At 62.0% G+C, this 57,671-nt stretch carries 39 protein-coding genes and 2 pseudogenes (1 of these 41 running past the window's edge); 16 read left to right on the top strand and 25 right to left on the bottom strand.

Annotated features, from left to right (window positions below; translation table 11 throughout):
• Positions 1-477 carry the 3' portion of a GNAT family N-acetyltransferase gene (locus tag ACZYZ5_RS01210; protein WP_463898607.1) on the top strand. 30 nt of this gene lie to the left of the window's left edge, so the window shows 477 of its 507 coding nt (coding positions 31-507); its start codon lies beyond the left edge, outside the window; the stop codon is at positions 475-477.
• Between the two features lie 49 nt (positions 478-526).
• Here ACZYZ5_RS01210 and ACZYZ5_RS01205 read toward each other — a convergent pair whose 3' ends face one another.
• Positions 527-1,051 carry an AAA family ATPase gene (locus ACZYZ5_RS01205; protein ID WP_463898605.1) on the bottom strand — a complete coding sequence of 175 codons (525 nt, stop codon included), beginning with the start codon at positions 1,049-1,051 and terminating at the stop codon, positions 527-529.
• Positions 1,052-3,052: 2,001 nt separating this feature from the next.
• Here ACZYZ5_RS01205 and ACZYZ5_RS01200 point away from each other — a divergent pair.
• Both ACZYZ5_RS01200 and ACZYZ5_RS01195 read left to right on the top strand, forming a co-directional pair.
• Positions 3,053-4,197 (top strand): IS3 family transposase gene (locus ACZYZ5_RS01200; protein WP_463898604.1). Its coding sequence is split into 2 segments (ribosomal slippage): positions 3,053-3,326 and positions 3,326-4,197, totalling 1,146 coding nucleotides; the frame shifts between segments, so codons are not numbered across the junction.
• A gap of 166 nt (positions 4,198-4,363) precedes the next feature.
• Complete coding sequence (locus tag ACZYZ5_RS01195; protein WP_463898602.1) at positions 4,364-6,166, top strand: glycoside hydrolase family 15 protein; 1,803 nt, start codon at positions 4,364-4,366, stop codon at positions 6,164-6,166.
• A gap of 493 nt (positions 6,167-6,659) precedes the next feature.
• On the opposite strand, the gene istB is transcribed toward ACZYZ5_RS01195, so the two are convergent.
• Both istB and ACZYZ5_RS01185 read right to left on the bottom strand, forming a co-directional pair.
• Positions 6,660-7,448: an IS21-like element helper ATPase IstB gene (gene istB, locus ACZYZ5_RS01190; RefSeq protein WP_463898759.1), complete on the bottom strand. Its 789-nt coding sequence runs from the start codon at positions 7,446-7,448 to the stop codon at positions 6,660-6,662.
• Positions 7,449-7,721: 273 nt separating this feature from the next.
• Positions 7,722-7,820, bottom strand: a pseudogene (locus ACZYZ5_RS01185) (Mu transposase domain-containing protein); the annotation flags it as partial.
• Positions 7,821-8,757: 937 nt separating this feature from the next.
• Here ACZYZ5_RS01185 and ACZYZ5_RS01180 point away from each other — a divergent pair.
• A complete protein-coding gene (locus ACZYZ5_RS01180; protein ID WP_463898601.1) occupies positions 8,758-9,171 on the top strand; it encodes a hypothetical protein in 414 nt (137 codons plus the stop codon).
• 39 nt (positions 9,172-9,210) lie between these two features.
• Here ACZYZ5_RS01180 and ACZYZ5_RS01175 read toward each other — a convergent pair whose 3' ends face one another.
• The 3 genes from ACZYZ5_RS01175 to ACZYZ5_RS01165 all read right to left on the bottom strand — a co-directional run bounded on the left by ACZYZ5_RS01175 (position 9,211) and on the right by ACZYZ5_RS01165 (position 12,895).
• Positions 9,211-9,888, bottom strand: a complete 678-nt coding sequence (locus ACZYZ5_RS01175) for a response regulator transcription factor (protein ID WP_463898600.1) — start codon at positions 9,886-9,888, stop codon at positions 9,211-9,213.
• Entirely contained in the window at positions 9,885-11,723 is a 1,839-nt protein-coding gene (locus ACZYZ5_RS01170; RefSeq protein WP_463898599.1) for a sensor histidine kinase, read from the bottom strand. The genes ACZYZ5_RS01175 and ACZYZ5_RS01170 overlap by 4 nt, the downstream gene beginning before the upstream one ends.
• Positions 11,724-12,397: 674 nt before the next feature.
• On the bottom strand, positions 12,398-12,895 hold the full coding sequence (locus tag ACZYZ5_RS01165) for a bacterial transcriptional activator domain-containing protein (RefSeq protein WP_463898758.1): 498 nt from the start codon (positions 12,893-12,895) through the stop codon (positions 12,398-12,400).
• Positions 12,896-14,610: 1,715 nt separating this feature from the next.
• On the opposite strand from ACZYZ5_RS01165, the gene ACZYZ5_RS01160 reads away from it, so the two are divergent.
• Positions 14,611-15,837 carry a S8 family peptidase gene (locus ACZYZ5_RS01160; RefSeq protein WP_463898598.1) on the top strand — a complete coding sequence of 409 codons (1,227 nt, stop codon included), beginning with the start codon at positions 14,611-14,613 and terminating at the stop codon, positions 15,835-15,837.
• Positions 15,838-16,015: 178 nt separating this feature from the next.
• Here ACZYZ5_RS01160 and ACZYZ5_RS01155 read toward each other — a convergent pair whose 3' ends face one another.
• Positions 16,016-17,596: an esterase/lipase family protein gene (locus tag ACZYZ5_RS01155; protein WP_463898597.1), complete on the bottom strand. Its 1,581-nt coding sequence runs from the start codon at positions 17,594-17,596 to the stop codon at positions 16,016-16,018.
• A gap of 2,254 nt (positions 17,597-19,850) precedes the next feature.
• Here ACZYZ5_RS01155 and ACZYZ5_RS01150 point away from each other — a divergent pair.
• Complete coding sequence (locus ACZYZ5_RS01150) at positions 19,851-21,734, top strand: DNA/RNA non-specific endonuclease (protein ID WP_463898596.1); 1,884 nt, start codon at positions 19,851-19,853, stop codon at positions 21,732-21,734.
• Positions 21,735-21,744: 10 nt separating this feature from the next.
• Entirely contained in the window at positions 21,745-21,876 is a 132-nt protein-coding gene (locus tag ACZYZ5_RS01145) for a hypothetical protein (RefSeq protein ID WP_463898594.1), read from the top strand.
• A 722-nt stretch (positions 21,877-22,598) separates the two neighbouring features.
• On the opposite strand, the gene ACZYZ5_RS01140 is transcribed toward ACZYZ5_RS01145, so the two are convergent.
• From ACZYZ5_RS01140 to ectB, 8 genes are all read right to left on the bottom strand, one after another.
• Positions 22,599-23,108, bottom strand: a complete 510-nt coding sequence (locus tag ACZYZ5_RS01140; protein WP_463898593.1) for a hypothetical protein — start codon at positions 23,106-23,108, stop codon at positions 22,599-22,601.
• Positions 23,109-23,649: 541 nt separating this feature from the next.
• Complete coding sequence (locus ACZYZ5_RS01135; RefSeq protein ID WP_463898592.1) at positions 23,650-23,895, bottom strand: hypothetical protein; 246 nt, start codon at positions 23,893-23,895, stop codon at positions 23,650-23,652.
• A 33-nt stretch (positions 23,896-23,928) separates the two neighbouring features.
• Positions 23,929-24,087 (bottom strand): hypothetical protein, encoded by a 159-nt coding sequence (locus tag ACZYZ5_RS01130; protein ID WP_463898590.1) that lies wholly within the window; start codon positions 24,085-24,087, stop codon positions 23,929-23,931.
• A gap of 991 nt (positions 24,088-25,078) precedes the next feature.
• A complete protein-coding gene (locus ACZYZ5_RS01125; protein ID WP_463898589.1) occupies positions 25,079-25,795 on the bottom strand; it encodes a hypothetical protein in 717 nt (238 codons plus the stop codon).
• A 134-nt stretch (positions 25,796-25,929) separates the two neighbouring features.
• On the bottom strand, positions 25,930-27,108 hold the full coding sequence (locus tag ACZYZ5_RS01120) for a diaminopropionate ammonia-lyase (protein WP_463898588.1): 1,179 nt from the start codon (positions 27,106-27,108) through the stop codon (positions 25,930-25,932).
• Positions 27,109-27,115: 7 nt separating this feature from the next.
• A complete protein-coding gene (locus ACZYZ5_RS01115; protein WP_463898587.1) occupies positions 27,116-31,192 on the bottom strand; it encodes a Pls/PosA family non-ribosomal peptide synthetase in 4,077 nt (1,358 codons plus the stop codon).
• A gap of 30 nt (positions 31,193-31,222) precedes the next feature.
• A complete protein-coding gene (locus tag ACZYZ5_RS01110; protein ID WP_463898757.1) occupies positions 31,223-32,662 on the bottom strand; it encodes an aspartate kinase in 1,440 nt (479 codons plus the stop codon).
• A 26-nt stretch (positions 32,663-32,688) separates the two neighbouring features.
• Positions 32,689-33,957, bottom strand: a complete 1,269-nt coding sequence (gene ectB, locus ACZYZ5_RS01105) for a diaminobutyrate--2-oxoglutarate transaminase (RefSeq protein WP_463898755.1) — start codon at positions 33,955-33,957, stop codon at positions 32,689-32,691.
• A 411-nt stretch (positions 33,958-34,368) separates the two neighbouring features.
• Between ectB and ACZYZ5_RS01100 the strand changes: the two genes are divergently transcribed.
• The gene (locus ACZYZ5_RS01100) at positions 34,369-35,490 is read left to right on the top strand and encodes a patatin-like phospholipase family protein (protein WP_463898585.1); all 1,122 of its coding nucleotides are present in this window, start codon (positions 34,369-34,371) and stop codon (positions 35,488-35,490) included.
• Between the two features lie 94 nt (positions 35,491-35,584).
• Positions 35,585-36,967, top strand: a complete 1,383-nt coding sequence (locus ACZYZ5_RS01095) for a glycosyltransferase family 2 protein (protein WP_463898584.1) — start codon at positions 35,585-35,587, stop codon at positions 36,965-36,967.
• 29 nt (positions 36,968-36,996) lie between these two features.
• Here the strand turns inward: ACZYZ5_RS01095 and ACZYZ5_RS01090 are convergent, their stop codons facing one another.
• Positions 36,997-38,541 carry an outer membrane protein assembly factor BamB family protein gene (locus ACZYZ5_RS01090; RefSeq protein ID WP_463898582.1) on the bottom strand — a complete coding sequence of 515 codons (1,545 nt, stop codon included), beginning with the start codon at positions 38,539-38,541 and terminating at the stop codon, positions 36,997-36,999.
• A 23-nt stretch (positions 38,542-38,564) separates the two neighbouring features.
• Entirely contained in the window at positions 38,565-40,532 is a 1,968-nt protein-coding gene (locus tag ACZYZ5_RS01085; RefSeq protein ID WP_463898581.1) for a tetratricopeptide repeat-containing protein, read from the bottom strand.
• A gap of 1,631 nt (positions 40,533-42,163) precedes the next feature.
• Between ACZYZ5_RS01085 and ACZYZ5_RS01080 the strand changes: the two genes are divergently transcribed.
• The gene (locus tag ACZYZ5_RS01080) at positions 42,164-42,967 is read left to right on the top strand and encodes a gamma-glutamyl-gamma-aminobutyrate hydrolase family protein (RefSeq protein ID WP_463898579.1); all 804 of its coding nucleotides are present in this window, start codon (positions 42,164-42,166) and stop codon (positions 42,965-42,967) included.
• 236 nt (positions 42,968-43,203) lie between these two features.
• Positions 43,204-43,379 (top strand): annotated as a pseudogene (locus ACZYZ5_RS01075) (PLP-dependent cysteine synthase family protein); the annotation flags it as partial.
• Positions 43,380-43,611: 232 nt separating this feature from the next.
• On the opposite strand, the gene ACZYZ5_RS01070 reads toward ACZYZ5_RS01075, so the two are convergent.
• From ACZYZ5_RS01070 to ACZYZ5_RS01035, 8 genes are all read right to left on the bottom strand, one after another.
• Complete coding sequence (locus tag ACZYZ5_RS01070; protein WP_463898578.1) at positions 43,612-44,016, bottom strand: Rid family detoxifying hydrolase; 405 nt, start codon at positions 44,014-44,016, stop codon at positions 43,612-43,614.
• Positions 44,017-44,297: 281 nt separating this feature from the next.
• On the bottom strand, positions 44,298-45,251 hold the full coding sequence (locus ACZYZ5_RS01065; protein ID WP_463898576.1) for a LysR family transcriptional regulator: 954 nt from the start codon (positions 45,249-45,251) through the stop codon (positions 44,298-44,300).
• Positions 45,252-45,281: 30 nt separating this feature from the next.
• Positions 45,282-45,800 carry a RidA family protein gene (locus ACZYZ5_RS01060; RefSeq protein WP_463898575.1) on the bottom strand — a complete coding sequence of 173 codons (519 nt, stop codon included), beginning with the start codon at positions 45,798-45,800 and terminating at the stop codon, positions 45,282-45,284.
• Between the two features lie 22 nt (positions 45,801-45,822).
• Positions 45,823-47,022: a M20/M25/M40 family metallo-hydrolase gene (locus ACZYZ5_RS01055; protein ID WP_463898574.1), complete on the bottom strand. Its 1,200-nt coding sequence runs from the start codon at positions 47,020-47,022 to the stop codon at positions 45,823-45,825.
• Complete coding sequence (locus ACZYZ5_RS01050) at positions 47,019-48,155, bottom strand: diaminopropionate ammonia-lyase (RefSeq protein WP_463898572.1); 1,137 nt, start codon at positions 48,153-48,155, stop codon at positions 47,019-47,021. The genes ACZYZ5_RS01055 and ACZYZ5_RS01050 overlap by 4 nt, the downstream gene beginning before the upstream one ends.
• A gap of 1,017 nt (positions 48,156-49,172) precedes the next feature.
• Entirely contained in the window at positions 49,173-49,592 is a 420-nt protein-coding gene (locus ACZYZ5_RS01045) for an antibiotic biosynthesis monooxygenase family protein (protein ID WP_463898570.1), read from the bottom strand.
• Between the two features lie 901 nt (positions 49,593-50,493).
• A complete protein-coding gene (locus ACZYZ5_RS01040) occupies positions 50,494-51,648 on the bottom strand; it encodes an aminotransferase class V-fold PLP-dependent enzyme (RefSeq protein ID WP_463898569.1) in 1,155 nt (384 codons plus the stop codon).
• Positions 51,649-52,349: 701 nt separating this feature from the next.
• Positions 52,350-53,381 carry an NADPH:quinone reductase gene (locus ACZYZ5_RS01035; protein WP_463898567.1) on the bottom strand — a complete coding sequence of 344 codons (1,032 nt, stop codon included), beginning with the start codon at positions 53,379-53,381 and terminating at the stop codon, positions 52,350-52,352.
• 700 nt (positions 53,382-54,081) lie between these two features.
• On the opposite strand from ACZYZ5_RS01035, the gene ACZYZ5_RS01030 reads away from it, so the two are divergent.
• The 5 genes from ACZYZ5_RS01030 to ACZYZ5_RS01010 all read left to right on the top strand — a co-directional run bounded on the left by ACZYZ5_RS01030 (position 54,082) and on the right by ACZYZ5_RS01010 (position 56,913).
• Entirely contained in the window at positions 54,082-54,336 is a 255-nt protein-coding gene (locus tag ACZYZ5_RS01030) for a hypothetical protein (protein ID WP_463898566.1), read from the top strand.
• A gap of 74 nt (positions 54,337-54,410) precedes the next feature.
• Positions 54,411-54,608 carry a helix-turn-helix domain-containing protein gene (locus tag ACZYZ5_RS01025; RefSeq protein WP_463898565.1) on the top strand — a complete coding sequence of 66 codons (198 nt, stop codon included), beginning with the start codon at positions 54,411-54,413 and terminating at the stop codon, positions 54,606-54,608.
• Between the two features lie 664 nt (positions 54,609-55,272).
• The gene (locus ACZYZ5_RS01020) at positions 55,273-55,749 is read left to right on the top strand and encodes a hypothetical protein (RefSeq protein ID WP_463898564.1); all 477 of its coding nucleotides are present in this window, start codon (positions 55,273-55,275) and stop codon (positions 55,747-55,749) included.
• Positions 55,750-55,934: 185 nt separating this feature from the next.
• Positions 55,935-56,198 (top strand): hypothetical protein, encoded by a 264-nt coding sequence (locus ACZYZ5_RS01015; RefSeq protein WP_463898563.1) that lies wholly within the window; start codon positions 55,935-55,937, stop codon positions 56,196-56,198.
• 322 nt (positions 56,199-56,520) lie between these two features.
• The gene (locus ACZYZ5_RS01010; protein WP_463898562.1) at positions 56,521-56,913 is read left to right on the top strand and encodes a hypothetical protein; all 393 of its coding nucleotides are present in this window, start codon (positions 56,521-56,523) and stop codon (positions 56,911-56,913) included.
• Positions 56,914-57,671 lie beyond the last annotated feature (758 nt).

Here is a 57,671-nt window from a genome sequence, read left to right as displayed (position 1 = left end):
CTGCACGCGGCGTGGCTAGAGGCACACGAGGAATGGGGCTACGGCCCCCATGAGGATGGTTTCCGTTTGGTGGAAACCGACGATGTCCGATCGTCAGAAGGATTCCGCATGTTCATCCATCGGCTCGTGGCCAAGGAAGGGTCGCCTGACGACGGCTGCACCTTTCGATGGATCGTCGAGGACTACGAAGTCCTCGGGGGAATCGCTCTGCGCCACGAATCAGCCCACGACGTCGACGTGCTGGGGCACGTGGGCTATGGACTCCGCCCGTCTGCCAGAGGCCGCGGCCTCGCCGCCGCCGCGCTCCGTGAAATGCTGAGTCTGGCGAAGGCCCGCGGCATGAATCAAGTCCTGCTGGCCTGCTTTGCGGACAACATTTCCTCCGTGAAGACCATCGAACGCTGCGGAGGCGTTCTAGACCGAATCGTCACGACAGACCAAGGGGAACTCGGGCGCTACACGATCAGGCCCTGCTAGCGGCCAGCGATCCCTCAGCGCACACAAGCACGTCGGACCTTCCTGGATCTCAGCGACCAAGCACCGAATCCGCGATCTGCTGCGCGGCTTGGTCCGCTGTGATGTGTGTGGTGTCGATGACCTCGGCTTCATTGTGCAGCCAGGTATGAACTGCCTCGGCGTATGGCTCCAAGTACGCGAAGCGGAACGTCGAGGGGCCGAGGACTTTGTCGTTCTGTATACGGTCGCGGAGCGTGGCCTGGTCGGCGTGGAGCACGAAATGCTGGATCGGTATGCCGTGCTCGGTGAGGCCATCGCTGATCTCCCGCCAGTAGCTCTCGACCAAGACAGTCATCGGCATCACGAGTGTGCCGCCGGTGTACTCGAGCACCCGCCGAGCGGTTTCGACAACAAGCGTCCGCCACGGCTCCCAGTGCTGGAAGTTATCCGTTGCAGGAAGTCCCGGCTTGATGTCCATGAGCACCTCACCGACCTTCTCAGCGTCGAGGACTCGCGCGTCGGGCAGCAATTGCTGCACGAGCGCGCTCGTCGTCGTCTTTCCCGCCCCGTGGGTGCCGTTGAGCCAAACAATCATGGACCGAACTCTAGTGCCAAAGAATTCTCCTTCATGGCCCGCCCGTAAGCCGGTCCCCCACCGGCGAAGGCGCGCCCCAAAAGTTTCCAGATCACGATCGCCGCATTTCTGCCGCCGGTCGATTCCCGTAAGACCCGCCCGCAAAATGCCCGGTGACGGGGGCTATAAGGTACATACAACGCGATGGCAGGACTCCTCATCTGATATGCCCTCGTATCCACGAATGACCGCCGCGATCGCACAGGCGATCGGAAAGATCCGGTGTGGGTCGTCGACGCGCTGCACGCCCAGCATGCGTTGACTGCGGCGGATTCAGAGATCGTCGGGATCTGATTGAGGGCAGGGTGGCGTGGCCAGCTCCCACGGTCAAAAGAGCGAGGACAGCGATGCAGGATACCCAGAAGCCGGATGCGCGATGTCGGGAAAAATGATGGCTCCGGTGGCGGGCTAACTGGTGGGAAGTCCATGGCGGCAAGGCCCACCGGTTCCTGCAACTCGCCCCGAGGCTGACCCGCCTGCTGACTGGCCAGGCTCAGCGAGCTCATGATCAGCTTCGGATCAGTGGCCATGTCATGCCGTTCCCCCGTGCAGTCCTGCATGAACAGATATCAGAGCGGGAATGCTGGACCGGCCGCAACCCAGGTCAATCTAAAGAATATTCAGCAAGTCATGTTGTACGCGGCCCTGGCCACCATGAAGTGGTGAACGCGAAAACCCAAGGGAAGGACGAACGAGGATGAACCCCCAGCAGAAACCCCGCAAGGAGGCAACCGGCCGGCCGTAGTCAGCCACTCCCCCACACAACCGAATAGGTCTATCCGGGAACCCGCACACCCCGGAACACCAGATCAGAGGCAAGAGTGTGGACACGCTCCACACGAAAAAACACAAAAAGGCCCCTGACCTGCGGAAACACTGTGCCCGAGGTGGGACTCGAACCGGGTTCCAGGCCTTGCAAACACTGGGAACTCCCGAAAACATAGGCAATCCGAGCCAGTCCGGCCGATGTACGGCCCGATCCGAAGCCAAAAGTGTGGACACTGTCCACACCCCCAATTCTCCCCACCAGAGGCCTCCCCCAAACAGCCGTGCCCCGCCTCGACAGGGTGCGGCGCTTCTTTGCCCTGAAAACCCTGATCCCTGCTGGAGAAGTCCAACCGTGGCTGCATCCGGGTCCTGGCCGCGCTTGTTGCCGAGTCCCGGGCACGCCGCACGGCGCTCTGAGGTTCTAGGCTCTCCATCACGAAGTCACCTCCCTTCAAACCATTCATGATCCGATCGGCGGACCGCTGCATGACCGGGCAACGCCCCTTCAGACGCTGACCGCGGACTACCAGAGCAAGACGAAAACAACGGAACCCGGCGGCGCCACCAGCCGCGCCACAGCACGGTGCCAACGATCAGGGCCGCGCCCCGAACGCGGGACCAACTGCCCGACGACGACATAGCGTTGGGACTCGAACCGGGTTCCAGCCCTTGAATTTCCGTCACTCCCCCGAAAACCTCCGCGATCCGGCCCAGTCCTGTACCAGTACGACCCGATCCGAAGCCCAAAGTGTGGACAATATCCACACCCCATATTCACCTTTCCAAAGCGCCGCACGCCCGTCGAAGGGATGCGGTGCTTGTTAGTACCGGCAGATCCGCCCGCTGCAGTACCGTCGAACCCCGTACACGACTGAACCCGCGGGCAGTAGAGGTTTCGCTCACGGCCCGGAGCAACCTACCGGCCTGAAGGGTATTCACGGCATCCACCTCACCTCACCCATCTCATGACCGAATCCCAAGACATCCAGCTGACGCAGCCTACGATCCGGACCTGCGCCGCTACGGGCAACGCGTCAGCGCAACAAGATGGCTACCGCCTGATGGGGTTCGCGAGCCAATGGCGGGCTGCTCTTCAGAGCCACCTCACCAGTTGCCGCCCCAACAACGGGACTGCCCCGGGTTTGCTTGACTCCTGACTTGTGAGGATTCGTTCCTTGCAGCAAGGATGTTCACATGCCGAAGCCTTTCCCCGCTGAGTTCCGCCGCGACGTAGTCGCGGTTGCCCGGAAGCACGAAGCCCCGATCTCGCAGATCGCCAAAGACTTCGGAATCTCCGAAGCAACCCTGCACAACTGGCTCAAAAAAGCCGACATCGAGGACGGCGCCCGTCCCGGCGTGACGGAGAAGGAAACCGCGGAACTCAGGGACGCCAGGAAGCGGATCCGGCTCCTGGAGCAGGAGAACGAGATCCTCCGCCGGGCAGCGGCCTTCTTCGCCCGGGAACTGCCCCCAAAATGAAGTTCCCGCTGGTCCTTGACCTTGCCGCTGACGGGATCCCCGTCGCGGTGGCTTGCCGGGTGCTGGGCTTCTCCAAACAGGCCTTCTACGTGTGGAAGGCCGCGCCGGTCACGACGCGCGACTGGTCAGATGCCCACCTGATCAACGCCGCCACCGACGTCCACCGGGACGATCCGGCGTTCGGATACCGGTTCATCGCCGACGAGCTCGAAGACCAGGGCTTCAGCGCCGGGGAGAACCGGGTGGCGCGGCTATGCAGCAGCCAGCGGATCTGGTCCGTGTTCGCCAAGAAACGCGGCCTGATCCGCAAAGCCGGCCCGCCCGTGCACGATGACCACGTCCGCCGGGACTTCACCGCGACAGCACCTGATCATCTGTGGCTCACGGACATCACCGAACACCGGACCGACGAGGGCAAGCTCTACCTGTGCGCCATCAAAGACGTCTACTCCAACCGGATTGTGGGCTACTCCATCGATTCCCGGATGAAGGCGTCCCTGGCCGTCTCGGCACTCCACAACGCGATAGCACTCAGGGAGCCGGCAGGAACTGTGGTCCACAGCGACCGCGGATCCCAGTTCCGCTCCAACGCCTTCGTCAGGACGCTAAAGGGCAACGGACTGGAAGGATCGATGGGACGAGTCGGGGCGTGCGCAGACAACGCCGCCATGGAATCGTTCTTCTCACTCCTGCAGAAGAACGTACTGGATCGTCAGCGATGGTCCACCAGGGCCGATCTTCGCCTGGCCATCGTGACCTGGATCGAGAAAACCTACCACCGAAAACGCCGCCAGCGGCGCCTCGGTCGGCTAACCCCGGTCGAGTTTGAGACAATCAATACCGGCCTCAAAGCCGCCTAACAACACTCAACCCCGAGAGTCAACGAAATCCGGGGCAGTCCCAACAGGGTCCTCCGCGCGGCTCATCGCCCACGGCGCTCGTTCGTTCCGGTGTAGTAAGCGGCAACCAAATTGGCTGCATCCGCCTCTTGCCAGTCCGCCACTCATTTGTGGTTGAGTTAGGAATATGACCTCTCGGATTGAGGACTACGGTTTTATTTCCGACCTCCGCACAGGCGCCTTGGTTTCACGCGAGGGCAGCATAGATTGGCTGTGTCTGCCGCGCTTCGATTCTGAATCAGTTTTCGGAGCATTGCTCGGAACCAAAAAGCACGGCCGCTGGCTAGTCGCGCCATCTCCAGGCGACCAGTTGATCTTCGGTCCCTCTGTAGTTGAACGCCGGTACAGAGCCTCCACTTTCATACTGGAGACGCACTGGAGAACCGAGAGCGGAGAAGTTCTGGCCACCGAATTCATGCCGGTCGGTGGAAACGGCAATACGGTGATTCGCAGGATAGAAGGTCTCACTGGGCGCGTAGTGATGCGCCAAGAACTGGAACTGCGGTTTGGGTACGGAAAGATCGTGCCCTGGGTCCAACGGATTCACGACGACGATGGAGAGGCGCTGCTGGCCATGGCCGGGCCGCAAGCCGTGATGCTAAGGGCGGATACGCTCCCCCAAGCCCGGCCTGATTATTCGCATTCGGGTGAGTTCAGCGTCGAAGCCGGTCAAGTCGTCGACCTGCAGCTACACGCATTTGCCTCCCACAACATGCCGCCCCCGGCAATCGATGTCGGCCTCGCCCTGGCCACAACAAGCGCCTACTGGACCAACTGGACCAGCAACTACCTCCCGCAGGGAAACTACGACAGGGAAGTTGAACGCTCACTGCTCGTCTTGCGCGCACTATCGCATGAGAGTACCGGCGGAATTGTGGCCGCCCCGACCACCTCATTGCCAGAACTGTTCGGCGGTGAACGCAACTGGGATTATCGCTACTGCTGGCTGCGCGATGCGGCCCTCACACTGGACGCCATGATGACCCATGGCTTCCACCAGGAGGCGCTGCAGTGGAGGAACTGGCTGCTTAGGGCAATCGCCGGCGACCCACACGATCTCCAAATTATGTATGGGGTTTTTGGTGAGCGTGAGCTGCCCGAGCGGGTTCTGGCCCATTTGCCGGGCTACGAAGGCTCCGCCCCGGTGCGGGTCGGCAATGGCGCTGTCGACCAATACCAAGGCGACGTCGTAGGCGAAGTCATGGTTGCCCTGGCAAAGCTGCGCAACCGAGGCGTGCACGAGGATCACTTCTCGTGGCCCCTCCAACGGAACATGCTTCTATTCGTAGAGAACAACATCAAACGCAAGGACCACGGTATTTGGGAGATGAGGGGCGAGAGAAGGGACTTCACTCATTCCCGCGTCATGATGTGGGCCGCAATGGATCGCGGCGTGCAGGCTGTAGAGGAGCATGGGCTCGACGGTCCGGCGGGGCGATGGGCAAAGATCCGGGACGAGCTCCGCGCCGAAATCCTGGAGCAGGGTTTCAACAGTGAAATTAACTCCTTTACCCAGACATATGGAGGCACCGAGGTAGACGCGTCCCTTCTAGTTCTGCCACAGGTGGGCTTTTTGGCCTACGACGACGAAAGAATTCTCGCGACGGTGTCCCGACTGGAACATGACCTTCTTGACGGGACCGGCCTGTTGATCCGCTACCGGACGGAAGCCTACCTGGACGGTCTCAAGCCGGGGGAATACCCCTTTATTGCATGCTCTTTCTGGCTAGTAGAACAGTACGCCCGCTCGGGCCGGGTTCCCGAAGCAACGGCCCTTATGGAGAGGCTCATCGGCTACGGAAATGACCTCGGGCTACTCAGCGAGGAATACGACACAACCGGCAACCGCATGGCAGGAAACTTTCCGCAGGCATTTTCGCACCTGACCTTGATAAGAGCCGCCGATGCTCTAAACGGTGCGGCGCCGTGATGCACAAAACTATGACAGGCCAGGCACGCGTCCGGGCCCGAGCGCGCCCGGCTTCCGGCGCGATTCCCGTTTTCGCGTAGTCCCGTTCGAGCGGAGGCCTGGCGTGACTTCGCTCCCTCCTCGACGGCGAACGCACCGTCGTCCGGGCCGCCTCGCAATAAGAAATCGTGAATGACCAGAAGGGACCCTGCAGTCTCCGTGCCGCCGACAGCTAGGGCAGAAGCTGATACACCATGGCTCGCCAGCCCTGTCTGCGCCGACGGAGGGCCCGCAGCGTCAGCATGGCCATTTGGCTGGAACGGATCTGCCGCCCACAGGTCCGATCCAGCGTGTTTTTCATTGCAAGACAACTGCCCGCAGGATCTGGCCCTTTACTTCTACGCGGCCGTATACCGATGGATGCTTGCAGTGCCGCTGTATGCCCAGCTGGTGTCAGCGCTGGTCGAAAGTTGAGCCGTTTCGTGGGGTGAAAAACTGAGCCACGTTGACGTAATTATTCTGCCGTGTTTTCCGGTCTTGTCGAGGGCAGGGATTCGATTTGGTGGTTCCTGAGCCGGTAGCTGGAGCCTTTGAGGGTGACGACTTCCGCGTGGTGGACGATGCGGTCGATCATCGCGGAGGCGACGAGCTGGTCCCCGAAGACATCGCCCCAGCGGGCGAAGCTCAGGTTGGATGTCAGGATCAGTGAGGCGTGTTCATAGCGTGGGGACACGAGCTGGAAGAACAGGTTCGCGGCGTCCTGTTCGAGCGGGATGTAGCCGACCTCGTCGACGATGATCAGCTCGTAGCGCCGGAGCCGGACCAGTTCTGAGGGCAGGCGGCCGGCCTGGTGCGCGCCCTGCAGCCGGGTCACCCATCCTGTTGCGGTAGCGAACAGGACGCGGTGGCCAAGCTGGGTGGCCCGCAGGCCGAGCCCGGTGGCGAGATGCGTTTTCCCGGTCCCTGGCGGTCCCAGGAGCACCACGTTGGCGGCCTCGGCCAGGAAGGCGCCGGTGGCCAGATGGGCGATCGTTTCCCGTTTCAGCCCGGGCTGGTGGTCGAAGCTGAAGTCCTCCAGCGACTTCCTGGCCGGGAACCCCGCGGCCCTGGCCCTGGTTTCCGCCCCGGAGGCTTCCCTGGCCGCAACTTCCCAGGACAGCACGGCGGCCAGGTATTCCTCGTGGGACCAGCCGGCCTCGCGCGCCTGGTCGGCCAGGCGGACCGCTGACTCGCGGATCCCCGGTGCCTTCATTGCCCGGGCGTAGTACTCGATCTGCCCGGTAATCTCCTTGGCGCCGGTCATGGGAGGACCTGCCCGTCTTCGAAGACCACTCCGAACGCCCGGTCGTAGTCCGCCAAGTCGCGGAGCTCGGCATCCAGACCCGATTCTTCCGGCGCCGCAGCGGCGCTCTGGAAGGCTGTCCGTTGCACCTTTGCCGCCTCCACGTGGGCCGGGTCGGTAATGGTCTGGCCCTGCCCCAGGCCCGCCGGTGGGTCCCGGCGTCCCGTCCCTCGAAGCTGATCCGCACCGTCTCCAGATCCGCACGGACCTCCACGAAACGTCCGATGGGTGCACCGAGTAGTCGTTGGACGCGACCCGGACGTAGTAATCCCGGGGCAGACGGACCCGGGAGGAGAATCCCGTCAGCGGTGGCACCGGCGGCAGCGCCAGCATCGCGGCCCGGTCGGCGCCGATCAGCTCCGCGGGGCGTCCTCCGGTGTTCCGGACCATCCGGCGGTTGGCCCCGGGCAGCCATCCGCTCAGCTGGGCGTTGAAGTCCTCCGGTGAGGCGAAGCTCCGGCCGGGCAGGAACGAGGTTTCCATGTAACCGTTGGCCCGCTCCACAATGCCTTTGCTCTCCGGATCATAGGGTTTGAGCTGCACGATCCGGGTCGCGAGGACCCCGGCGAACGCCGGGACGCCGGCGGCGAGCCGGCGGCCGCGGCCGATGCCGGTTTCGTTGTCCCAGACCAGCCGCCGCGGGACCGCGCCGAGACCCTCCAGCAGTTCCCACATTCCCGCCAGCAGGTCCCCGGTGGTGCGGGAAGGGATCATCCGGGCCATGATGAACCGCGAGTGTGAACAGACCATCACCAGCACGGGGAACACCCGCTCCCGGCCGGGCCCGCAGGGAATCTTTGCCTCCGGGAACACCAGGTCGCACTGGAAATCGGCACTTCCGGTCTGCGACTGCGCATCGCCTCCTCGCTTCCGTGCTACCACTGCATATGCCGTTGTCGGACACCAGCTTTTGGCTGCTCGGGCGTGCAAATGTGCTCAGAGAGTCTGAAGTGCTCTCAGCTTTGCTCCCGCGCGCAGGTGAACAGCTTGATGGTCAGCATTTCGTTCATCACTCCAGGAAAAGGAACAACTCGTTGGTGGCGCGGGTCCGACTACATCCAGTCACACGAGTGAACGCTCACGCCGGGGGACCATTCGGGAAAGTGGCCAGCGACGCTAGCGAGAGCCCGGGACTGTTCATTCCGGCCAGAATGCGTGCTAACACGGATGCTGGCCTGCGCGCCCCGAAGGCACTATGGATCTGTTGAATGAAACGGATCAAAAGTACAAGTTCCGTTGCCATCCCTCAGCAGTTCGAAGGAGTACCTCAATGTTGTCTACGCCGGAATCGGTGAGCACGATCCCCCGGGCACCTTTCGCGGATGAGGGGGTCCCCACCCAGCTCTTGGAACGTCACTGGACGAAGAAACAGCTGCAGGCTGCGGCCGAAATGGACAGGTGTGTCCAGAGGCATCCGCAGCACATGCTCGCACGGATGGCTCTGGCCAATCAGGGGGATTCCTTAATCCTCGAACGCATCCGGGCCAGCGTAGTGCGGTCTCTCGGAGGGCGCGCCGGCACTTACTACATAGTCGCCGCTCTGCACCTGGCACACCTGGCACTCACCTTCCCGCATGCCCTTTCCGCTACCCAGCGAGCCCTCCTCCTGGCCCCGCTGGAAGCAGCCGAAATGGCGAGCGAGGCCACCGATGATGCTTTGGCGGAATGGGTGATCGCTGCCTAACTATGTGGTCCTCCTCGCCGGAACTCCGGCCATGGCAGACTATTCGGGATCCCGGTTCTGTCCAACCCCTCGAAGGTAAGAGAGAACCGCCAGCACCCGCCTGTGGTCCTCCGGCTCGGGCCTCAACTCGAGCTTGAGGAAAATGCTCCGAATATGGGCCTCTACGGTGCGCTCCCCTAAGAAAAGTGACTTTCCAATGGCCTGGTTGGTTCGCCCTTCGGCCATGAGCTCCAGGACGCTTTTCTCCCGGATCGTAAGGTCATCTCCTCGATCGTGACCTTTGTGTGGACGGCCAACAAGCCGTGTGACAAGCTCCGGATCGATGGCTGTGCCACCCGCAGACACGCGGTGCAGAGCGTCAATGAATTCGTCAACGTCGGACACCCGTTCCTTGAGCAAGTAGCCCAAGCCTTTGGCTCCGTTCTTCAATAAGGACATCGCGTTTTCGGTTTCCACATATTGGGACAGTAGTAGAACGCCAATCTCGGGGTGGCTGCTTTTTATTTTTTCGGCGGTCTGAATCCCCTCGACGGTGTAACTGGGAGGCATACGGATGTCCACCACGGCTACGTCGGTCCCATGCTTTTCAATGATTTCCAGTAGCTGCGGGCCATTGGCAGCCTCACCGACAACATCCAGTCCTTCCGACTGCAACAGGGCGGATAGCCCCCGGCGCAGCAAAGCTGAATCATCCGCGATGGCAACGCGCAGTCTCATGGCACGTCCTTCTCCGGGTCGGTGGAGAATGGAAGAACTGCCCGGATCGTCGTCCCCTTGCCTTCGGGGCTGTCGATTGTCAATGAGCCGCCCAGTGCCGCTGCCCGGTCCGCCATGCCCACCAGCCCGCCGTCGGATCCCGGCCGGGCACCGCCAACGCCGTTGTCCACGATCTCCATTCGTAGCTCTCTTCCGTATCCGTTTATGCTGATTCGCATCCAAGTTGCCTCGGCGTACTTGGTCGCGTTAGTGACGGCTTCTGCGCAAATGAAGTAGGCAGCCAGTTCCACGTGCGCCGGAAGCCCATCTTGCGTTTTGAGATCCAGCTCCATGGGAAGGGATGACCGTTCCGCTAGCGCGGTAAGGGAGCCCGCCAAACCCTTCTCCCGCAGAGAGGGAGGATATACACCCCGCGCCAATTCACGCAGTTCGTCGAGCGCCTCCGAAAGCTCGGCGCTGGCCTGCCCGACGAGGCTTTGTACTTCCTTAGGATCCGTCGCCCGGTTGGCACGCGCCAGCTCCATCGCCACCGCAACCAGGCGTTGCTGAGCTCCATCATGAAGATCTCGCTCAAGCTGACGACGACGGGAGTCTCCAGCCGTCACGATTCGCTCCCTTGACCGCCTGACCTCTATGAGCTGGTCCCGGAGCTGTTGTTCCATCTGTTGGTTTTCCAGCGACAGTGAAGTTGCGCTGCGTACGGCCGCAAGCAACTGCGGCTGGTCCTGGAGGGCTTCGTCAAAAACTAAGGCCCCTACAGGCGCTCCGTGACGCTCCAAAACCATGGAAGCGCGACCAGAGGAAGCATCCGGCAACGTCTGAGGAACTCCCCTACTGTCAACAAAAGACGCCTGATCGGGGAGCCAACGCAACAGTGTGAGCGTTGGATCATGGACAGAACGGCGAAGCGCGCCGACAAGTCTTTCGCTCACCGGGGCTGAGCCGACTTCGACCATGAGATCACCCAAGGTGCCACGAGCAAACCGGTAGCGCCACAGACCGAACAATACGGCCAGCGGCACGATGAGGGTCGCGGGATATTGCCAGAGGAGCGCTTCGGTGGATAGAGACCCGGACACCTGAATCACTGCAAGCGACACCCATACGGTGGCCGCCGTCTTTACGATAACGGCTAGCCATAGCGGCAGGAACGCCGACCTGTATGCTTTTGTACCGGCGTGCCAGCGGGCAACTAGGACCGCTACGATTCCGGCTCCCACAGCGATCTGAAATGTGCGGATTCCATTCCCGACAGCGGCCATGAGCGCCGGGCTGTCCCAGAGAAGCAGCAGATTGCGGGAGGTAGACTCTCCTACTCCGACATGCAGGCGCGGATCAAAGTACGCCCAGCCGACCACGGGGGCCAAGAGCCAGGAAGCGAAGAAAAACGCGACGCCAGCCCTCTCCGCTCGACTGCGCAAAACACCTGAGGGAAAGCTTAGTGCCAACTGCAGCAGCGGCGGCTGATACATCAGCGTTAGTGCGACGCCGAGCGTAAATACCGCAGGGTCGCTAGAGCGGCGAATCCCCGACGCGAGCCACAGCCACCCCGCAACACACAGCAGCACTCCTGGGTTTCGGGTCGGCCGGCTCCGCCAAGCCGTAACACCCGCCACAACGAAAGCAAGACCCACGGCCAAGTGCAGCGCTAGCTCAAAAACCGAAAATGGTCCTCGGTTCGGGTTCTCGCCCCACCGGAGCACGCCTTGGGCGTTCAAGCCCAAAGTCCGCGCTGGATCTTGAACCGCGATCGGAGACCAGTCAATACAAACCAGGACGAGCAACACGATGCCACAAGTCACTGCTGCCATTAAAATCAGCTGCTTGGGAGTCATTGCATTATCTTCCGCCTATGTGCTCCCGGACCCGCCGCCACCAAAAGGCAATCCACATGTCCGCCAAGGAACACCCCAACGTCCGCTAGACGGAGCCGGGCAGGTCACGTGGGTCGAGTCATTGCATGCGTCGGGCTTTCTCGCCTGACCAGAGGGCGACGCGCCGCCGTAGGCGACTTAGTCGCAAAATACCCACGGACATCATCCGCCTCTCCGACGCGCGGCGGCAGCAACCAACTTAGCTGACAAGCACTGCCACTGTTGTAGCACCGTATACCGGCCCCGGCAATGTCTAGGTTCTAATCTCCTCACCAACGACATCGCCCCCATAGCATCGGTTCGCTCCGTTAGGACCGACATATTCAAGATCTACCGCAAACTCACTTCACTCATGGCTTGGCGCCACATAAAGTGGTCGTGCTTTGTACTTCGGTGCACCACGGACATCACCGAGCACCGGACCGAGGAGGGCTACTCCTCCATCGATTCGCCGGGCCATGACGGTGTGGCCGCCCGCCCAATGAACACGGCAGGCGGGCGGAGCCCCTAGAGCAGGTCGGCGCGGCGCTGCGGAGGGCTTCTCCGCCTTGGAACCCGACGTCCACTCGTCGCTTTTTGTTCGATCCGTCTTCTGGGGCATGGTTTGTCATCCCGCGTTCTCGCCGGGTCAGCTCTCACAAAACATCAGCGACGAGGCGCCGAATGCCCTCCGACGGAGTAAGGCCCATGTCCTCGTTCAGCTTTGTTCGGTACTTTTCGAAGGCCCGAAGCGCAGCAGCATTGTTGCCCTGCTGCCTTTGAGCCTGAATGAGGAGTCCAACAGCACTTTCATAGAGCGGTTCAAGTTCGAGTGCTGCCTCAGCGGCTTCCAAGGCAACCTCAAAGTCACGGCGCGCCAGCGACTCGCGCCCAATGAAGTGGAACGCGTGAAGCCGATCCTGCCGCAATCTGTTCTGTTCAAAGAGGATCCAATCGTCATACCAGCCCGGGAGCAGTTCGGCATCGCGCAATAGATTCAGCGAGGATGCGACATTCTCGTTGAGACCGGTCTGGCCTAACTCTCGAACACAGGTCCGGACCCGGTGCAAGTCAACCTCCACCAAATCGCTTAGGGAAAGCTCAGCGCCCCCGTTGACTAGCAGGCCCGGGACCTGCCGAGAGACCAAGTGCATACTCACGCGCAGACTCTCCATGGCCAGACTCTCGCAACTTTCCGGCCACAGGAGCCCGACCAGATAGCTTCGAGGTCGGGGACCGTGTATCGCCAGGGCGGTGATGAGCCGCTGCTGACGCGCCGCAACATGTAGAAGGCACGAGTCCCTGCGGAGTTTCCACGATTGGAAAAGGCTCAATTGAAAGTCGCAGAAGTTGCCGTTTCCCATTGGTACCCCCAAATCCAGCGCGACTGCGAGCTGGAATAGTTCTAGCAATGAGGATCCGCATTTCTGCAGGGAATGTCAATGGCCCGGCACATGTGACACTTCTGTGAAGCGAATAGCGATAGCTGACCACCTAATGCTAATGCACAACAGTGATCATCACTAGAAACTGTCCCAGAATCAGGGTCAAAAGGCCCTAGCCGCGACGTTTATCAATAGCAGTGAAGCCATCCAGGACTCTGCGAAATATTGCGGAATTTCGTTTCTGAATGCTGAGAGAGGTCCTTCGAAGAGCCGCCAAGCGTAGTCCGAAAAATCCTACGTCTCTCAGCAACGACACATCTGCCAGCCGATGTGGTCCGGCCAGTCCGGAACTAGCTTGCCCGTCCTGACGGCGGCCGAACGGCGATCTCGTAGCCGCGGGCGTTGGAACCAACGGCCGCACTAGTCGCATTCTCTAGTCGTTACTTTGAAACGAATACTTCGAACCATGGCCATGCGTACAGCTAGCTGCGTCAATGCCACCCGATTCCATTCGGGTCTTATGCTGAGCCACCTGGCCATGCAGTCCCGCTCGTCCGGATCGATTAGTTCCCAGTCATTAATTGATTCAATACGTTCGCTTTTACGTGCCCCAATGACAATGAATAGATTATTCGCAATCGATGGCAATCCCTCCTTTATGCAAACTAAAAAACAAACGGCAGTGCGCTCGCTTGGGAACTCCCCGTCTTGCTTAAGAAAAATAGAGCATTTCAATCATCGCCACCCGCACAGCACCGGCCCCCGGCCGATCGAGGAAGACATGTTCGCCCATCCGGCGATGCCTGCGCAGTCGATCCTGTCGTCCTTGCCCGGGATCGGTCGTGACGTGCTGCCGGCCGAGACCGTGCGAACCCGACGAGCCACAGCATCACCCTCGACATCGAGACCTTCGACATCGATCTGACCCTTGCCCCGGCAGCTCGAGGAAGCTCGACGGAAACCTGATTCGACTGGTAACGCCGAAATAACGCTGTGCGATGTAGACCTAACACCATGTCGAAGCTAACTTCAACCACGACCACGTTCGCCGAAGGCCCACAAGAAAAGAACCGATATCCACCTTCCCGGCGCGTTTCGCCCGGGCCTAAGTCCGCGCCTTGAGCACTGTGACAGCCTTGCGCTGGCCTATCTTCAGTCTCATCCTTCAAGGATGTCCACGCCGCGCCTTCCCGGGCCTCTTCAGATGAGGAAACGGATCCACGGCCACGGACCCTTCCCACGAGTCGAGGCGGTCCATTGACAGCTATTTGGGTCTGACAGGCTTTACTACGTCTACGTGAATTGACATGTTGATCCGCTGCCTCGGCAAAGTTTCGGAAGTCTCAGCCGTTCGCTGCGCAGTATCACGTCCGGGAATACTCCCGTTCCTTCGTCCGGCTCCCCGCCGGCACCTGCAAAGACGTACACCGCAGCTCCGGCGTCAGAGGCGCACCCACTGCCGTGTAGCGGCCAAGGAGCACAAGATGTCCGAACTACTCAACCAAAGTATCCTCATTCTTCGCGCGCCTGCCCTGCGCGCCACCCGCGGCCCGTTCGAAGGCCCAGGAACCCCATGGCTCGAAACCGCCGCTCAGAACGTCGCTGAACGCGCTGTGGGAATGACAGTGGAGAGGGACGAGAACCCCTCAAGGTCTACCATTAGCGCCCTGCAAAACGATCCCACAGTCCTAGGCTTCGCCCCCGCGATGCCGATGAAACTCATCGAACCCCTAGCAGCAGATGCTGCACCGGCCGCAGCTGTGACATGGGGAGTCAAGGCTGTGGGTGCAGATGCCTCTCCCTACACGGGTGCCGGGGTGACCGTCTCGGTCCTGGACACCGGCATCGACGCCACCCACCCCGCCTTCGCCGGCGTCAACCTTGTCACGAATGACTTCACGGGCGCTGGCAGCGCAGACGACGACAACGGCCACGGCACGCACTGCGCGGGAACGATCTTCGGCCGCGACCTCGCTGGCCAGCGGATCGGCGTCGCCCCCGGCGTCCAGAAAGCCCTGATCGGCAAGGTCCTCGGAGGCCCGAACGGCGGCAGCAGCGACATTCTTGCCACGGCAATGCTGTGGGCTGCCGACAACGGCGCCCACGTCATCTCCATGTCGTTAGGCATGGACTTCCCCGGCTGGGTAGACGAGCTGGTCAACGTGAACGGTCTGTCCATCCCTGCCGCCACCTCGATAGCCCTCGAAGGCTATCGCGCCAACGTTCGGCTATTCGAACAGCTCGCCAACCTTCTCAACGCCCGCGCCTCAGTCGCTCAGACCACAATAGTTGTCGCAGCCGCCGGCAACGAAAGCAAACGCACCGGTAATCCCGCCTACGAGATAAATGTTGCACCGCCGGCCGCCGCGTACGGGATCACTTCCGTGGCTGCCTTGGCCGACGGCGCCGGCGGACTCACCGTAGCGCCCTTCTCCAATGCAATGGCGACCGTGGGCGGTCCCGGAGTCGGAGTTTTCAGCGCCTGGCTCAACGGCGGCACCAAAACGATCAGCGGAACCAGCATGGCGACCCCGCACGTGGCCGGCGTGGCAGCGCTTTGGGCAGAACGGCTTCTTGCGCAGGGACCGCTGAGCCCGGTACTCCTACAGGCCAAACTGATCGGTTCAGGAACGTTCAGGTTCCTCAAAGCCGGTACGGATCCGTTAGACGTGGGCGCGGGTTTGATCCAGGCACCCACAAATGCTGTCTAGATTCGGGATCGTGTGACGCCGCCCCATGAAGCACAGCCGCTGATGGCGGCAGAATCAGGGCTCAATGCATCGCAAATCGGGCCGTTTCGGTGCAGGGCAGCCTCGACCGTCATCCCGCCTCGCCAACGAAGACTTCCGCCACGAGCGTCAATCTTCATGGCTCGTCCCCGCCCTTGCCTTAGGAGGAGAGAGATCTCGGGGTTACAGTGAGCCGAATGCCGGCATTAAGTCCGAGCAATTCTTTGGCAAACTCCGGGACATCGATGTGTCCGCGCCAGAAGTCGGGTGTGTCTTCAATGTCCGTAAGGAAATCTTCTTCCCCCGGGTTCCAATCCCTTATGGCGGTGGGAATTGTGCTGGTCCAGGCTGCCCAGGCACGGGGCAGGACCCGGCCATCGCCGGGAGGTTCAATGTCAACGAGGAGGGCGTCCTGCCAGTCCTCGGTTTGTTCCATATGATCGTCAAAATAGAACCTTCCCTGCTGTTCCCTTATGGACATCAGCCGCAGTTTGAGCGCATGGCGCAACCGGGGCACTTTATTGCCGTCAACACGTGGACGGGGCGCTTGCGAGGACAGGAAAGTGGTGAGCAACGGCATGGGGGAATCAATCGGGTTGTCCTCCCTCCAGTGCTTAATCTGGACAGGGCAGTGATGGGCCGCGCTCTGCTCGTGGACCAGTACGGGCAGGCCGCGGATGGCCAGGCCAACGTCCAGTTGGAACTCGACGTCACTCGGGACGTTGCGGCCGACCGTAAAGCCGATGAGCTCAACCTCGATCTTCAGGTCACCGAAGAGAAACCGCTGCATGTTCTGGTATCCCTCCTCTGAATTGACTATTCCGTAGCGTCCGCTGTGGCTGCGATGGACTACCGCGAGAGGGGCATCCTTGACGGCGGCATTTTCGATCTGGACAAGTCCGTCACTGCGCGGACCCACCGCTTTCGACGACAAACCGAGTGCCACGTCATAGTCCTCAGGGTTGGTGCCGACAAGGCAGAACAGTTCATCCACGGGAAATCCGTCGGCCGGCATCTCGGTCGCCACGAAGTCAGCGCGAGTTCTTTCGCGCCTTTGCGCTACTGGGGTGAGGTATTCATACATGCGGTTGGGTCCGAAAATATCCGCGCCTTGGAATCCTGTAGCGTCGCGGATGCGCTCCAACAGTCCAAGACCCACCGCGAAAGTAATCCCCCCATGCGGCGTCGCATAGGTAAATACCCTGGCGACGTACTTGGTACCCGCTGCAGGGTCGATGTCGCCGTCCTCGCCGGCCAGTTCTTCGGGAATGACGCGCTGGAGTAGAGAGCGACAGATCAGGCCACCCATGGAGTGCGCTACGAGAAAGACCCTGGGCGCGCCAGTCTTTTCCCGGACAAGCTTGATCAGCTTGAATAGGTCCTTTGCTGCCCGTTCGAAAGCGAAATCCTCCGAATCCTCTGAGAAAGTCTCTGCAGAGTCATCGTAAAAGCGATAGATCCACACCGACGCCGGATTGACTTGGGTTTCGACGCGCTGCAGGAAGGTCCACTGGTCACCGTGGACGGGCACCTCATACCCATGGTCAGTGATCAGACGCAGCATTGGCGATTCAAATTGATGGAACTTGGCACTGCCACCGCTGTCGGCGCGGACCTGGACGGACCCTTGACTGAAGCCATAGAACGGATCTTCCACTGCGTTGTTAATGGCGGAGCCGCCGCCGGCAAACCCGCGAACGTAGATCACCGGGAGCCTGCCGTCATCTCCTGGGTTGCTCATGTCATAGCCCTCTCCAAGAAGTATGCGCACCGCCCCGGATTGGACCCCAGGCGCGCGTGTGAAAAGTTCAACATGCCCAGCGTTACAGCGGTGTTACCGCGCAGGCTGGGCGATACCTGAAACTTCAAGCGGAGAATGTTCAATAAAGCGGCAGTAATGGCCCCGCCGCTCTACTCGCTTCGGCAGCAGTCGCACCGTCAGAAAATACTCAGGGCACAATGGAATCGGCCGCCCTCTGGACGACTTACGGGTGAGGAACGTTCGATGATTTGGTTTGGCTGGGAGAGCTAAGGCTGCGTCTTGACCACCAACGTGCCGGCACAATACACCCATCATCCCCCGTTCGCGTGCGGCGCAGCGCCCCGGATGTCGGCATGCGTCCGAGGCTACCTACCTCCCGGATTGGGCCCGGACCCGGAGGGCCTCTGGGTCGGGGACGGGGACCGGTGATCGTCAGCGCCGTGATGAGCGTCGTTGACGGGCTGCAACGTGCACGATGCCAGTGTCATTACGAAGTTGCCAGGTTTGAAGCAGGCTTACTGAAGTTGGCCATAGCTGTCGCTGCCCATGGATGTAGCACCAAATTAAGCTCGGGTACGAAGAGGTGGAACAGCTGTAGCAATGACGATCGGCAGCTTTTCCGTACGCGCAGTGGTCATTCCGCCGCAGGATCTGCGTCGGCGCAGCAAATCTCAAGGTAGGTGTGCAAGTGTGCCAATTGAGACCAAGCTCCCAACTTTGGAGGATCAGGTCACCGGAGCCACATGTTGGCCGGATCGATAGGAGCTGATTCGATGCGCGGGTTCGAGTTCGAGGGGCCGGAACGGCCGAGCCACTGCCCGCCTTCCACAGGCATCTTGGTGATTCGAGTGTGGACGGAGACAGAGAGTTCCGAACCGTTCCGTGCCCGGATCATCGCGGAATCGCCGGAAGGTTACGAACATACAATCGGTTATGCCCGGAGCCGGGCAGACTTAGTCGCAGCGATCAACAGTTGGCTAGACACGATGCCGGATTCGAGCGCATAATCCGCATTGGCCAGGAGCCGTGCCTGCAGGGGTGAGCCCGCCGGTGGGGCCCGCAGCTCACACCTAACCTCTCAGAGTGGTCGAGCGGGTTGAGGACGTTCCCTTGAACTTGACCGTCTACGCCGATGACGGATATTTGCGAGGTAGAAACATTTCCGGCATCGTGGCGAGCTACCTCATTCCGCAGCCCGTTCCGTTGGGCTCGCCGGTGAGTGGTGCACGGGAAGTGCGCTTGATCCGTGGCTGTTGCTCGGAAAGGACGACCAGGATCCAGACGACACCCCGCCGCCCAACGATCAGACAAAGAGAACGGCAGGCCGACGACGAGACGGATGACATCGATCGGCGCCTGCGAACAACGTTCCTCCGACGCCGGAGGGTTCGAACACCACCGGGCCAGCCCCCGCACAGACGTTCCCGTGGAACCCGAATCGGGGGTAGCCACGGCCCTCGGCGTCGGCGGGAAACCGGCGCCTGACAACTGACGGGGTCGACCTCAAGCTGTCAACGCCTCTCGGCCCGTTGGTGCGCAGCCCCCGGCAAGCGAAGCAGCCACTGAACCTCTATACGATCCTGGCACAGGATCTCAGCCCGGCCGCGGCCTTCCTGGCCTGCGAGTCGGTGCCAGGCCAGTTCGAGGCGGTGGCCGTCTTGCTCGGCCTTCTGGCCAAGCACCCCGACGCCGACCGCCTTGAGTGGACCGAGCTTGTCCAGTGTGTCAGCTTGTGCACAGCTTTGGTCACACTGCCTGACCTCACTGCCTTCCAACTCTTGGGCCCCAAGGTTGGAAGATTCTCGTTTGTCCTCTCCCCCTCCTCGCGCAGGACGCGCAGTCGGGGGGCATCGGATGATCATTTGCGCGGCCGGGACGGGCGGTATCCACGGTGCCCGACTGGCTGAGCGCCTCGAGGGATTGCCGCAGGTCGATAACGCTCCGGTAACAGGCAGGTTGTTAGCCTGCGCCCACAAGTCCCAACGGAGACACCTTATGCAGCGTCCACAGCGACGTCCGAAGGATCGTCCTGCAATTTCGGACACAGGGCGATGTTTAGGCGGCGAAAGGCGAACGTTCGAGGAGCAGACCAATGGCAATACCGGAAGATGTGATCACCGCAACCCAGGCGCGGTTCCAGGCACGGCAGGGCTCACGGGCGGGCACGGAAGAAAAGATCGCGGCGGCACGTACCTCGCAGGGAAGTATCCTCGACGTGGACGCACCGGAACGCGTGGAGCTGCGCACCCGGCGGGTCCTGCGTCAGCCGGTGGTCATGGACGCGCTAGGGGCGACTGCCGACACCTCACCGTCGGCAGGGGACAAGGTGCGGGATAATCACGCGCTGGAGCGGATAATCGGCGGAAATAACCTTCTTGGCATCGCGTTCCTGGAACTGGGCATGGCGGTCTCGCGCAGTGTGGGCCGGGTCATAGTCCGCGACCGGTTCCAAGTCCGCTCTTTAGGCACTGGATTCATGATCTCGCCGCGCTTGGCCCTGACGAACAACCACGTGCTGCCCGATGCACAGTCCGCCCGCTTCTCCCGGTTGGAATTCAACTTTCAGAACGGTGTCAGCGGCCTTCCTCTGACGACATCGCAGTTCGATCTGGAACCGGATACCTTTTTCCAGACCGACGCCGACCTTGATGTCACCATCGTCGCCGTCTCAGCAAAGTCACGGCCCGACGGAACCACAGCATCAGCGCCGCTGGCTGGCTTCGGCTTCAACCGCACCTCCAAGGACCAGGGCAAGATCCTGCTTGGCGAATCCATCAACATCATTCAGCACCCGGAAGGTCAGGAGAAACAGCTGGCGCTGCAGCAAAACGAACTCATCGACCGCTTCGACCAATTCCTGCACTACCGCACCGACACATCACCGGGCTCTTCCGGTTCACCGCTCTACAACAACCAGTGGGAAATCCTCGGCCTTCATCACTCCGGGGTGCCCGCCCGCAACGCTGCAGGAGACATCCTGACCGTGGACGGCACCGTGTGGGACGAGACGCAGGACGAGCTGAGAATCCAGTGGATAGCCAATGAGGGCATCCGCATCAGCAGCATTCTGATCTGGCTCGGCAAGGCCGCCGGCGGCTTAAACGCTGAGGAACGGAACCTGCTTGAGGAGGCTCTGAACCCGCCCTCCCCGCCAGCCGCACCGCAACACCCGGACGAGCAACAGCAGGACCGGATTCGGACACAACCCATTGAGGCACATCCCGCCGATTCCGCGGACGGAGGGGTTTCGCTCACCATTCCCCTGCACATCACAGTCCGGCTCGGCGCGGTGCAGCCGGCACAACCACCAACTGAGGCGTCCGCAGACCAAACGCAGAATGCGGTTTTTATCACCGGCGGCGCAGCGGCCGAAGAGGCCGTGGCGATAGATCCCGATTACCCAGGCAGGACAGGATACGACCCTGACTTCCTGGACACACGTGTACCCCTACCAGCCCTGACGGCCGAACAGCGTGCGGATGCGGCCCGGAACCGCCACGCAGCCGACGGGCAGGACCCAACGGTGCTGAACTACCACCACTTCAGTCTCGTGATGCAGCGCAGGAGGCGCCTGGCTCTCTACACCGCCGTGAACGTCGACGGCAAACTCAGCCAGTCACCCAAGCGTGATCGGGACAGGTGGTACTTCGACCCTCGCCTTGATCAGTCCGAGCAGACCGGTGAGGATCTTTATGCGGACAACGACTTTGACCGCGGGCACCTCGTCCGCCGCCTGGATCCGGCCTGGGGTCCGGACAATGTCGCACGCGCAGCCAATGATGACACTTTCCATTTCACCAACTGCTCCCCCCAGCACAAGAAATTCAACCAAGGAGCATCGCTCTGGGCCGGCCTTGAAGACTACCTGCTGGACACTGCGAAAGCCGAAAAGCTTCGGCTCACGGTGTTCACCGGCCCGGCATTCACCGCCAGCGACCCGGAGTTCCGGGGAATACACATCCCCCTGGCATTCTGGAAAATACCGGTGTTCAGGCGGCCGGACGGCAGCCACTCGGCTAGCGCCTACATGATCAGCCAGCACGAGTTAGTTAAGGACATGCTCAGGGAAGCCTTCACACCGGCTACCTTCCCAGGTCCCGGTCCGCAGGATCACTGAACTAACCGGCTTGGACTTCGCATACCTGTTCGACTGGGACCCCATGAACAACGAATTCGCGCCCCTCCCCAAGGCACAGGAAGCACTGGCCGCATCCACCCCAGCCCGTGAACTCCACACCTTCGATGACCTGCAGCTATAACCGACGGCCTGGCCGCAAGCCGCCGGACGGCACGAACCAGGACGCTTCCGATGAGTACCCCGAGTGAGCGGGACGATCACCCGCGATACGACATGGAACAAGGCACAACGCCCGTACCAGGGCCGACCCTCACTCGACGTCATGCGGCTCTCCCATGTCCGTCTGTCTCTCGGTCTTGCAAGGCGTCCGCACCACACCCTTGTCCATTGTCGCTGCCTCGCGGTCAGGGCCAATCGGGTGACGCAACGGGGCATCATCTTCGTGATCGTGCGGCCTGAATAGGTGCACTTCAGAGATACCGCCTCTTAACGGAGGATGCATGTGACGCTCGCGCGCCCAAATCCAGTCGGGCTGGTCCGGTTCCTCCGGCCGTCAGGAGTCTTTGTGCAATGCACCCTTCTCCGTGCTAATGCTGCGCGCGGACAACTATCTGAAGGTCCTCAAGGTCCGCGACGAAGTCTCGATCAAGGTCGAACCCACACTCATGGTCCCCGTTCAGATCGACGATCACATTTCTTTCCCATCGCAAGGCTCCTTTCGTTGAGGCTGGAGGTGGGAGAGATCCGGCGGCGGGTGGTCATCGATGCTCCCCACACCGCAGGGCGGCATTGTCCATGCCCTGAGGCGGCCAGCCGCGCCCTGCCGGGTCGGCAGTCGGAGGTAACGGCGAGTGTGGCCGCCGGTATCCAGCAGCCACACTGTGGAGCTCTTTGTCTCCAGGATTACTTCAGCATCCACACGTCGGTGGTGTAATCCTGCCGGCCATCCGCTGGGGTGAAATCGGTATTGACCCATACCCGCAGGTACGTGCGGCCGTTGTACTGGTAGGGCCTGACCCACACGCTCTTGGTCGCCCAGCTGTGCGTGTAGGTGGCACTCTCCCATCCGCCGTTCTCGGCGTAGGTCCGCCGCGCCCCCCAATCGCAGTCGGTCGGGTGGCACTTTCCGAACACCCGGATGGAGCCCGCGGGATAGACGCAGTGGCCACTCGTATCGCACAGTGCCTGGTCTGCGCAGCCCCAGTCGAGCACCACTTTGGTGACTGAGTTGGTGTTGGGGTCGATGTTCTTCCAGGTACCGTCTGCCTGGCCGGAGCCGCTACAGAGGGCATGGGCAGGTGCCGCCGTCAGCGTGCCGCCGATAAATACGAAGGCGAAGGCAGCAATCATCATGGCAATCAGGGCGGCGGTGGCGGACCGGCCCGTCCGTTGCCGCAAGGTGTTCATGAACATGGGGAGTTCTCCTGGTGTAGGTGTCTGGTAATTTTGGCGGGTTTGGTGCACGGACCCGGTCCTTGCAGACCGGATCCCCTCAACCGTCACTCCCATGATCCGTACGGGCGGAGGCTGGGCGCTTCCGTGCCAGCACGGATTCTTGGCCGCACTGAGGTGTTTCAAGGACATGAGACAGTCGCTTGGTCTTTTCAGGGTTTAGGCAGCTGCCGGAAGTCGGCTGCTGCCGGTCTGGACGCGGGCCATCGCGGTGGCTGGCGGTAGCCCGGCATTGTTGCTGTGTGGGCGCCAGCGGTTGTAGGACACCTCGAGGTAGCGCGTGACGCCACGCCGGGCTGACTGCCTCGTGGCGAAGCTGTGGTGATGGCAGAACTCGTTCTTCGGGGATCGCGTCGGGCTGGAGGTTCCCGCGGTCCCTGGCCATTTTCAGCGCACAGGTCATCAGGGAGGCTTGCATACGGTCAGCATCGCCCAGCCGACGGCACATCCATTGAATAGGAAAATTGCCCGTCCTTCGCCTGAACAAGACGGTAGAGATCCTCTACCGTTGTTCTTTGGTGAAGAACGCGGAAACCTTTCCCAGGAAATCGTTCTCCCTCTCGACCTCCCGCAGCCGGGCCTCCGGTGCCCTGAACTTCGCGGCATCTATCGGGTCCTCGGGCTTGTCACCCGCGCCGGCCGCAGCATCACGGTGCAGCTGCCCCCGCCGCTTCAGCGCCCTGACGGGGACGCCGACTTCGGTGGCGAGAGACGTCGGTGACCGGCCGGACGAAATCATCGGATGCACGGGAGATCGTTCCTGCCAGGACCCGGCACGGCCTCAGGGCGGTGACAGGGCGACCTGAACCGTGCTCTCTCCCTGCGGAAACTTGATGCGCAGCACCGAATCCCGGGTGTCCGCCAGAACGGTGAAACTGACGTCGCCGGACTTGCTTGAATCGCCTGCGACAAGGTCGTTGAGGCCGGAGTCGGGGGACACACTGACGCCGCCTGCGTTCAGCCTGAACGTGGAGTCCCAAAAGTTAACGTCGTACCTTCCATGGTTGGAGCATCTGACCGAGAAAGTCAGGGTGATCTTCCCGGCGACGTCGGGCCGGACGTGCGCGTCGAGAATCTCATATTCGACGTCGTCGGCCGGTACTTACGCTCGGCCGGCAGCGATACCGCCCACCCTGTTCCGTTACCCGGCGTCGGGTTACTGGGCGCTGACGCCGGACTGCCCGGCTGCGAGGACCCAGCGCCGATGGGTGAGCCGGAGGCGGTGACGGGCATGTCGGCGTCGAATACTCCGAGTTGGCCCAACCCGAGCAATAGTCCGGTCACTGCGGTGATCACCGCCGCCGCGGCAGTCAGAAGACCGGGCAACGTGGCCCACCAGTTTGTGGGTTTTTCGTCTGCCATCTCGTTCCCCCTCGGGTCCCGTACCGGAGCATGCTGGCGATACATCAATACTCCAGCCGATACGTCCGCAAGCGCCAGACTGCCGCCGGTCCAGGCAAGGGCTGATCTTGTCCGGTCGGCCCGACCCGGATGCAAGACGTTGTTGCAATCCCGCGTCGTTTTCGTCCGGGATAGTCGAGAACTAAGCCATTGTGACGGCAGCCGATTTAGGCGGTCGTTGCAACGGTACATGTATCCGTCCGTGGCGAAGCAAGTCTAATCAGCTGCTCCAACGGGCTCTGCCCGCCCAAGACTTCATGTGGCCGTCTATTGCGTTGGTTCGCGACCGAGGCGAGGTTTCTGGCGGCATGGGCCGACCGATATGACGGTGTTGTCTTACGCAGTTATGGAATCGGCGAGGCGACGCATTTGACCTCACTGCACACGCGAATGACCCGGGATGTGGACATTTCAGTAGCTGAGAGGCAGATTCTTGACGTCGTCGGGAGTCTCCGGTCGATCCAGAAGCGTGGGCGTGGTATCGGTCATCGTGCGGTAGGTACGTACCCACCGATCGTCGCTGCGGCCGGTCAGGCTGCACCGACGAGCTCCGCTAAGACCCTCCGCGTCTTGGATTCCGGGCTTTCGTCGATTGTAAGTCCATGGGCCCGGAGCGCTGCCTCGAGCCGCAACTGCTGTTGTTCCACCCTGGACTCGGACCGGATAGATACCTCCAGAAAATCAACGGTTCCCACAGTCCACCGTTCGATGTTTGTCTCTAGCCCTCCGACCGCAACGTTTTTCCACTTCGTCGCCATAACAGGCCCGAGTGGAGTCAGCCCGGCAAAGGCTATCCGCAGGTCGCCGCATGCGCGAAGGAACCGCTGCTGCTGCCCGTCGAAGAGAATGTCGGGATCCGCCCCTTCCATAATCACTGCGTCGATCAGGCCGCGGTCAAGTTCCAGGACAGCTGAAGCTGCTAAAGTCCGGCGCTGCCCCGTCCAGTCTGCTTCGACCCTGTATTTGAAGTTGTTCCCTGTGTTGACACTGTTGGCCCACTCCGATGTCAGCTGTGTTCGGCGGCAAGGGCGCAATTTGATGGTCGATTCATCGAATTCTCCGCTTCGCAGCCGAAGTACCACCCCTGCAGCAAACAGCGGCAGCGCCGGCTCGAGGCCGGGGGTCAGATCCTCCAGAAACCAGATCTGACGTTCTGAACCGCCGTCGAGGCCCAATGCAGTCAACGCGTCCGCAACGGATCGGGCCAAATTGACCTTGATTTCAACGGGATAATTGATCTCTGGCATTCGAGATCCTTTCCCCAACTGGCAGGCAGGAGGAGTCTGGGGGTACACGGCCGAATTCGCCGCGCCCGGAACGGTCTTCCGAGTGGATTCACATTGTCGCGGCCCGCGCGTTACAGCGGCATTACACCAGCCAGTTATCCCGGTGCCACCGGTACGGGCAGGGCTGGCCGGGCCTGCCATGGAGTCGCTTGCGGGTACGATCCAGCCGCCTCCGGCGATTCGGTAGCGACGAACAGAAGCCCGGAGTCGGAACTGAGGCCGAGATGCTGCTTGATCGGGTTGGCGAACGAACCCGTCAACCCGGCCAGGACACCGGCGAGACCGGCGGCGCCGCTGGGACCTGTCTCGATCCCGCTGGTACGCAGATCCGCCACCGCGGCCAAGGCTGCGGAATCGTCGATGGCAAGGCAGCAGCCCACACCGGCGCGGAGAATGGGAAACGCTGTCAGTGACACCGTGCCGCATTGCAGCACGGCCATCGCCGTGTCCTGGTCCGCGCCGACGGTTTTCGGCTCCCCGGCCGCCAGCGACGTGAAGACGCAGGCCGCGTTTTCGGGTTCAGTGACGATGACCTGTACTGGACTGGCCCTACGGATCGTCCGGGCCCAATTCGTGGCCGCCGCCGCCAAGCCGCCGACACCAGCCTGGACGCCCACGGCGTCTATCCGGTCTTGACCGGAAACCGTCAGCTGCTCCTCCGCCTCGACGAAGGCAGTGGTGTAGCCATCAGACACCGCCCTCGGAATGACGTCGGATTCGGCGCGCGCCGTATCACTGATGAGCAGCAAGCCGGATCTCTCGGATGCGCTAAGGGCCGCGTCCACCGCGGCGTCGTAGCTGCCGTCGATGACTACCAACTCAGCTCCTTCATTCTCAATGGCCCGGCGACGCGATTCTGTCACGAAATTGGGCACATAGATCCGGGCGCGCAGCCCAAACCAGCTCGCAACCCGGGCGACCGCCCGGCCGTGGTTGCCGTCCGTGGCGGCGACCAGTGTTGTTGAGTGCACCGGCGCTGCCCAGGATTGGAGCGTGGCCAGGGTCAACGGGCCGTCGGAAATCGGCCCGAGCCGCTCGCGCAGAGCGACGTAGCTCGCCCACGACGCCCCCAGGATCTTGAAAGACGGCAGGTCGAAACGCGACGTTTCGTTCTTGATCACGACCCTCGCAACTCCGAGCTTGGCGGCGAGCCGCGGTGCCTCGACCAGCGGCGTGATCCCGTAGCCTGGCAGGCGGCGATGAAAATCAATGGGCCGTTCCGCGCCGTCCGGGCTGTGCGCATAGTCGGCTGCCTCTCTGAGAAGGACGCGCATCGCAGGCCTACTCGACCGCGCCGGCGAGGACAGTCGACCGGTTGCTGACCGTTCGTGCCGGGTTGCCTTGCCAAGTGGAGTCCTCTTCGACTGTTTCGCCCTTCATCACGAACGAGTTCTGCTCGATCACGACGTAGTCGCCCAGCGTGATGTCGTAGTGCAGGTTAGCCGCAATGCCCAGCGTGCACCCCTCCCCCAGCGTCACCCGACCGGATTTGAAGACTCCCTCTTCGAGTGAATGGGGTTGAATCACGCAATGCGAGTTCAGGTTGGCATGGTCACCGATCTCGATCATGGTGTACTCATCGAAACTTGTACCGTCGTCGAACACCATCTTGCCCAGGCGGACGCCTTCCATGCGTGACAGGAGATTCTTGAAAGGTGTTCCAGCGAAGATGGGCGTAATGGCCCAGAGCGTGGCCAGTTTCCAGGTCCGCTCGTGGAACCAGAAATACCTGTTGAGGAGCGGAACGATCTGGGGCGTCAACCGGCCAAATTTCAGGGCGCCCCTTTCAGCGAACCACATCCACAGGATGCTGGTGATGAAGGCGATGCCGCCCAGGACGAACGTCCCCACGATGCCGAAATAGGGAAAGAGTGCGACGGCGGCCAGCACGAACGTGGCGTCGATGAAGAGCACAAACCAGGCGTTTAGTAGATAGAGTGTCGCGCTGATGAGGTCATAGCGGTTCTTGGCGTGCAGTTGCCGGGCACGAGTGACATCGTCCATCTGGGACATTTCGAGATCTCTGGCTGTGGCGCGGGGGATTTCGAAGGCCGGGGACCCGAGCAGCCCCGTGTTTTCCCGAAGGGGCCCGTCGATAGGAGTCAGTGCCTTGGTGCCCAGGAGGACGTTATCACCAACGGTGGCATTGGCCGGGAAATGAAGATAGTTGCCAAGATAGTTGCGCTCCCCGACCCGCACTGTGCTGAGTTTGAATGCGTTGCTGGACATGGTCTCGTTAATCATCTTCAGGCCTCCTGAGACCATGGTTCCGGTGCCAATGTCGCACAGGAACGGGTTCTCGTGCCGCTGGCCCATGCCAAAATTGGAACCGGTCTGAATGATGGTGTTCATGCGGTAGCCAAGCCAGCGCACATAGTGGACGGCGGCAGAGCTGTCGCCAAACAGCCGGTTGTAGAAGCCGGAGTTGCTGATCCTGACGATCCAGGTGTGAATGAAGTAGTGGAAGCCATAGAGGACGTATGTTCGGTCTGCGGTCAGCAGCAGGTTTAGTAGGCGGGGAATCACGCCGATGCCCAGCAACCCAAGCACTGTCCCCACCGCAAACGGGACGATCGAATCGACAAGCATCAGGCCGAGCGTTGCGATCAGGTCGCCTCTGCCGGTGAATGCAGCTTCTATACTTTCGACGTACACCATAAGCGCGGGGAACGCAGCGTACACGGCCACCATCGGCGCCGCCCCGACAACCAGTCCGGCCATCATCGAAGTCAAGGCATAGGCCCATCGGCGGACTGGCGTGCACTTTCGTGCATCGATAACGCAGTAATCCGCAGCGGTTTCCACGGCCGGGGTGCCGTGAAAGTGTTTGCCGCGTGCGATCTGCTGACCTTCCTGCAGGGATGAAGCGAAGCCCAGCTGGGTGTCGTCTTCCATCACGGTGTTGATATCCACGACGGCGGCCTCGCCGATGAACGCGTTGTTACCGATGCGGATGGGCCCGATATGAATGTAGTTCGACCGGGCCATGTAGCCCTGGACAATCGAGTCCTTCTCCAGGATGGTGCCGGACCCTATGGAGAGCAGGTCCGTGGTCACGGGGAGGGTGGACTGGATCACGGTGTCGGCGCCGATTTTCGCGCCGAGAAGGCGGAGGTAGACGTTCCGGATTGGACCGTCCGCCAGAGCCATGGGGGCGAGGCGCACAGCCGTCTTGACGACCCAGAAGCGGAAATATCTCATGCTCCAGACAGGGATGGCCTCCGGCTTCCACCGGCCGATGAGCAGCCACTTGAGTCCGACCGGAATTAGGCTGAGCACCACGAAGACTCCTAGGGCGAACACCACTACCCGGACATAAGCCGCAATCAAATCCGGCATTGCGGCGTAGGACCAGAAGATGCCGGTGATCAGCAGCCACAGAACGAACGCGGACCAGGCGAGATAACCGATCAACTGCAGGGCACCGCACCGCCAGTAGTCCCACCGCGAGGGGACATGGAAATCCTCGCGGTTTGACGCAGCCATCGTCTCCTCCGGACCCTCGATGGTGAGGGTGTCGACGTGCGCGGCGAGCTCTTCAATGGTGGGGTTGAGGTACATATCGCGAATTGAGATGGCGGGTACGTCCATCCGCTGGCGGATGCCGCCGGCGAATTTGGCCATCAGCAGCGAGTGTGCACCAAGGTCTTGGAAGAAGTTGTCACCGACCGAGACGTGGTCGAGTTTCATCACTTCCTTCAACACCCCGGCCAAAGCCTTCTCCGTGTTGGTCCGCGGTGCTGTTCCGGTGCTGCTGGAGACGGAGAAGCGGGGACCCTTCGGTGCCGGCAGTGCCTTGCGGTCGGCCTTGTTGTTGGCCGTCATGGGTATGAAGGCCAACTCTTCCAGATAGCCGGGAACCATATATGGCGGAAGATGACGCCGCAGGTTTTCTGCAACCTCGCTCTGGGAGGGCTCGGGAGCTCCTCGTTTGCGCGTGTAGTACGCCACCAGCTCAGTGCTCCCCGACTCAATCTCCTGCGGGTGTACCACGGCCTGGGCGATTTGGGGCGTTTGGGCCAAAACAGCCTCGATCTCCCCGAGTTCAATGCGGTAACCGCGGAGTTTGACCTGGGTGTCGAGGCGGCCATGGAACTCGAGCTCGCCGTCGTCGCGGATGCGCCCGTAATCGCCCGTCCGATAGATGCGGTGCGAAGGATTGCTGGGCAAGTTCAGGAAGTCCGCAATGAACTTCTGGTTTGTCAGCTCTTCCCTGTTGAGGTAGCCGCGGGCCAGCGAGATTCCGGCGATGCCGATCTCGCCGATCGTTCCTGGAGCGACCTCTGCGGGTTGGTGCTCATCGAGGATGACCACGGTATAAGTGGGGAGCGGGACACCAATGGTCACCGGCTCTCCCGGGACAAGGGTCTTCAGAGTTGAACTGACCGAGCACTCGGTCGGCCCGTACGCGTTCAGGATGCGCCGCCCCGGTCGGTGCCACTGGGCGACGAGGTTATGCGGCACCGCTTCCCCGGACAGCTGGATGATCCGCACGTCCGGCAGGTCCTCCTCGATCGTCGCCCACAACGTCGGGACGCAGGGCAGGATCGTGACGTGGTGCAGGCTCAGGAAGGCGTGCAGGTCCGCACCGAACAGGGCTGCCCCGGACTTGCCGGCAATCAGTGTCGCGCCATGCAGGAGTGGCGTCCACAGGTCTTCGACGTGGAAATCGAAGGCTAGAGTCATGCCCTGATAGCAGCGGTCATCCTGGGTGTAGCCGTAAACCTCGCCAGCTACCTTGACGAAGTTGCAGATCCCGGCGTGCTCGATCGCCACGCCTTTGGGTTTACCGGTTGTGCCGGACGTATAGATGATGTAGAAGAGCTGGTCTGATTCTGGCCCCGGTTTCTCGGTCCCCTCCAGGCGGGAGGCGGGCAGCGCATCAACAAGGGCGCTTACGGCGTCAAGATAAATGACGTTCACGGCGAATTCGGCGAGCTTACCCTCAAAGCGAGAGACTGAAATGATCGTCTCGAGTCCAGCATCGGCAATGATGTAGACGATGCGGTCGGACGGGAAGTTTTGGTCAAGAGGCACATAGGCGGCGCCAATTTTCATGATGGCCAGCAACGCCACGTACCCGTGGACGGACTTGTCGAACAGGACGCCGACGCGGTCGCCCGGCTGGACTCCCCGGTCAATCAGGTACCGCGCGGTCTGATTCGCCCGGTCGTCCAGTTGGTGGAACGTAAGCGCGGCATCCTCGGTGACGACCGCAAGGTGATCCTCGGGCACCGCATCGCAACGCTGCTCAAAGTAGTCATTAAGCCTTTCGCCAGACTTCCAACGAATCTTGTTATCGACGTCACGGGCGGGCGCGGAGAGTAGATCCCCGCGTGTTGCTAAGGTTTCGCTCATTTCAATTTCCTTCGTGCAAAGTTTTCAGTTTCACGCCGACTGGGCGTGCTCAATACTCGGAGTTGTTTCGGGTGTGTAGCCGGATCGTCCTCCCCCGGCCCACGGACTGGCCTGCTGCGGCGAAGCCATGGTGGTGCCCAGGAGTCTCTCCGGCACGCTGTCCCGTGGTGCCGCTTCGCTGTCCAATGCCAGACCAAAGGCCTGCCGAAGAACGCGGGCGGCGTCACCGAGTTGGCCGGCTCTCGTGACGGCAGCGACGCAGGTTTCCGATATTTCTGTCACCAGCATGTCAATTCCGGCGTGCGCCAGGGCGCTGAAGAATGAACCGAAGATTTCAGGTGAGGAGCGCATGCCGAGTCCGGTGAGGGATACCGTGCCGACGTCCTCGTGCTGAAGGTCCTGATAGCCAATGGCCGATCGGGCGGCACTCAGGGTTACGAGGGCGTCCGACGCCTGATGGGCAGGCAGAGTAAAGGTCAGATCGGACAATCCAGAGGTCCTTGCCCGGGCGTTTTGAACTATCGTTGCCGCCTTAAGCCCGGACGCTGCAAGTGCCTGGAAAACGACGGCGGCGGTCGCCGACTGTTCCGGTACGCCGGACACCGTGATCTTTGCAGTCGAATTCACACTGGATACTCCGGTAATTACAGCCTGCTCCCTGGCCGGTCCGCCCACGCGAATGCGGGCGGGGCCGGGCAGGATCAGCGTTCCGGAGTCTGGGACGAATGATGACCTCACATGAATCGGAACGCCGAAACGACGGGCGTACTCGACGCACCGCAGGTGCAGCACCTTGCTCCCGGAAGCTGCGAGTTCAAGCATCTCTTCGCTCGAGAGCACATCGATCTTCCGGGCCGCGGAGACGACGCGAGGGTCTGCGGTATAGACGCCGTCAACATCCGTGTAGATTTCACAGACGCCGGCGTCTAGTGCCGCCGCAATCGCAACAGCGGTGAGGTCCGAACCGCCCCTGCCCAGGGTGGTTACCTCTTTCGATTTGCGGGTCCTGCCCTGAAACCCGGCCACAATGGGGATTTCACCGCGCTCCAGGCACGCGCGCAGGCGGCTGGCTTTGACATGGGTGATGCGTGCTTTGCCATGGACATCATCAGTGATGATGCCAGCCCTGCTCCCAGTAAAAACCCGCGCGACTGCTCCTAGATCAGCGAGGGCGATGGCCAGCAGCGCTGCAGAAATGTTCTCACCCGTGCTCAGCAGGGCATCGAGTTCCCTGGGGCGGGGGCGGGCAGAAACGCTGGCAGCAAGGTCGCAGAGCTCATCGGTTGTGTCGCCCATCGCGGACACAACGCCCACGATGTGTTGTCCGGCCGCTCGGGACGCGGCGATCCGCTGCGCTACGCGGCGAATCCCCGCGGCGTCTGCCACGGACGAGCCACCGAATTTTTGCACGATGAGACCGTCGAGGGAAACTGGCCGACCCGTCCCCGCCCCGGCGTGGGGAGTCGCCAACCGGAGCGGCCCTGCTGGTCGCGTGCTCAAGCGACAGACCTGGCGGGAAGCGGTTCCGTGACAGCCCGGGCTGCTCCCGCCAGAATGTCGAGGCCGCGGCTTAGGTCTGCGGAACTGGTGGTCAGCGCCGGCATGGTCTTGACAACCTCGCCCTGCGGGCCTGAGGTTTCCACCAGGAGGCCCCGGGCAAAGGATTCGTTGGCGATTCTCCCGGCCGTCTCCGCCTGGGGATAGTAAATACCCGCCAGGAGACCGCGGCCGCGCACTTGAGCTCCTTCTGTTTCGGCGGCAATTTGCGCGAGCCCGCCGTGTAGTTGGCTGGCAAGCAGGGCTATGTGATTCTCGAGCCGATCGTCCTGCCAGAAATGCTCCAGAGCTGCAGCCGCCGTAACGAAAGCTGGGTTATGGCCGCGGAAGGTTCCGTTGTGCTCTCCGGGCTTCCAGATATCCAGTTCCGGTTTGAATATCGTCAGGGCAAGGGGCAGTCCGAAGCCTGAAATGGATTTGGACAGGCAGACGATGTCTGGGACGATGCCGGCTTCTTCGAAACTGAAGAAGGTCCCCGTGCGGCCGCATCCGGCCTGCACATCGTCGACGATCAGGAGGATTTCGTGCTGCCGGCAGAGATCAGCGAGGCCGCGGAGCCAGGTTGCCCGTGCAGCCCTGAGCCCGCCTTCACCCTGAACGGTTTCCACTATGACTGCAGCCGGCTTGTCGACCCCGGATCCACTGTTTTCCAGGGCATGCCGGAGCCAGAGGAAGTCTGCGGTCTGACCGTTGAATGACCCGTCGTAGGGCATGCTCGACGTGTTTGTCAGCGGAACACCTGCCCCGTGCCGCTTCATGGAATTGCCTGTTACGGACAGCGAACCAAGAGTCATGCCGTGGAATGCGTTGCTAAAGCTAAGGATATGGTGCCGGCCGGTGACCTTCCGCGCCAGTTTCAGGGCCGACTCCACAGAGTTCGTCCCGGTGGGACCGGGAAACATGACTTTGTAATTGAGTCCTCGGGGCTTGAGGATCAGTTCCTGAAACGTTTCCAGGAAATGCCTCTTAGCCGGTGTCTTCATGTCAAGGGAATGAACGATGGCCCCAGACAGCAGATACTCAATCAGCGGGCGGAGCATGACCGGGTTATTGTGTCCGTAGTTCAGTGCGCCTGCACCGGAGAAAAAGTCCAGGTATTCCTTTCCGTCCTCGCTGAGGACGATGCTGCCTGCGGCACTTTCGAACACCGTGTTCCAGTTGCGGCAGTAGCTACGGACTTCCGACTCGTGGGTCTCAAAGATATCCAGCAATGTTCTTCCTTCGTGTTATCAGGGGTTTCCCGGGTTCGCTGCAAGTCTCTGAATCCGGTACTTCAATGCTGACTCCAGGGCCCCTGCCGTCACTTCCGTGCTAACACGGGAAGATTCGACATCGGTAAAGAAATATAGGGTGCTTGTCACCCCCGAACTCACTGGCGACCGAGATCGACCTGCTTGTTGGGTGCTAAAGGGACGGGGGCTGACCACAGAGCGTCAAGAAGACACGGCCAGGCGGCCGGCCTCCATGCGGCGATAGACACCTGGGAGGCCGACGTCGAGACACTCCGGGGGCTGATCACGTGAGCGGTCTCGTGACGCCGGGAAGGAGTAACGCCGCAGTAACGGCATCCCGGTAGTTTCGGCTCATCCAGTGATGCCAGATGACGAAAAGGCGGTGCCGTGTCCTACCGTGAGCGGGCCGAGGAGTCAGGACCTAAGAAACTCCTGGCTCTGGACGGCGGCGGCATCCGAGGCGTCATTACCCTGGAAGTCCTCGACCAGATCGAGCGGACGCTGCGAAAGGAACTGGCCCGTGGAAAGGACTTTGTCCTCGCTGACTACTTCGACTACATCGCCGGCACCAGCACCGGCGCGATCATTGCTGCCGGGCTGGCATTGGGTTGGCCGGTTGACCGGCTGCGCCGGCTGTATGCGTTGAACGGCGAAGACATGTTCGACAGGGCGGTCCTGCTGCGCCGATACCGGTATAGGTACGACAGCAGCCGGTTGGCTGCCACGCTGCAGCGTGAATTCGGTACCGCCACGACCTTGGGCAGCGGCCAGATCCGATCTCTGTTGATGATGGTGCTGCGGAACGCGACCACCGACTCGCCCTGGCCGCTGAGCAACAATCCGAAGGCGAAATACAACGCGCCCCACCGCTCGGACAACAACCTGGAGCTGCCGCTGTGGCAACTCGTCCGGGCGAGCACGGCGGCGCCTGTGTATTTTCCGCCCGAGATTGTCACCGTCGGAGATCAGGAATTCGTCTTCGTCGACGGCGGAGTGACCATGTACAACAACCCTTCCTTCCAGCTGTTCCTCATGGCCAGCCTGGAAGCCTATGGCCTCAGCTGGGAGACCGGCGAACGGGAACTGCTGCTGGTCTCGGTGGGCACCGGCGCCGCGGCACATGCCAATGCCTACCTGGCTCCCGGGGACATGAACCTGCTGTACAACGCCTCCTCCGTACCCGGGGCGCTGATGTACGCGGCGGCAATCGAGCAGGATCTCTTGTGCAGGACTTTCGGACGCTGCCGCCACGGTGCCGTCGTCGACGGTGAGATTGGAGACCTCCGGGATGGCCGGGGACTCCTGGACCGTCGGCTCTTCACATATGTGCGCTACAACGCCGACCTGTCCCGGGCTGGGCTCGACGAGCTGGGGCTGCCCGACATCGATCCGCAGTCGGCGCAGCGCCTGGACTCCGTGCAGCACATTGGCGATCTCCAGCGGATCGGCATGTCCTTGGCCCGGGATGTGGACGCCGCACATTTTGAGGGATTCCTGGAGCACCAGTAGATCTGCCATGGAGCTCAGACGGGATGCGCCGCATCGACCGTTCGTCCCGTCCCGGCGGCGCGGCCAGCCATTCTGGTGGCCGAGTTTTGGCTCGGTGCTCGCACCCTATCTGCTCTTCCTGGTGCTCGGCTGGTGGACCTGGGCGCAGTTCTCCCGGGTCAGCAGCATCAACGCCTACATCGCCGTCATCTGGACCCTGCCGACCTTCACATCGGCACTTGGGTTGTATGGCGGCTACTGCACCGCCCGCCGCTTGCGGGGCGAGCGACGGCGGCAGGCGCCGGCGTCCGTGCCAGTCGTCAGCACCGACCAGCTCCTGGTGGTCATGCCCACCATTGCACGGAACGACACACTGCCTGCAGTGGAGCGGGTCATCGAGTCGATGCGGGTGTTCCTCCCCCGCTACTTCAATAAGCTGCGCATCGACGTCGTTATCGAGGAAGGAAGCCCTGCCCGGCGCAGGATCGAGGCCCTGGCTGGTGGTATGCCCGCGCTGCGGGTGGTGGTGGTGCCCCGCGGCTTCCGCACACTTTATGACACGCGATTCAAGGCAAGGGCCAACGAATATGCCAACCTGCTCCGTACGGCTGAGGGTGAAGCGCGCGAGGACGTCTGGGTCCTGCACATGGATGACGATACTGGGGTCGGAAACGATACCGCGCAGGAATTCGCCCGCTTCATTCTGGAGCAGCGGCAGGCAGGCGACGACGCCCTGGACCTTGGCCAAGGCGTGCTGTCCTTTCCACGCGAATTGGCCGCCAACCGGCTGATCTGGCTCGCGGACGCGATCCGTCCGGGCTGCGACATCGGGCTATTCGCGGCCACTACGGGACGTGGCTCTCCCCGCGCCGGACTGCACGGGGAGCTGCTCCTGGTCCGGGCATCGGTTGAGGCCGCCATTGGATGGGACTTCGGTCCTCGGTCGCTCGTGGAAGACGCCCAGTTTGCCCTGAACTTTTGTGAGCGCTTCCCGGGACGTAGTGGCTGGATCTCCGGCCTCTCCTACGGTGCCTCACCGGTGACCGTGTCGGACTTTATCCGCCAGCGGGAACGCTGGGTCTGGGGGCTGCTCGAACTCATTGCCGGCCGGACCGGAGTCCCCAAGGCCGCATCCTGGCGTCATCGTATGCTCATGCTGCATAACACTATGGTGTGGTCCTGCGCCCCGCTGGGTCATCCGGTCTTCGTGCTGATGCTGTGTGCGCTCCTGCGCGACTACCAAACGGCACCCATTCTTCCGGTGCTAATTCCACTGTGGGGGTTGAACGTCGCGTTCTGCATCTGGCTGTATTGGGAAGGCCTGAAGATCAACGTGCTCGCGTCGGCCCGGGCATCGCGGTTATGGTGGGAGCCCGTGTGCCTAATATTGCTGACACCGCTGTTCTCCCTCTGGGAGATGGTTGGGGTTGCTAGGGGTGTTTGGCGGTTTGCGGTCAGTGGCGAGCCCCGCTTCACGGTCATCACCAAGCCCGTTTGATCACTTGCTACATTTGGGCCCAAGGGCGCCTAGGTCAACGGCAGCGCATACACGCGGCCGTCGAGGCTTCCAACATAGACCATCCCACCAGCCACAACTGGCGAGGAATCGTCAATTGGTCCCCCGGTGGCGAATCTCCAAGCCAGCTTGCCGCTGGCCGCTTCAAGGGCGTAAAGGCTGAAATCGCGGCTGCCCACATAGACCAGGCCGCCCTGCTCGACCGGCGAGGAGCGGATGCCGTTGCCCGTATCGAAACGCCAGCGTTCACGTCCGGTGTGGGCATCGAGCGCGTACAGGTTCCCGTCGTCACTGCCAATGTAGACGACTTTGCCCACTACACAGGGTGAGGAGACTACACCGCCGCCGGTCACAAAGCTCCAGATCAGATCGCCGTTCGAAGCGTTCAGTGCATAGACCAGATGGTCGTCTCCGCCTATGTAGACAATGTTCTGCTCCACCGCCGGCGAGGAATCGACCGTCATTTGTGTGGTGAATGCCCAAAGAATTTCGCCCGACCCCGCTTTCAACGCGTACACGTTGTGGTCCCGACAACCCACGTAGACCACGTCCCCGGCCGCAGTCGGCGAGGAATTGAACCAGCCGCCCCGCGGAAACCGCCAGCGCTGCTTGCCCGTCGCGGCATCTACTGCGTACAGGTTGTTGTCCCGGCAGCCTACGTACACGGTGCCCGAGCTGACCGCCGGCGAGGAGTGAATGACTTCCCCCGCCGGGAATTTCCAGCGGCTGGCTCCGGTGGCCTGATCGACCGCATGCAGGTGGCCGTCATTTGAACCGAAATACACAGTTTCATCCGCGACCGCCGGGGAGGACGTCACTGAGCCCTCAGTGGCGTACCGCCAGCGCAGCTGCCCGCTATCGGCTGCGAGGGCATAGAGGTGCTGGTCAACGCTGCCCACGTAGACCACTCCCCTGTCAACTGCTGGTGACGAATAGACCTCATCCTCGGTCGGGTAGGCCCACACCGGTTCAGGTGGGCGATCCCGGGCCCAGTGGCTGGCGGTCCAGATGCCCGTACCGAGCAGCGCAAGCGCCGCGCCACCGCTTCCCCATTTCAGTAGCGCCCGGCGGCCGACGGCTGCCTGCGTGGAGAGCCCCAGTTGCTGGACCAACCCGTCAGCATCGGAACGGAATGTCTCATGATCGAGCCGCACGGCATTGCGGCGGGCGAGCGGTCTGAGCACTGCGGGCAGTTCTTCCTCCTTGGGGACCTCAGCACCATCGACCAACACGGGGATCACGCGCACCTGCCGGTCCATGGCGGTGCGTACTTCCAACACGATGTAGTCGTCCGGGTCATCCAGGCGGCGCCGTCCTTTGTCGTCAACCACTGTGGACCAATGCTGTCCGATTAGCACCAACAGCACGCCACAATTCGCCAGGGCCCGGTTAATTTCCTCCACGAAATCGCGACCGGGACCGATGGACTCAATGTCGATGAAGACACGGGCGTTACCAAACCTCACGCGCAGGTGATCGGCCAGCCTGCCTGCCACGTGCCCTGTCTCGTCGCGGCGGTAGCTGATGAAGACTCCCCCTTCGGATAGATCTGCCATACCGTCTCCGGTCCTTCCGGCAGTCACTCAACAGAAACTGTCCCGAACAATGTCCGGATCGGATCGATGACATCTTCGGGGTCCCCCCACTTCTGGAGGAAGTCAAGCTGGTATATCGCTGACCGGAGCTGGTCCGGCCGAGCTAGGACGGCTGCCTTTCCATAGGCGGCAACGGCGGCCGCAGCCGGCGCGCGGCCCATGAAGCATTCATGGAGCAGTAGCTCCGCCTGTGTGATTGCGGCCCAGAAATCTACGGGATCGGCTTCGGCCGCGCGGCGGGCCAGGAACTTTGTCACAGCGAGCGCCTCCTGCAGCCGGCCTTCTGCCTCCGCAGCCCCCTCGTCCAGGAAGCCGTGCCGGACGCCGAGGCGAAGGGCCATGACCAGATTGATACCCGTGTAGAACGTGGGTTCGACTTCGAAGCCTTTGCGGTAGTACTCGTGCATCAGAGCAAACCGACCAGCGACTCCCGCACTGTTAATTACGGGTTTCGGATTATCCAGTCCCCTCTTGATCAACCCTGCCAGGATTCCGTAGGTTTCCGAGTCCCCCAACCCTTCCTGGATGGCGGTGGACAGCAGCCTCTGCGCCTTCTCCCGGCATGTTGCTGCAGTGGCCGGATCGCAGCAGCTGGATTCGCCGATACGGCGGTAGGCCATGGCCAGATTCTGCAGCCAGGTGCGCCGCAGATGGCTGTCCGCCGGTGGCTCCGCCTGCTCCAGCAGCGCGGTGGCGGCATCGTACTCGCCCTCGCGGATAAGCCCGTTACCCAACTGGATCCGCAGGCCGATTCGCGACGACTCTGAAAGGTCGGACGCCCCGGCTATCTCCGACGCTGCGGCGAGCATGCTGTCCGGTGACGCACTCCGCAGCGCCAACTGAACAGCTTTGCGTAGTCGCAGGTCGGTCTGGACAGGGCCGTCCTGCCCCGCCTTGCGGCGAAATGGGCCCCGGACCGCTCCCAGCTCGAACCACTCGTGGACAGGACTGTCACTGCTGCGCGATGCCAAGACCTCGGCCAGGGCGGGGCGCAGGCGGCGGATAGCGTCTTCGCTCTGGTCGTCGGTCAACTCGGTGCCCCGTTCAAAGCGGTGGATGCGGATCAGGTTTATATCGAAGGGCGCCGCGCCGGCACGGGTTCCCTGCAGCTGCGGGTACACCAGGAGCGTCGAAGAACGAGCGAACACGTGCCGCAGCCCAAGTTCGTAGGCGACATTGAAGTTTGCGGTGGCCAGATCGACGATCACGACATCGCTGTTGGCCAGGTCTTCGATCATGCCAGCGTGGATGATGCCGCTGTCTGTCTCCAGGTCCGCCCGAGCCCAGTCCACATCCAGGTCCTCGAGCAGTGGGCGGTAAATCCGGTGGAATACGGGGTCGCAGTCATACCTGCGCCGGACCACGGGATCGAAACGCCGACCGTAAGGCATGGCAACAAAGCCGCGTGGCCGTTTGGCCAAGGGAGCCAGGTCCAGTGTAAGGATGCTCTGGGCTTCTGCGCGCCGTGCGAAGTCGTCGGAAACGCTTCCTGCGTCGTCGTCCGGATGCGGTCGGATGACCAACGCCCAGACCCGCTCGCCCCTCTCCAGGGCGAGGGCCTGCGCAAACCTGATGAGGTGCGCGTTGTGACGAGTGTAGGAATCCTTGTCGTCCGGGTCCAGGGACCCCTCCGTGATTCGGTTCGATCCTACGGTCTCGAGCAGCCGCCGGTATCGGGCCGTCCAACGCTGCCCACGGCCCTCGACGCTAGTTGTCTGGAAAGTCCCGACGTCGAACGGCAGTACAAAACAGACGTCGGCACCTTCCAGCAGTGCAGCCTCGGCGATGATGATGTCACTGCCTGATGCGGCGGCACCAACCACAAAGCTGGGGCGGAGGGATTGCAGCAGGCCGCGTATCCGCACAGTTAGCGGCTCCTCGGCCGCCCGCGGAAACCGGGGTTGCGCCCGCTCCGGTTCGTCTGCTTGGACACCGGCATACACGATGATCATCTCGACTCCGGTTCCTGCTGTGGAAGCTGGTTTATGTATTGTCCCCCGGAATTGGCAGTACGGAGCTGACCTCAAGGTACTCAATGTCCGGGGAGACCCACTCACGCCCCTGCTGGTGACTCAGGTACGGGGGGATTAGCGCGCGGAGGCAAGCGCCCGGGTTTGTGGAGTCGTTTCTAGTTCGAATTTTCAGCAGTTCCGTTGCCGGGTGGGCTGCGTGGCGGCGCTCGTATTCGACCGGCGGGCGGCAGATCGCCGTCTTGACGTGCCGTTTTGCCTGCAGAGGTTCGGCATGTCCTTGTGGCTGCAGGCGCGGTCACCTAGGTTGTCAGCCTTCCGCGGTCCCACCCCTGACCTTGTCGCATTCGCTCGCTGTGACTGCACAATGGGCGAACTCGCGTCATGCCGCCATACTCACCGTCGTCCATGAACGACCAGAAGCATCTTCGCTGTTTGTCGTCTGATCGCCCATCATCGTTGGGCGGGCCCTCCGCGCAACCAGGGCGCGATGCGCCGATCGCGATCCAAGATTTTGTCCGGCGCTCCTCCGTCGCTTATTTCCTCACGAGATCTTGGATAGTGACCGGTTCCCCAAGTTGCACTCCGGCCCCTCGTACCCAGCGGTGACTCCTCTATCAGAACGACGCCGAGATCTGGCAGGCACGTCCGGTGCCCGCCAAGCAAATGATCTGCTCCGGATCAGTGGACATGTCATGCCGTTCCCCCGTGCAGTCCTGCATGAACAGGTATCAGAGCGGAATTCCCGGACCGGCCGCAACCCTCGGGGGATCCAAAGAATAATCAGCAAGTCATGTTGTACGCGGCCCTGGCCACCATGAAGTGGTGAACGCGAAAAACCAAGGGAAGGAAGAACCAGCATGAACACCCAGAAGGGACCCCACGGGGCGGTACCCGGTCCGCCGTAGGCAGCCGCTCCCCCACACAACCGAATAGGACGTTTCCGGGACCCCACACACCCGGAACATCAGATCAGAGGCGACAGTGTGGACACTGTCCACACGAAAAAACACCAAAAAAGGCCTCTGACCTGCGGAAACACTGTGCCCGAGGTGGGACTCGAACCGGGTTCCAGCCCTTGTGAACACTGGGTTCCCTCGGAAACATACGGAATCCGGCCCGATCCGATCGATGTACGACCCGATCCGAAGCCGAAACTGTGGACATTGTCCACACCCCTTTCTGACAGATTTGAGTAACGCAGAGCGACTGCCGCGCTCCCCAACCTGGGGTGCGGCAGCTCTGTGTGTGCCAACGAGACTTGCGCACGCGTTTGCCCGGCACCCGGCTGTGGACCCTGATGTTGCAGCACATGCGCTTACTCAAGATCTGTCACTGGCCGTTCACTCTCCCCTCAGACCCTTTCATCGACTGAAATCGGAAAATCGCATGACCCGCCTGCGATTTCAAAGGTTCTGTGGGTCCCTGTAGACCGATCTGATTTAGCACAGCCAGCGTCCGGGTTGAGCGGGAACAGGGTGCTGTTAGTCCCTGCCGCGGCAATGAACTCGTGGGCGGCCTGGCATGGACACGCAATAGTGACGGCTCTGTAACACGGAGTACACATGCCCTTCGTAGCCTTGCAGTAGGAGCTCTCCCGAAAGGACATGTCCATGGATGCCGCAGACACCGCAATCAAGCCGATCATTGGCCTGACCACATATCTTGAGCAGGCCGGCACCGACGGCTGCGGCAACGTGCGCGCCGCATTCCTCCCCGAAAAATATCTCACGCCTATCCTTGACGCCGGCGCCGTTCCGATCCTTCTCCCGCCGCAGCCCACAGCCGGGGACATGATCGAGCACCTGGTCAGCAGGCTGGACGGGCTGGTCATTCCCGGTGGCTGGGACGTGGATCCGACCCGATACGGCCAGGAGCCGCACCCGGAAACGGACTCTCCCCGGCCGGAACGCGACGAGTGGGAAGCCGCCCTGATCCTCGAAGCGATCCGCCAGGACGTTCCGCTTCTCTGCATCTGCAGGGGTGAACAGCTGCTCAACGTCACCCTCGGCGGCACCCTGCACCAGCACCTGCCCGACGTCCTGGGAACCGGGCATTACCAGCTGGGCGGCTACCAGTTCAATGGCATCCGTGTCGACATCCGGCCCGATTCCCTGCTTGGCCGGCTCCTGGGGACTGACGCACTGGATGCCGTTCCAGTGTCACACCACCAGGCCGTGGACCGCCTTGGCGAAGGGCTCATCGCCACCGCGTGGAGTCACGACAAGATAGTCGAAGCAATTGAGCATCCCGGCGCACGCTTCTGCGTGGGGGTGCAGTGGCACCCGGAACAACTCGCGGAAGAGAAAGCACTGTTCCATGGATTCGTGGAGGCGGCCAGCGCCAAGATGCTGTCGCGGCTTCGCCCGGCTGCTGTGGAGTCCCTGGAGTTCGCCAACGAAATGGCTGCTAGCTAACTCCTACCTGACGCCCTGAGCCGTAGGGCGCATATGTACACACCCACTTTTCACCAGTCCAGAGCATTTCAGCCGTGCTCCCCAAAGCGGGGGACGCGGCAGCTCTGTATTCTGCGCCAGCAACCTTCCGGAACGGAATTCCCCCGCCCAGCCGGGATCAGGCGCCCTCTGCCGCAGCGGACAGAAGGTCCGATAGCGGCTGTTTAAAATGACCGGAGGAGAGGCCGGACAACTGGATTATCGGCCACGAGGCAAATCGGCCTTCGGATACCAATCTGATCGCGGTCCCTCTGCCAGCTGAGTGGGGTGTCGACCTGTACCGCAAGGACGAGTCAACCCACACCACTGGTCCTTGAAGCATCGGCTGGCGAGATCCCTGTTTTTTTATGCCTCGTGCTATAATGGATGGTTGTCGGCTCCGGCGGCCGACAGCAAAACTAGCCAGCTCAATACAGTCCGGACTCGATATCAAAGTGGTGGGATCCAGGCAGCTGGGGCGAGGCGCTTGTCATAGGACTCCCGCGCTGACATGACGTCTTCAAAGTATTTCTGGGCCCACCGTCCCAGATAGATCTCCGCGGCAACTCGTGCCAACCGGTGAACGACAGAAAAGCGCGTATCGGCCTCTCGAGCTTCCTGCTTCGTTAACCTGAACTGTTTCTCTTGTAAGCGGCGACGACCTCGATTTCCACCCGCGCTTTGAGCGGGAGTTCTGCTACGGCAACGGTGGTGCGGGCCGGGTGAGGGCGATCAAACACCTCACCGTAGACAGCGTTCATGTCCGCGAAGTCCTCCATGGAAACAAGGTAGACATTCACTTTGATCACGCAGGACCAGTTTAGTCCGGCCTGGCTCAGCACATTTTCAAGGTTGCGGAAGGCTTGGCGTGTCTGCTCCGCCGCGCCGCCGTCCACTAGCTCCCCGCTCGAAGGGTCCACCGGAGTTTGCCCGGAGAGGAAGAGTACTCCAAGGCCGGGTGCGGTGGAGGCATGGGAGTACGGGCCGATGGCTTTTGGTGCTTGCGGTGAATCAACAATCTGGCGTTCCATGACAGATCCTTCTGGGTGATAGGCGCCCAAGCACGTTTGCTCTGACGTGGTCGGCCGCGAGTTTTTGCTTGTGGTTGATTCTTTATCCATCTTTACCTTCGGGGGACCCGTATTGACGGGCGTCGAAGTTATCTTTTGGGCCCGGCGTATTGGCCATCTCGCGAATCCGGTCCCTCAGTAAAAGGCGCGAAGGGATTTGGTCTGTTCCTGCTGCAGGACAGCCTCGGATTCCCCGCCGGGCACGCCTGTGCGGGTGCTTGCTGGCCAGCCAGGGATTGCCGTCACTCCCCCGGCAGGGAGACCGTCTGATCGATCGATGAGGGTCCTGTGTGAAAGGCGCGTGCTGCCCGCTGCAGTGCGTGCGTAACGGCGATGATGGCCGGTCGTTTGCTTGAGGCGTCCCTGGTCGCCACGAGTACTTGCCGGCTCTGCATGCCGGGTGCTGTGGGAAAACGGCGCACGTTGGCCGCCGCTCCTGTGAGGGCAAGGCCGGGGAGGACGGCTACGGCGAGCCCGGCTTCGACGAAGCGCAGGTGCACGGAGTGGTCGTCTGAGGAACAGATGACTTTCGGGTCGAATCCGGCTTTCCTGCATTCGGTGGTTAGCCATGTATGGGGTGCTGAGTCTTCGACTTCGACGGCCCAGGCGGCGGCGGCCAGCTGGGAAATGAGGTTCGCGTCCGGGTCCATGGTCGCTGCGATGGCTGCGTCCATGATCAGCCACAGGGGATCTTCCAGGATCGTTGTCGCCGTGATTCCTGCCGTGGAGGAGATCGGCAGACCCGGGTAGGACTCGGCGATGACGAGGTCGTATTCAGATGAGGCCAGGGCCGGCAGTGTGGTCTCGGGTTCGCCTTGTTCGAATTCAATAGTGAGCTCGGGGTGGAGGCCGCGCAGTTCCTGGAGGGCCGGCGGGACGATGGTCAGCGCCGCCGATTGAAAGGCAGCGATCCTGACGGTGCCGCGGGGATGTTCCATGGAGGTGGAGACGTCCGCTTCTGCCCGTTCGAGCAGGTCCAGGATTTGTTCGGCGTGCGCTACCAGGATCAAACCTTGGGGGGTGAGCTGCAGGCGCCGCCCGGCGGGTTCGACCAACGGCACTCCGACTTCCTTTTCGAGAAGTCGGACCTGCTGGGAAACAGCTGATGTGCTGTAGGAGAGGGCTTCGGCAACGGCAGAAAGGGTCTTGCGGTGATGCAGCTCCCGCAGGACCCTGAATCGGACGATGTTCAGCACATCGGCTCTTTCTGCCTGTTCATGGTGCCCTCATGTGCTCGGTAAAGCACAGGTGCCTGTGTAGGAGAACTCTACGATAAGTTCCACTTCCACCGGAGCATCCAAGGGAAGCTCTGCGACGCCCACGGCCGAGCGGGCGTGCTGGCCATTGTCTCCAAAGACCTGCAGGAGCAGGTTGCTGGCACCATTGATCACCGCTGGCTGGCCATTGAATCCCGGAGCCGATGCCACGAAGCCGACGACTTTGAGGATGCGGGCGTTGTCGAGGTTTCCCTGCGTTCCGGCAGCGGCCAGCGCGTTCAGGACGCAGGTGACGGCCAGTTCGGCGGCCTCGGCGGCCTCAACCTGCGCTCCGACCTTGCCGGTAGCGGCGAGGGCGCCGTCACGCAATGGAAGCTGGCCGGAGGTGTAGACCGTGGTGCCGGTCCTGATGGCGGGGACATAGCTTGCGACGGCGCCGGGTACGGGGGGAAGTTCCAGTCCCAGTTCGGCGAGCCGCTGCCGGGTTTGAGGGTGGGTGCGGGTTGCAGTTTCGGTGCTCTGGGTCATGGTTTCCTTTGTCATGGTGTGCTTAGTTGCAGTACTTGGTGGCGGCCTGGGCGAGGACGCGGGTGACCCTGTCCAGGGAAGCGAGTTCGATCCATTCGGTGGCGGCGTGGGCGCCGCCACCGTCGACGCCGAACAGGAGCCCTGGAATGCCGGCTTCGAGCATGAGCGAGGCATCAGTCCAGAAGGGTTCCCCACGCAGAACGGGCACCGTTCCCGTGACGGACTCCGCTGCGGCCAGAACTGTCTGGACCAGCGGCTCCTCGGTGGGAACTTCGAAGGGGTGGCGCTCAAGACCGCGGGTCAGTGTGTAGCGGAAGTCAGGATCGGCTGCGGCAATCGCATCGAGAATTTCCTTCAGTTCCGCTTCAACGGTGTCCGCCGTTTCCCCTGGGACGGTGCGGCGTTCCAGGGAGACGGTGCACTGGGCCGGGTAGCTTGAGATCTCTTCTCCGCCGCGGATGAGCGACGCGTGGATGTTGCCGGTTCCGAGGATCGGGTGGGCAGGACCGTCCTGGAGCGCCTTTGCTAGGGCATCGATGCCGGTCAGGAAGCGTCCGGCTTTGGCGATCGCGTCAACCCCCAGGTCCGGGCGGGAACCGTGTGCCGCGACGCCATGGATAGTGACGTCGAACCACGCGAAGCCCCGGTGGGCGACGACGATGTCCTCATGGGTGGGCTCGGAGACAACGGCGGCGTCTGCGGTGAAATGACGGAGGACTTCTTCGGTGCCGGCGCTGGCGAATTCTTCGTCAGCAACCAGCGCGACAATGATGTCCCCTCGACGTGGCCGGGCCGCGGCCGCGGCTGCGGCGACCATCATCGCGGCGATTCCGGCCTTCATGTCGAAGGTGCCGCGGCCGTATATGCGGCCGCCTTCGATTCTTGGTTCCAGTGCCTCGCCGTCGTAACCGGCCAGGGTGACGGTGTCGAGGTGGCCGTTGAACATCAGGTTCCTGCCGTGTCCGGTTCCCGGGGCCACGGCCACGATGGAAGGACGGCCCGGGGTGGCTTCGAGCCGGGTGATGGTGAATCCCCTGGCTTCAAGCCAGGACGCGGTGAAGGATGCGATGGCTGCTTCACCGGCGGCCCCCGGAACGAGACCGGGATTGACCGAGTCGATCCGGACCAGGTCCTGCAGCAGGGCCGCCGCATCATCTGTAAAAGTTGGCGTGCTTGCCGGAGCGGTGGTGGGGTTGCGGTTCATCAGATGTGGTTCTTTCATCGAAGCGGGTTGACCGCGAGGCCCTCGGTGCTGACAAGCACAATGACTGAATCCCCGGTGATGCCCAGCTGGCGGCGGCGTTCCTCATCCGCCAGGGCGGTCCTGACGCCTGCAAGGGTTGAGGCTCCGCAGGGGCCTGCGTCCTGGCCCAGGTCGCCGAGGTCCAAAACCGCCTGGCGGCATTCTTCCTCAGACACGCTCACGGCACCGTCAATACCGGCCAGCAGGGACGGCCAGCCCAGTTCCGACGGGGTGCCGCAGTTCATCCCGGCCATGATCGTGGGGAAGGAGGTATCAACCACAACCGGCTGGCTGGCCTGCAGGGACTGGGCGATGCAGGCTGCCGTCTCCGGTTCGACAGTGAGCAGTGACGGTGCCCGGTTGCCGGGTTTCCGGTAGTGATCGACCATGGCGTGGGCGAGGGAGCCCACCCCCACCGGGCAGGCAACAAGGTGGGCGCCGTCGAGCCCGGTTTTGGCCAGTGCTTCATCAGTTTCGGCGAACAGAGTCGTATACCCGTCCACGATCCATCGGGGAACGTCGGTGTACCCGGCCCAGGCAGTGTCCTGGATCAGGACGTCCCGGCTGCTGCCCTGTGTGGACGCGGCCGCGACTTCCACGACGTCGTCATAAATGGCGTCGACTTCGATCAGCTCGGCCCCCTCGCCCCTGATCCTCTCAATCGCGACAGCGCTGAGACCGTTGGGAATGTAAACCCGGGCACTCAAACCCAGCAGTGCGGCCATCCGGGACACGGCCCGGCCATGGTTCCCGTCAGTAGCGGTCACCAGTACCGGCAATGACCCGGCATCCGGACCGGAATGCAGGTGTTCCCGGAGCTCGGGAACAGTAATGGTCTCGGCATCAAGGCCGTGGCGTTCACACAGCGCGCGGCAGACAGCCCACGAGGCGCCCAGGATCTTGAAGGCCGGCAAACCAAGCCGGTTCGACTCGTCCTTAAGGAACACCCGGCCAACGCCGAGTTCGGCAGCCAAGGACGGAAGTTCAGTCAGCGGTGTCGGCGAATAGCCGGTCAAAGTGCGGTGAAAGGACAGCGCCGAAGCGGGGGCGGCCGTCTGCCAGCTCCGGGCGTCGGGATTGGCGTACCAGTAAGCGGTTTGAGTCGAAAGCATGAATCCAATGATCCGGCAGCAGACCTAAAAGAAAAAGCGATGCTTTATGGCCGATTACTTTCACTTTTACTTAAGTAAATGTCCAAGGGTGCAGGATCGTCATCCACTTTTGCTTCAAGGTATGGGCCACAAAAGCCGCTTTTTCTTTGAGTGCGGATGGGGAAGTATGTAGCGGGCAGTGAGCGGCGCCACAGGTGCGGCCAGGCGGGCTGAGGACTCCAGCGAACCGCCGATGCCCCGTGACCCACGACCCCTTAACGGCCCGTACGTCGAGAAACGACACGCTGAAGGCCGCACGACCAGGAGAACCGCGCGACCTCTGAACCGGTACGGAAGCCCCTGGCGTTCCCAGAAACACCGCCACGAATGCCAACGAATCGTAATGGTTGGGCTGCATTGCGCTGATCAGCCTCGTGATCATCCTTCGCCTGTGGAGCTACTCCACACCGTGACTGACGCATCTCGGAAGGAATCACGGGGGAGGACCGCGGCGATCGTTGTGCTGGTCTTCAACTCTCAGACAGCGTCCGCTGACCTCGGACGGATTCAGAGTTATCGAGGGACGAGATTCCCTACAGAACAGCTCGACGCATCGTTTCGCCAACTCGCAGGTTCCCCCAGCGCCCAACGGGACAGCAGCCATCACAAGAGCAATCCGGTACTCCTGGAGGGGTCAGCGGTTGTTGGCGATGTCCAAGTCGACGGCTGAATCCCCCCGTTTGGCTGGCATCTCCTGCTTGGTTGTTCGCTATAAAGCGCGAGGGGTCCGTGTCGAGGTGCAGGCTCCGCTGTCCAGTCCCTTCCGTAACCAACCAAATGATGGTGCCTTCAGGATTCACCGCATCGACGCGGGCGTTCGCCAACTGGCCGTTTTCGTCCAACGCTTCAAGCCGTGTCCGTATCTTCAGGTCTGCCCAGTTCCGCACGATGCGGCCCGTGGGCAGAACCTTGTCCTGAACGTCCTGGGCTACTGATGCGAGCATGTTTAGAAGCCGAGGTAGGCGCGTCGAAGGTGCTTCACCTGCGGTGGTTAGGCGAAGTGGGTCCCACGAGCTCGCGCCATTGCTGGAATTCGGGTGATTCACGGAAACCGACAATGTGGTCTTCCAGTGTTTCCCAGCCAACGGTGAGGGCGTATTCGTTGGGTGTTTCAATGCTGCGGTCCAGCCGGAAGCTGAGCGCGCCTGGTGCTTTCTGAAACAGGGGCACGGCCGCCGCCGTTGCGGCTTCGAAGCCCTTCTCGGCGCCGGTGGTGATGGCGAAGGTTCCTACGGCATCAGGGAATTCACCAACAGGAAAACCTTCTGGACCGGACCGGCCACCACCACCCGCTAACAGACACGACAACCAAGGGACACACCACGCCACCCGGACCATGGCCGGCACCACCGACCGGACCAGGATCGACGAAAAACAAGCCAACCAGCCACCCGTCACGGAAGAAGTGATCTCGTGATCCAGGAAGTCGCCACAGTTGCCATGTCATGCCGTTCCCCCCGCATTCCTGCATGAACAGGTATCAGAGCGGAAAATCCGGACCAGCCGCAAACCCAGGTCCTTCTAACGAATAATCAGCAAGTCATGTTGTACGCGGCCCCAGCCACCATGAAGTGGTGAACGCGAAAGCCCGACGAAAGGACGAACGAGGATGAACACCCAGAAGAGACCCCACAGGGCGGTACCCGGTCCGCCGTAGGCAGCCGCTCCCCCACACAACCGAATAGGCCGTTTCCGGGACCCCAAACACCTGGAACATCAGATCAGAGGCAAGAGTGTGGACACTGTCCACACGAAAAAAGCACTAGAAAGCCCCTGACCTACGGAAACACTGTGCCCGAGGTGGGACTCGAACCGGGTTCCAGCCCTTGCAAATCCGCCACTCCCCCGAAAACCTCCGCAATCCTGCCCAGTCCGCCACCAGTACGGCCCAGTCCGAGACGCAAAGTGTGGACACTGTCCACACCCCATTTCTCCCCACCAATGGCACCCCCAAACAGCCGCACGCCGCATCGAAACGGTGCGGCGCTTTATCCCCTGAAAGACTTGATCCTGCGGGAGAAGACCAACCTTGACTGGTCTCTAGGCTCTGCATGACGGTGCCACCTCCATGCATCCCCTTCATGGTCCGATTGGCCGCCAGCCGCATGACCCGGTGCGTCCCTCACAACCCCTATTCGCGTGCTCGGTGAACTTCCAGCAAGTACCGGGGGAATCCCGCGTACCATCTGTCCTCCAAGTGGCCTACAGCGGCCGACCAATTGGAAGTTTGTGGCGCCGGTTCCCGAGTTGTTGTAGCCGAATCGGTCGGGTGCAATTCCGAGGCTGATAGTTGGCCGTCTTAGCTGGCCCTCCGTAGAGCATCGACGGCCTCGATTGCCTGCCGGATATCAGCCATCCCGTTGTACAGGTGGGGCGAAATTCGCACCCGTTTGTCTCCGGTCCAGGCGAGCACACCTCGGGCTTCGAGGCCGCGGCGCCAGACGCCCTCGTCGTCGACCTCGAACGCGACGATACCCGCCCGCCTGGCGGAGTCGCCGGGGGTGAGCATCCGCATCCCCAGGCCGTCGAGCTCAGTCCACAAGACGTCGGTCAGTGCCCGCACATGGGCCTCAATTCGGGCCAGTCCGCTGGCGCGCAGGTAGTCGACGCCGGCTCCCAGCATCTGCACGCACAGCGCGGCGGGGTTTCCGAGCTCGAAGCGCCGCCCGTCCAGGACCGGAGTGACCGAGGTGTCCCGGATGTCCGCATCCATCCACACCGCAGAGGTCCAGCCGGATTCCCGCGGCTGCCAGCCAGGCTGCCGGGCGGAATTGCAGTAGGCGATTCCTGCGCCGTGCGTGCCCAGGGCCCACTTGTAACCGCACGCGACGGCGAAATCAGCCAGCGAAACGTCGAAACCCGCAACACCCAAGGCCTGGGAGACGTCCACGATCAGCACCGCGCCGCAGGAATCGGCAATCACGCGGTAGTCCTTCAAATCGATCAGCTCGCCGGTGTAGTAGGAGACCAGGCTGGTCACGATGGCCCGGGTCGAACTGTCCACAGCGTCGCCGAACCTCTGGGGATCCATCAGATGGTCCGAGCTCCGGACCAGACGGATTTCCATGGTGGTGCCGCTCCGCCACGGATACATGTCTGACGGGTATTCCCACTGCGGCATGACGACGTTGCCGCCGGAAACGTCGATGCTGCGCGCCACCATGTTCACGGCCTGCGCCACGTTTTGGGGGAATCCCAGCTCTTCCGGCTGGCAGCCAAGCAGGGCGGCCAGCGAGTCAGCAGTCCGCGCAACCTTGGCGTAGATTCGTTCCCGCCCGCCCATCCCCTTGGCCTTGTCGTGCATGAATTCGCTGAAGAGTGCCGCCTGGGAGGCGAGCATGGGCGTCTCACCCGCGGCCGCCAGGTGGCACAGCCCCGGCAGGCCGGCGAAATCGGCCGGGCTGACTAGCGGCGGCAACCTCGGGTCGGGATCACCGTGTACCCGTTGGGACATGCTGCGGCACCTCCTCCGGACCGCCGGCGCCACACTGGCCACCGGTCCAGTTCAATGCTGGCCCAGCCTGGGTGCGGACACAAGTACTGACGGACACCGGGTTGGCGCCGCTCCCGCTGGCGTGTCAGGGGTCCGAACGTTGGGCGCGATTGACCCATACCATTGACGCGGCTCGTGGTCGGCCAGCTTGTTCAGGAGCACAACGTTGTGGCTCCAGTTCAATTGTCCAGACGGCGTCTGGACAATTGGTTCCGGGCCGTTCCATGCCGCGGCGAGGGCGTGCATGTTCGTCCGGGATAACCCCTCATATGCGGGAGCTCTGGCCGCAGATGGCGTGCGAGCCCGTCAAGGACTTTGCTCCCCCATGGCTCGTTTGCCTGCGGGTCCACTGCCTTGAAGCTGTCCCATCCCACCCGGCACCGGGCCGATAGGCATCCTAGCCATCGGCAAGGACCGGACCTGACCCGGCACCTCGTCGTCGAACTGAACCGCGGACGCACACCGACGGCGGCCTCAGCCAGATCCAGTGCTATTTGGGCGTCGTCCAGGAGGCTGCACGAGAACCCGGCGGCTGTCCAGCAAGGAGATACCCGTGTCGTCACCAAACTCGACAGGTTCGCCGAGCGGTCCGGACTACTCGGCCCGCTCCGTCCCGCGGCTGCATGGCGTGATGATCCACGAGGGCCCAGAGGCGTTATCGGCTAGCCTGCTGACACATCAATCAGCACCTTGCCGACGATGCTCTCTTCCACCGCGGCGTGGGCCGCAGCCGTGTCAGCCAGGTCAAAGCGATGCAGCGGCAGGCCTGCGGCCTCTCCCACCGGGAGGGCGCCGTCGGCGATGGCCGCATTGATGTCCTCGGCGGCGGCGTGCACCGCCGCCATGCCAACGGTGTAGAGCAACACGAACTGGTAGCGGACATTGAGGCTGAAATGCCTGCGCACGTCCAGGCTCACCTGATCGCCGCCGTTGTTGGCGTAGACCGCGATGGAGCCGCGGTTGCGGATCACTGCCAGGTCTAGTTCGGCGTTCTGCGCTGGTGCCACCTCCACGATCTGGTCGACGCCCTCGGGAGCGATCCGGCGGATCTCCGCGGCCGCGTGGGTTTCCCGGTAATAGATGACGTGATCGGCGCCGGCGGCCGTGACCAGTGCGGCCTTCGCCGGTCCGCTCACGGTAGTGATCACAAGGGCGCCGGCCCACTTGGCGAGCTGGATCGCCGCATGGCCTACGGCGCCGGCCCCTCCAGCAACGAGAACTACTTTGCCGTCCAGGCCCCCCGGGCGCAGCCGCCGCGGGCCGTCCTCGGCGATGGTCAGGGCCCGGTGGGCGGTGATCGCGGGAACGCCCAGGCTTGCGCCGAGGTCGAACCCGGCATTCTCCGGCAGCGGAAAGACCCGCTCGGCCGGCAGGACGGCGAACTCCTGCGCTGTCCCGCCGTCGGCGCGCTGGTAGGCGGCCAAGGCCACCCAGACCCTGTCACCGACGTGGAGGTGCTCCACGCCGGGTCCGACAGCGTCCACCACTCCGGCGCCGTCCTGGTTCGGCACGACCTCCGCGAAGGGCAACGGCTCGCCCGGTCTGGCGCCGCGGCGCGACTTCCAGTCGGTGGGGTTTACTGCGGAGACTATGATCCGCACCCGCACCTCCCCGCGCCCCGGGTCGCGGATCTCGCGGTTGACGAACTCGAGAACAGACGGATCGCCCGTGGCGCGGTACACGATTGCTTTCATATCAAGACCTAACGCCGGCCCGGACCGAAAATTCCCACCGGGCGCCGGACCAGACGTGGCCAACGGTCCTTCCGGGACGTCGAAACCACCACGTCCGGTGCGTGAGGAGCCACAGGAGCCAGACCTTGCAATTGCTGCAGCCCGCCGGATGTCTTGTGACAGAAAATCCACAATGAGCGTTTGAAAAGCCCCGGAGACAAGGGTGTTGGCGCCGCCTGCATTCAATTCCACGGACCAAGAAGGAGCCAGACAGCGATCCCGATGGCGGCTCGTGCCGATCTCTTAGGCGTTCTGCTCCAGCCAGGTTCGGCAAGGGACCTGAAGCCGATGCCCTGCCGTCCGGGGACGGTGAGATATCGAACAGGGGGCGGTGCTGCCACCGGCGGACAGCACTCAGGGGACGAACCGCGCCCGCGAATCCTGACGGAAACTGAGTAGAAAACAGTCCCGGGCACTGGAAGTCGGCAGTCTTGGCCCGTCCCAGCGGCCCCTGGGCCCAAAAGCAAGTACTAACCAGGTATTACTCTCGGGTACTCGGAAAAGTACTGAGGTACAGGTTACGCATGGGACAGATGAGCCTTGAGTTTAGTGTGGGGTCCACGGTGCTAAACCGGCGCAGGGACCATTCCCGGCAAGCGCTACTACCGGATCCGCACCACCAGTGAATCACCGTTGATCGCACTGCGAAGGAGTGGTCCATATGCCGAAAATCTCTTCCGGCTCGCCGTCATCCCGAATCCGGGACAGGCGCCTGTACGCGTTCCTCACCCAAACCATTTCCCGGGCACGCAAGGTTTCCGTCCCCTACAGGCTCGGCGACGTCGTGGTCGGAGATGACCCGTTCAATGGGCGCAGGCAGGGCCTGGTGGCGGTCAAGAACGGCAACTCCGTGGGGCTGCAGACCGCGGACCGGATTTTCTACTACGACCACCGGCAGCTCACGCGGCCGGACTAGGCCCGTACCGCGTCGCTGTCTGTTACTGTTCCGCTTCCCCCATTGCTGTCAGCAGCCCAAGGAGCCCGATTCGAATGCCCCTCGCAAGCATCCCCACCCCGTACCTGACCATCACCGAAGTAACCGAGGGCCTCCGTGTGTCCAAGATGACCGTCTACCGACTCGTCCGGACCCACACACTGGCCTCGATGCGCTTCGGCAAGTCCTACCGAATCTCTGAAAAGGCCGTCGAAGACTACCTCAGGAAGATCAGCTGTTCGGCGCAACCCTGATGGACCTTGTGCGGTCCGGAGGAGTCGCGCCCGGCACTTGACGACGGTCCTGGAACCCGCAGCAGGCCCGGCGCAATGGGGGGCCGCCGCACCAGCCCTGCGGCGCGCGCAGCAGCCGATTACTCAGCCCCGTCTGCCGTTGCAATGCCAGTCTGTGCCAGACGCCTTGAAACCTTGAACAGCCCAAACACTGAACAAACCAGCTTTGAACGTTCACTAATTGTGCTGTGAATTCCGGGATCGGGTCCGATGAACCTCATCAAACTGCGTGGCGAGCTCTGCGGCATCCTTGTTCCCCCACGGGATGTCGGTCCTGCCTTTCCGGCCGCTGGCCCTTCATTTCTCAGCGCTGTGAACGGCGAGGTTCGCGCCCTTAGGAAAATATTGGCCTCAAAGACACCACCTCCCGAATCACCGAAAAAGGTCATCGGGGAATGACCGAGTGGCGGAATCGTCCCCGAACCGGGGCAGTTGCGAATTAGGGGGTGATTGGACCCGCGGAAGACGCTGCCGGGGTCCGATTGAAACTGGCAAAGGCCAGTCCGCTCATGCAATCGTCTCGCCAGGTAACGCTTTGGTCCTGGTTGTTATCGCTGGCATGTGTTGACACCTCAACCGCCCACGGATCAATCTGGGTCAGAGGCCCGAATACCAGGAGGCGACAGTGGAACAGTCTCGAAAGGATACAGCGACCAGGGCCGCCTGGATAACTGGCGGGTTCGCTTTGGCAGGCACGCTGATCACACTCCTCTTCAGCAGCAACGTTCTCGGCTTCAGCAGCAACGTTCTCGGCAGCCCCGGGGGCGGAACGACATCACCCCCGCCCGCCGGTCCCTCTCCAGTCATCATCTCCACCTCAGCCCCCGCCATACCGGAAGGCGTCGAGGGACATTGGAAAGGCGGTGGCGCGATTTCAGAAAACTTTCATCTGACGATCGCGAACGACACAAGCTGGACGTTAATCAACGGTAACGATGTACAGGCGGGCCACGTCGCGGAAGGGAAAGTGGTCTTCAGCAATTCGCAGGCGACTTTCTACTATAACGACGGCCGAGCTCCGCTTGTAGTCGATTGGGCGATAGCCAAAACGCCAACCAACACTGTCCTGCATCTGGGAACCTATACGTACATCAGGCAGTAGCCCACATCGACCACGCTAGGCATCAAGTTATTCCATAGTAATTATTACCGATAACGGCCGATATGACAGCCCCCGACTGCTGGTTCCGTGTGTCTGCTCCGGCCGCTGCGTCGTGCTCGTATTGCCAAGACATGCCAAGGGGACGAGCGGAGAACAGGCTGGACGCTCCTAACACCGGATACGTCGTGGACCAGACACCCCAGCTGGCGGACCTCCCGGATGTACCACGCCCGGGTGCACTCGACGAGGCTCCCCCACTGGGTTCCTTCCGAACATTCCAGGTACCCATCAGAGATATCGCGGTGCTGACCGGGCTCGACCTGGAACAACTGACCGCCCTGGACCGGATGCCTATTGCTTCAACCCTGCCCACAGCCCGAATCGCCTCAACCTGGCGGCGACTCAGAACACCCCAGGACCTCGATCTCGACTTCGAACTCAACGACTAGGAACACGACACGTCCGACCGATCCTTCCGGCACCCGCTCCGCTTGCTCCGGGCAAGGACGGAACTGTCTCCGACAGGCATCGGACTACCGAACATGTTCCGGCACTCCTCCAATAGATGGTGCTGTCGTTTTTGTCAGGGATCCCTGACACACTTACGGTCAGGATTTCCTGACAGGAGGGTGCGGTCATGGGCTGGGTATCGAACGACAACGAACACGAGGGCTGGGCGGCCACCGTCGCACCGGATGGACGCTTGTCCGCATCCTCATCAGGTGAAGGAATGCTGGTGCAGGCATCACCGGCCGCTACCAGCCGGACAAGATGCTGCCCGACTACGAAGTAGTCCCGGACCGGGAGATTATCGGCTGGCGCGGAGCCTGCGGCTGCGGCTGGCGAGGCGAACTGTGGGAGCGGGTCACTTCCCCCGGGGCCGCCGACTTCAGCCGCCGACGGGACTACCTCGCTCCGGAGGAACCTGCATTCGCTTCCCTCGAGGTCGAAGACGCCATCCATGACGAGTGGAAAGCACACATCGCCCCATCGGAAGCCATCCTCGGTGTGGAAGCGGCTGCTCGTGAATACAACCAGGCCGGCCACAGGCTGGATAAGACCGTCGCCGCCGCGAAGGCGACCGGGGCATCCTGGACCGACATCGGCCGCGCAGTCGGCATCAGCCGCCAATCCGCACACGAACGGTGGGCCGACAAACAATGAGTAACGGGCATCAGTTGCTCCAGACTGGCAAAGATGTCAGGACTTGACTCACTGCCACGGCCGCAATCGGCTACAACGACGTCGCAGCCATCGGCATGATCACGAACTCCACCGACGCGGAATCCAGCCCGGTACAGATCTCGCCATCGCCGGATTCGACGGCTGCTGGCCTCGCGAGACCACCTCCCCGTCAAAGGCAAACAGCGGTGCTGAGATCCAGAAACTAATCGGCGCGTCCCGCACCACCGTCCATAGGTACATAAATACGGAGGGCGCGGCAGGTGTCGGCCGTGCTAGAGACCAGGACTAACCGGACGATCAGGGTGTCCATATGGACGGTGAACGTCCCCATATGGACGATAAGTACGTCGATATGGACGATATGTGTCCCCATATGGACACTTGCGCAAGCGCAAACGATGTTAGTCTATGTTTGTTCGAACGGTTCAAACCAACGAACACCAGAACTGAAAACGGCGCCGGAGAGAGGTCCAAGTCTCCCCGACGCCGTGTGGGCGGATGGTTACTAGAGCGGCCAGTTGTTCACAGCATGAATGAGCATTGAGAAAGCCACCGTGAGTCGCGTGCAGCCGGTCAGAAGCTGCAGGCACATGGTGGCTTTTTCGCGCCATTCAGACGGTCTGGCCTTTTTCCCGTTACCCATATTCACCCCCTTCCCTTTGTCGTAGGACTCCCGGAAGTGGGACAAGGAAAAGCTTAGCTGACGAGTGCGACGCCGTCCCATCCCCGGGTTACAT

Source organism: Pseudarthrobacter ribosi, from assembly GCF_055412865.1.
The sequence above is the reverse complement of the archived record's forward strand: the minus strand, read 5'-3'. Positions and strand labels throughout refer to the sequence as shown.

Bases quoted from the DNA above. Each gene is read 5' to 3' on its own strand.
- ACZYZ5_RS01205 (WP_463898605.1), bottom strand. From the start codon at position 1,051: ATGATTGTTTGGCTCAACGGCACCCACGGGGCGGGAAAGACGACGACG.
- ACZYZ5_RS01195 (WP_463898602.1), top strand. From the start codon at position 4,364: ATGACCTCTCGGATTGAGGACTACGGTTTTATTTCCGACCTCCGCACA.
- istB (WP_463898759.1), bottom strand. From the start codon at position 7,448: ATGACCGGCGCCAAGGAGATTACCGGGCAGATCGAGTACTACGCCCGG.
- ACZYZ5_RS01180 (WP_463898601.1), top strand. From the start codon at position 8,758: ATGTTGTCTACGCCGGAATCGGTGAGCACGATCCCCCGGGCACCTTTC.
- ACZYZ5_RS01175 (WP_463898600.1), bottom strand. From the start codon at position 9,888: ATGAGACTGCGCGTTGCCATCGCGGATGATTCAGCTTTGCTGCGCCGG.
- ACZYZ5_RS01170 (WP_463898599.1), bottom strand. From the start codon at position 11,723: ATGACTCCCAAGCAGCTGATTTTAATGGCAGCAGTGACTTGTGGCATC.
- ACZYZ5_RS01165 (WP_463898758.1), bottom strand. From the start codon at position 12,895: ATGCACTTGGTCTCTCGGCAGGTCCCGGGCCTGCTAGTCAACGGGGGC.
- ACZYZ5_RS01160 (WP_463898598.1), top strand. From the start codon at position 14,611: ATGTCCGAACTACTCAACCAAAGTATCCTCATTCTTCGCGCGCCTGCC.
- ACZYZ5_RS01155 (WP_463898597.1), bottom strand. From the start codon at position 17,596: ATGAGCAACCCAGGAGATGACGGCAGGCTCCCGGTGATCTACGTTCGC.
- ACZYZ5_RS01140 (WP_463898593.1), bottom strand. From the start codon at position 23,108: ATGTTCATGAACACCTTGCGGCAACGGACGGGCCGGTCCGCCACCGCC.
- ACZYZ5_RS01125 (WP_463898589.1), bottom strand. From the start codon at position 25,795: ATGCCAGAGATCAATTATCCCGTTGAAATCAAGGTCAATTTGGCCCGA.
- ACZYZ5_RS01120 (WP_463898588.1), bottom strand. From the start codon at position 27,108: ATGCGCGTCCTTCTCAGAGAGGCAGCCGACTATGCGCACAGCCCGGAC.
- ACZYZ5_RS01115 (WP_463898587.1), bottom strand. From the start codon at position 31,192: ATGAGCGAAACCTTAGCAACACGCGGGGATCTACTCTCCGCGCCCGCC.
- ACZYZ5_RS01090 (WP_463898582.1), bottom strand. From the start codon at position 38,541: ATGGCAGATCTATCCGAAGGGGGAGTCTTCATCAGCTACCGCCGCGAC.
- ACZYZ5_RS01085 (WP_463898581.1), bottom strand. From the start codon at position 40,532: ATGATCATCGTGTATGCCGGTGTCCAAGCAGACGAACCGGAGCGGGCG.
- ACZYZ5_RS01080 (WP_463898579.1), top strand. From the start codon at position 42,164: ATGGATGCCGCAGACACCGCAATCAAGCCGATCATTGGCCTGACCACA.
- ACZYZ5_RS01070 (WP_463898578.1), bottom strand. From the start codon at position 44,016: ATGGAACGCCAGATTGTTGATTCACCGCAAGCACCAAAAGCCATCGGC.
- ACZYZ5_RS01060 (WP_463898575.1), bottom strand. From the start codon at position 45,800: ATGACCCAGAGCACCGAAACTGCAACCCGCACCCACCCTCAAACCCGG.
- ACZYZ5_RS01055 (WP_463898574.1), bottom strand. From the start codon at position 47,022: ATGAAAGAACCACATCTGATGAACCGCAACCCCACCACCGCTCCGGCA.
- ACZYZ5_RS01050 (WP_463898572.1), bottom strand. From the start codon at position 48,155: ATGCTTTCGACTCAAACCGCTTACTGGTACGCCAATCCCGACGCCCGG.
- ACZYZ5_RS01040 (WP_463898569.1), bottom strand. From the start codon at position 51,648: ATGTCCCAACGGGTACACGGTGATCCCGACCCGAGGTTGCCGCCGCTA.
- ACZYZ5_RS01035 (WP_463898567.1), bottom strand. From the start codon at position 53,381: ATGAAAGCAATCGTGTACCGCGCCACGGGCGATCCGTCTGTTCTCGAG.
- ACZYZ5_RS01030 (WP_463898566.1), top strand. From the start codon at position 54,082: ATGCCGAAAATCTCTTCCGGCTCGCCGTCATCCCGAATCCGGGACAGG.
- ACZYZ5_RS01025 (WP_463898565.1), top strand. From the start codon at position 54,411: ATGCCCCTCGCAAGCATCCCCACCCCGTACCTGACCATCACCGAAGTA.
- ACZYZ5_RS01010 (WP_463898562.1), top strand. From the start codon at position 56,521: ATGCTGCCCGACTACGAAGTAGTCCCGGACCGGGAGATTATCGGCTGG.